At 66.1% G+C, this 48153-nt stretch carries 50 protein-coding genes, 1 tRNA gene, 1 pseudogene and 2 riboswitches (1 of these 54 only partly in view); of the genes and pseudogenes, 21 read left to right on the forward strand and 31 right to left on the reverse strand.

Features of this window, described 5'->3' with window-relative positions; translation table 11 throughout:
• On the forward strand, positions 1 to 1191 hold the 3' portion of the coding sequence (locus KYX69_RS15835) for an AbgT family transporter (RefSeq protein ID WP_300498876.1). The gene continues 429 nt to the left of window position 1, outside the view; 1191 of the gene's 1620 nt are visible here — the last part of the coding sequence; its start codon lies beyond the left edge, outside the window; it ends in the stop codon at positions 1189 to 1191.
• Entirely contained in the window at positions 1188 to 1916 is a 729-nt protein-coding gene (locus tag KYX69_RS15840; RefSeq protein ID WP_300498877.1) for a hypothetical protein, read from the forward strand. Before KYX69_RS15835 ends, KYX69_RS15840 begins: the two co-directional genes overlap by 4 nt.
• Position 1917: 1 nt before the next feature.
• On the opposite strand, the gene KYX69_RS15845 is transcribed toward KYX69_RS15840, so the two are convergent.
• Positions 1918 to 2256, reverse strand: a complete 339-nt coding sequence (locus tag KYX69_RS15845) for a DMT family protein (protein WP_300498879.1) — start codon at positions 2254 to 2256, stop codon at positions 1918 to 1920.
• A gap of 48 nt (positions 2257 to 2304) precedes the next feature.
• Here KYX69_RS15845 and KYX69_RS15850 point away from each other — a divergent pair, with 48 nt between their 5' ends.
• From KYX69_RS15850 to KYX69_RS15860, 3 genes are read left to right on the forward strand one after another with little or no spacing between them, the layout of a single operon-like run.
• The gene (locus tag KYX69_RS15850; RefSeq protein ID WP_300498880.1) at positions 2305 to 3906 is read left to right on the forward strand and encodes a carboxyl transferase domain-containing protein; all 1602 of its coding nucleotides are present in this window, start codon (positions 2305 to 2307) and stop codon (positions 3904 to 3906) included.
• Between the two features lie 8 nt (positions 3907 to 3914).
• Positions 3915 to 4301 (forward strand): hypothetical protein, encoded by a 387-nt coding sequence (locus tag KYX69_RS15855; protein ID WP_300498882.1) that lies wholly within the window; start codon positions 3915 to 3917, stop codon positions 4299 to 4301.
• A complete protein-coding gene (locus KYX69_RS15860; RefSeq protein WP_300498884.1) occupies positions 4298 to 6205 on the forward strand; it encodes an acetyl/propionyl/methylcrotonyl-CoA carboxylase subunit alpha in 1908 nt (635 codons plus the stop codon). The genes KYX69_RS15855 and KYX69_RS15860 overlap by 4 nt, the downstream gene beginning before the upstream one ends.
• 364 nt (positions 6206 to 6569) lie before the next feature.
• Here KYX69_RS15860 and KYX69_RS15865 read toward each other — a convergent pair whose 3' ends face one another.
• Entirely contained in the window at positions 6570 to 7331 is a 762-nt protein-coding gene (locus KYX69_RS15865; RefSeq protein WP_300498886.1) for a class II aldolase/adducin family protein, read from the reverse strand.
• A 91-nt stretch (positions 7332 to 7422) separates the two neighbouring features.
• A riboswitch (yybP-ykoY riboswitch) is annotated at positions 7423 to 7603 on the forward strand.
• 21 nt (positions 7604 to 7624) lie between these two features.
• On the opposite strand from KYX69_RS15865, the gene KYX69_RS15870 reads away from it, so the two are divergent.
• Positions 7625 to 8191: a TMEM165/GDT1 family protein gene (locus KYX69_RS15870; RefSeq protein WP_300498888.1), complete on the forward strand. Its 567-nt coding sequence runs from the start codon at positions 7625 to 7627 to the stop codon at positions 8189 to 8191.
• Here the strand turns inward: KYX69_RS15870 and KYX69_RS15875 are convergent.
• From KYX69_RS15875 to KYX69_RS15895, 5 genes are all read right to left on the reverse strand, one after another.
• Positions 8188 to 8955: an ABC transporter ATP-binding protein gene (locus KYX69_RS15875; RefSeq protein ID WP_300498890.1), complete on the reverse strand. Its 768-nt coding sequence runs from the start codon at positions 8953 to 8955 to the stop codon at positions 8188 to 8190. The genes KYX69_RS15870 and KYX69_RS15875 overlap by 4 nt on opposite strands.
• A complete protein-coding gene (locus KYX69_RS15880; RefSeq protein ID WP_300498891.1) occupies positions 8952 to 9938 on the reverse strand; it encodes an iron ABC transporter permease in 987 nt (328 codons plus the stop codon). The genes KYX69_RS15875 and KYX69_RS15880 overlap by 4 nt, the downstream gene beginning before the upstream one ends.
• The gene (locus tag KYX69_RS15885; protein ID WP_300498893.1) at positions 9935 to 10771 is read right to left on the reverse strand and encodes an ABC transporter substrate-binding protein; all 837 of its coding nucleotides are present in this window, start codon (positions 10769 to 10771) and stop codon (positions 9935 to 9937) included. The genes KYX69_RS15880 and KYX69_RS15885 overlap by 4 nt, the downstream gene beginning before the upstream one ends.
• Positions 10771 to 12708 carry a TonB-dependent siderophore receptor gene (locus KYX69_RS15890; protein WP_300498896.1) on the reverse strand — a complete coding sequence of 646 codons (1938 nt, stop codon included), beginning with the start codon at positions 12706 to 12708 and terminating at the stop codon, positions 10771 to 10773. Before KYX69_RS15890 ends, KYX69_RS15885 begins: the two co-directional genes overlap by 1 nt.
• 180 nt (positions 12709 to 12888) lie before the next feature.
• Positions 12889 to 13111: riboswitch (cobalamin riboswitch) on the reverse strand.
• A 91-nt stretch (positions 13112 to 13202) separates the two neighbouring features.
• Positions 13203 to 13760, reverse strand: coding sequence for a DUF1993 family protein (locus tag KYX69_RS15895; protein WP_300498898.1), 558 nt, complete (start codon positions 13758 to 13760; stop codon positions 13203 to 13205).
• Between the two features lie 112 nt (positions 13761 to 13872).
• On the opposite strand from KYX69_RS15895, the gene KYX69_RS15900 reads away from it, so the two are divergent.
• From KYX69_RS15900 to KYX69_RS15915, 4 genes are all read left to right on the forward strand, one after another.
• Positions 13873 to 14670 carry a hypothetical protein gene (locus tag KYX69_RS15900; RefSeq protein WP_300498900.1) on the forward strand — a complete coding sequence of 266 codons (798 nt, stop codon included), beginning with the start codon at positions 13873 to 13875 and terminating at the stop codon, positions 14668 to 14670.
• Positions 14576 to 16111, forward strand: a complete 1536-nt coding sequence (locus KYX69_RS15905) for a DNA polymerase Y family protein (RefSeq protein ID WP_300498902.1) — start codon at positions 14576 to 14578, stop codon at positions 16109 to 16111. Before KYX69_RS15900 ends, KYX69_RS15905 begins: the two co-directional genes overlap by 95 nt.
• Positions 16108 to 19446: an error-prone DNA polymerase gene (locus KYX69_RS15910; RefSeq protein WP_300498904.1), complete on the forward strand. Its 3339-nt coding sequence runs from the start codon at positions 16108 to 16110 to the stop codon at positions 19444 to 19446. Before KYX69_RS15905 ends, KYX69_RS15910 begins: the two co-directional genes overlap by 4 nt.
• Before the next feature lie 132 nt (positions 19447 to 19578).
• The gene (locus tag KYX69_RS15915) at positions 19579 to 19956 is read left to right on the forward strand and encodes a tyrosine-type recombinase/integrase (RefSeq protein ID WP_300498906.1); all 378 of its coding nucleotides are present in this window, start codon (positions 19579 to 19581) and stop codon (positions 19954 to 19956) included.
• Positions 19957 to 20338: 382 nt separating this feature from the next.
• Here the strand turns inward: KYX69_RS15915 and KYX69_RS15920 are convergent, their stop codons facing one another.
• Genes KYX69_RS15920 through KYX69_RS15935 form a run of 4 tightly spaced genes read right to left on the reverse strand, consistent with a single transcriptional unit; the run spans position 20339 to position 25974 of the window.
• Positions 20339 to 21052, reverse strand: a complete 714-nt coding sequence (locus KYX69_RS15920; RefSeq protein ID WP_300498908.1) for an ABC transporter ATP-binding protein — start codon at positions 21050 to 21052, stop codon at positions 20339 to 20341.
• 11 nt (positions 21053 to 21063) lie between these two features.
• A complete protein-coding gene (locus tag KYX69_RS15925; protein ID WP_300498910.1) occupies positions 21064 to 22458 on the reverse strand; it encodes an ABC transporter permease subunit in 1395 nt (464 codons plus the stop codon).
• The gene (locus KYX69_RS15930; protein ID WP_300498911.1) at positions 22455 to 23885 is read right to left on the reverse strand and encodes a DUF3526 domain-containing protein; all 1431 of its coding nucleotides are present in this window, start codon (positions 23883 to 23885) and stop codon (positions 22455 to 22457) included. Before KYX69_RS15930 ends, KYX69_RS15925 begins: the two co-directional genes overlap by 4 nt.
• A 1-nt stretch (position 23886) precedes the next feature.
• A complete protein-coding gene (locus tag KYX69_RS15935) occupies positions 23887 to 25974 on the reverse strand; it encodes a TonB-dependent siderophore receptor (RefSeq protein WP_300498913.1) in 2088 nt (695 codons plus the stop codon).
• 560 nt (positions 25975 to 26534) lie between these two features.
• Here KYX69_RS15935 and KYX69_RS15940 point away from each other — a divergent pair.
• Complete coding sequence (locus KYX69_RS15940; protein ID WP_300498915.1) at positions 26535 to 28937, forward strand: serine/threonine-protein kinase; 2403 nt, start codon at positions 26535 to 26537, stop codon at positions 28935 to 28937.
• Here KYX69_RS15940 and KYX69_RS15945 read toward each other — a convergent pair.
• The 3 genes from KYX69_RS15945 to KYX69_RS15955 are packed head-to-tail and all read right to left on the reverse strand — an operon-like array spanning position 28934 to position 30456.
• On the reverse strand, positions 28934 to 29512 hold the full coding sequence (locus KYX69_RS15945) for an ECF-type sigma factor (RefSeq protein ID WP_300498917.1): 579 nt from the start codon (positions 29510 to 29512) through the stop codon (positions 28934 to 28936). The two genes, KYX69_RS15940 and KYX69_RS15945, sit on opposite strands and share 4 nt — an antisense overlap.
• Positions 29509 to 29967 carry a hypothetical protein gene (locus KYX69_RS15950; RefSeq protein ID WP_300498918.1) on the reverse strand — a complete coding sequence of 153 codons (459 nt, stop codon included), beginning with the start codon at positions 29965 to 29967 and terminating at the stop codon, positions 29509 to 29511. The genes KYX69_RS15945 and KYX69_RS15950 overlap by 4 nt, the downstream gene beginning before the upstream one ends.
• 48 nt (positions 29968 to 30015) lie before the next feature.
• Entirely contained in the window at positions 30016 to 30456 is a 441-nt protein-coding gene (locus KYX69_RS15955) for a hypothetical protein (RefSeq protein ID WP_300498920.1), read from the reverse strand.
• Positions 30457 to 30619: 163 nt separating this feature from the next.
• Between KYX69_RS15955 and KYX69_RS15960 the strand changes: the two genes are divergently transcribed.
• Together KYX69_RS15960 and KYX69_RS15965 are read left to right on the forward strand one after the other, a co-directional pair.
• Entirely contained in the window at positions 30620 to 31435 is an 816-nt protein-coding gene (locus KYX69_RS15960; RefSeq protein ID WP_300498922.1) for a PAN domain-containing protein, read from the forward strand.
• Between the two features lie 69 nt (positions 31436 to 31504).
• On the forward strand, positions 31505 to 34213 hold the full coding sequence (locus tag KYX69_RS15965; protein WP_300498924.1) for a hypothetical protein: 2709 nt from the start codon (positions 31505 to 31507) through the stop codon (positions 34211 to 34213).
• A 278-nt stretch (positions 34214 to 34491) separates the two neighbouring features.
• Here the strand turns inward: KYX69_RS15965 and KYX69_RS15970 are convergent.
• Positions 34492 to 34567 (reverse strand) — tRNA-Glu (locus KYX69_RS15970).
• Positions 34568 to 34677: 110 nt separating this feature from the next.
• On the opposite strand from KYX69_RS15970, the gene KYX69_RS15975 reads away from it, so the two are divergent.
• The 5 genes from KYX69_RS15975 (at position 34678) to KYX69_RS15995 (ending at position 37490) form a co-directional block, all read left to right on the forward strand.
• On the forward strand, positions 34678 to 35214 hold the full coding sequence (locus KYX69_RS15975) for a J domain-containing protein (RefSeq protein ID WP_300498925.1): 537 nt from the start codon (positions 34678 to 34680) through the stop codon (positions 35212 to 35214).
• Complete coding sequence (locus KYX69_RS15980) at positions 35199 to 35510, forward strand: (2Fe-2S) ferredoxin domain-containing protein (RefSeq protein WP_300498927.1); 312 nt, start codon at positions 35199 to 35201, stop codon at positions 35508 to 35510. Before KYX69_RS15975 ends, KYX69_RS15980 begins: the two co-directional genes overlap by 16 nt.
• Positions 35511 to 35555: 45 nt before the next feature.
• Positions 35556 to 36128 (forward strand): sigma-70 family RNA polymerase sigma factor, encoded by a 573-nt coding sequence (locus tag KYX69_RS15985; protein ID WP_300498928.1) that lies wholly within the window; start codon positions 35556 to 35558, stop codon positions 36126 to 36128.
• The gene (locus KYX69_RS15990) at positions 36121 to 36849 is read left to right on the forward strand and encodes an anti-sigma factor (protein ID WP_300498929.1); all 729 of its coding nucleotides are present in this window, start codon (positions 36121 to 36123) and stop codon (positions 36847 to 36849) included. Before KYX69_RS15985 ends, KYX69_RS15990 begins: the two co-directional genes overlap by 8 nt.
• Before the next feature lie 170 nt (positions 36850 to 37019).
• Positions 37020 to 37490: a fasciclin domain-containing protein gene (locus KYX69_RS15995; protein ID WP_300498963.1), complete on the forward strand. Its 471-nt coding sequence runs from the start codon at positions 37020 to 37022 to the stop codon at positions 37488 to 37490.
• A gap of 106 nt (positions 37491 to 37596) precedes the next feature.
• Here KYX69_RS15995 and KYX69_RS16000 read toward each other — a convergent pair whose 3' ends face one another.
• Together KYX69_RS16000 and KYX69_RS16005 are read right to left on the reverse strand one after the other, a co-directional pair.
• Positions 37597 to 38937, reverse strand: a complete 1341-nt coding sequence (locus KYX69_RS16000) for a PepSY domain-containing protein (protein WP_300498930.1) — start codon at positions 38935 to 38937, stop codon at positions 37597 to 37599.
• Positions 38934 to 39341 carry a SufE family protein gene (locus KYX69_RS16005; protein ID WP_300498931.1) on the reverse strand — a complete coding sequence of 136 codons (408 nt, stop codon included), beginning with the start codon at positions 39339 to 39341 and terminating at the stop codon, positions 38934 to 38936. Before KYX69_RS16005 ends, KYX69_RS16000 begins: the two co-directional genes overlap by 4 nt.
• 95 nt (positions 39342 to 39436) lie before the next feature.
• Between KYX69_RS16005 and KYX69_RS16010 the strand changes: the two genes are divergently transcribed.
• Positions 39437 to 40303, forward strand: a complete 867-nt coding sequence (locus KYX69_RS16010; protein WP_300498932.1) for an alpha/beta hydrolase — start codon at positions 39437 to 39439, stop codon at positions 40301 to 40303.
• A gap of 231 nt (positions 40304 to 40534) precedes the next feature.
• Here KYX69_RS16010 and KYX69_RS16015 read toward each other — a convergent pair whose 3' ends face one another.
• From KYX69_RS16015 to KYX69_RS16060, 10 genes are all read right to left on the reverse strand, one after another.
• Entirely contained in the window at positions 40535 to 40780 is a 246-nt protein-coding gene (locus tag KYX69_RS16015) for a hypothetical protein (protein ID WP_300498934.1), read from the reverse strand.
• Positions 40781 to 40824: 44 nt separating this feature from the next.
• On the reverse strand, positions 40825 to 41091 hold the full coding sequence (locus KYX69_RS16020; protein ID WP_300498936.1) for a hypothetical protein: 267 nt from the start codon (positions 41089 to 41091) through the stop codon (positions 40825 to 40827).
• Positions 41092 to 41134: 43 nt separating this feature from the next.
• The gene (locus tag KYX69_RS16025) at positions 41135 to 41266 is read right to left on the reverse strand and encodes a hypothetical protein (protein WP_269450553.1); all 132 of its coding nucleotides are present in this window, start codon (positions 41264 to 41266) and stop codon (positions 41135 to 41137) included.
• Between the two features lie 30 nt (positions 41267 to 41296).
• Positions 41297 to 41578 carry a hypothetical protein gene (locus tag KYX69_RS16030; RefSeq protein ID WP_300498938.1) on the reverse strand — a complete coding sequence of 94 codons (282 nt, stop codon included), beginning with the start codon at positions 41576 to 41578 and terminating at the stop codon, positions 41297 to 41299.
• Between the two features lie 11 nt (positions 41579 to 41589).
• Complete coding sequence (locus tag KYX69_RS16035; protein WP_156442930.1) at positions 41590 to 41847, reverse strand: hypothetical protein; 258 nt, start codon at positions 41845 to 41847, stop codon at positions 41590 to 41592.
• Between the two features lie 67 nt (positions 41848 to 41914).
• On the reverse strand, positions 41915 to 42214 hold the full coding sequence (locus KYX69_RS16040) for a hypothetical protein (RefSeq protein ID WP_300498940.1): 300 nt from the start codon (positions 42212 to 42214) through the stop codon (positions 41915 to 41917).
• Positions 42215 to 42245: 31 nt separating this feature from the next.
• Positions 42246 to 42623, reverse strand: coding sequence for an envelope stress response membrane protein PspC (gene pspC / locus KYX69_RS16045; protein ID WP_300498942.1), 378 nt, complete (start codon positions 42621 to 42623; stop codon positions 42246 to 42248).
• Between the two features lies 1 nt (position 42624).
• The gene (pspB, locus tag KYX69_RS16050) at positions 42625 to 42906 is read right to left on the reverse strand and encodes an envelope stress response membrane protein PspB (protein ID WP_300498944.1); all 282 of its coding nucleotides are present in this window, start codon (positions 42904 to 42906) and stop codon (positions 42625 to 42627) included.
• A gap of 3 nt (positions 42907 to 42909) precedes the next feature.
• A complete protein-coding gene (gene pspA, locus KYX69_RS16055; protein ID WP_300498945.1) occupies positions 42910 to 43578 on the reverse strand; it encodes a phage shock protein PspA in 669 nt (222 codons plus the stop codon).
• 67 nt (positions 43579 to 43645) lie between these two features.
• Positions 43646 to 43999 (reverse strand): hypothetical protein, encoded by a 354-nt coding sequence (locus KYX69_RS16060; protein WP_300498946.1) that lies wholly within the window; start codon positions 43997 to 43999, stop codon positions 43646 to 43648.
• Here KYX69_RS16060 and pspF point away from each other — a divergent pair.
• Both pspF and KYX69_RS16070 read left to right on the forward strand, forming a co-directional pair.
• Positions 43970 to 45004, forward strand: coding sequence for a phage shock protein operon transcriptional activator (gene pspF, locus KYX69_RS16065; RefSeq protein WP_300498948.1), 1035 nt, complete (start codon positions 43970 to 43972; stop codon positions 45002 to 45004). The genes KYX69_RS16060 and pspF overlap by 30 nt on opposite strands.
• Positions 45005 to 45098: 94 nt before the next feature.
• Positions 45099 to 45716, forward strand: a complete 618-nt coding sequence (locus tag KYX69_RS16070) for a superoxide dismutase (protein ID WP_300498950.1) — start codon at positions 45099 to 45101, stop codon at positions 45714 to 45716.
• A gap of 102 nt (positions 45717 to 45818) precedes the next feature.
• Here the strand turns inward: KYX69_RS16070 and KYX69_RS16075 are convergent, their stop codons facing one another.
• The 4 genes and pseudogenes from KYX69_RS16075 to KYX69_RS16090 all read right to left on the reverse strand — a co-directional run.
• On the reverse strand, positions 45819 to 46217 hold the full coding sequence (locus KYX69_RS16075; RefSeq protein ID WP_300498951.1) for a GxxExxY protein: 399 nt from the start codon (positions 46215 to 46217) through the stop codon (positions 45819 to 45821).
• A 48-nt stretch (positions 46218 to 46265) separates the two neighbouring features.
• Positions 46266 to 46895, reverse strand: coding sequence for a septation protein A (locus tag KYX69_RS16080; RefSeq protein ID WP_300498952.1), 630 nt, complete (start codon positions 46893 to 46895; stop codon positions 46266 to 46268).
• A 50-nt stretch (positions 46896 to 46945) separates the two neighbouring features.
• Positions 46946 to 47878: a signal recognition particle-docking protein FtsY gene (gene ftsY / locus KYX69_RS16085; RefSeq protein ID WP_300498954.1), complete on the reverse strand. Its 933-nt coding sequence runs from the start codon at positions 47876 to 47878 to the stop codon at positions 46946 to 46948.
• A pseudogene (locus KYX69_RS16090) lies at positions 47875 to 48153 on the reverse strand (hypothetical protein); the annotation flags it as partial. The gene ftsY and the pseudogene KYX69_RS16090, both read right to left, overlap by 4 nt.

Genomic DNA, 48153 nt, shown 5'->3' on the forward strand with positions numbered 1-48153 from the left:
CCGATCGTCGCGATCATCGGCATGGTCTCGCACCACGCCTCCGACGCCGCCTATGTCGTGTTCATCCCGCTCGCCGCGATCGTCTATGCTGCCGCCGGGCGCCACCCCGTCGCAGGGCTCGCCGCCGCCTTTGCCGCCGTCTCCGGCGGCTATGCCGGCAACATCACGCCGGGCCAGATCGATGTGCTGCTGTTCGGCTTCACGCAGGAAGCCGCGCGGATCGTCGAGCCGGGCTGGACGATGAACCCGGTCGGCAATTGGTGGTTCATCCTGTCGATCGTCATCGTCTTCACCCCGGCGGTGTGGTTCATCACCGACAAGGTGGTCGAACCGCGCCTCGGCAAATGGGGCGGCGAAGCAGACGCGGAAGTGACCGCCGAACTCGCCCGCTCCGAACTCACCGCCGACGAACGCCGCGGCCTGCGCCGCGCCGGCCTCGCCGCGCTCGCGGTGATCGCGCTTTACCTCGTCCTCACCCTCGCCCCCGGCTACACCCCGCTGATCAACGAAAAGGCGGAAGGAACGGCGCAGCTTCAGCCCTTTTACGGCGCGCTGATCGCGGGCTTCTTCCTGATGTTCGTCAGCTGCGGCATCGCGTTCGGCAGCGCGACCGGATCGATCAAGTCCGCCGACGACGTCACCCGCATGATGCGCGAAGGCATCGCCAGCCTCGCGCCGTACATCGTGTTCGTGTTCTTCGCCGCGCATTTCGTGGCGATGTTCAACTGGTCCAATGTCGGCCCGATCATCGCGATCAACGGCGCCGAAGCGCTCCAGGCCTTCGCGCTCCCCGCACCGATCCTGCTGGTCAGCGTGCTGCTGCTGTCGTCCTTCCTCGACCTGTTCATCGGCTCGGCCAGCGCCAAGTGGAGCGCGCTCGCGCCCGTCGTCGTGCCGATGTTCATGCTGCTCGGCATCAGCCCGGAAATGACCACGGCTGCCTACCGCATGGGCGACAGCTACACCAACATCATGACCCCGTTGATGAGCTATTTCCCGCTGATCCTCGCGTTCGCGCGGCGCTGGGACGGATCGTTCGGCGTCGGCTCGCTGCTCGCCCTGATGCTGCCCTATGCGCTCGCCTTCATGACGCTCGGCATCTCAATGGTCGTCGCCTGGGTCGCGCTCGATCTGCCGCTCGGGCCGGGGGCAGGGGTGTTCTACGCCCCGCCCACAGGTGGAGGCGCATGATCGATCCGCTGCTCGACCTCGGCACCGAACTGTTTGAGGACCTGTATCGCCCGATCGACAGCGGCCGCTGGTCGCTGCGCCCCCCGGCGATGGTCCTGACGCGCGGCTATTGGAGCCCGCCCGCTTTGGTCCCCAATGTCCGCGCACTGACCCGCGACGGTGACACCTGGATGTCGCTGACCCCGCTCGAATTCGAAAGCCAGGGGATCGGCGTCCACTATGCTACCGGCCATGTCGCGATCTTCGGCCTCGGCATGGGCTGGGTCGCCGCCGCCACCGCATTGCGCGACAGCGTGACACAGGTCACGGTGGTCGAACGCGACCCCGACGTGATCGCGCTCCACGCCGATCTCGACCTGTTCGCGCGCCTGCCGGGCGGGGCAGGGGACAAGATCCGCATCGTGGAGGGCGACGCGCTCGCTTGGCGCCCCGACGCGCCGGTCGCCCTGCTCATGCCCGATATCTGGCTCCCCCTGGTCAGCGACGGCCGGGTCGACGAGGTGCGCCAGATGCAGGCCAATGTCGCCGCCACCAACATCTATTTCTGGGGCCAGGAGCTGGAAATCGCCCGCCACGCCCGCGCCGCCGGGATCGGCCTCGACACCGCCGGCGTCGGGCAGGTCATCGCCAGCTTCGGCCTTCCGCTCGTCGGCAACGACCTGCCCGACTATCCCGACCGCATCCGCGCCGCCGCCGCCGCATGGATGCAGGACCGCTGGCTGTGACTCACTTGCCGACGAACAGGAACGCCACGGCCGCCATGATGCATGCAAACGCCGCGAAGTGGCGCCAGTGCAGCGCCTCGCCCAGCACCGCGACCATGAACACCCCGAACACGGTCAGCGCAATCGCCTCCTGCGCGATCTTGAGCTGGCCCGGTGTCCACCCGGCCAGAAAGCCAACCCGGTTGGCCGGTACCGCCAGGCAATATTCGAACCCGGCAATGGCCCAAGAGATCAGGATCACGGACAGCAACGGCTTCTCCAGCCCGCCTTTGCCGAGATGCCAATACCACGCGATCGTCATGAACACATTGGACGCAATCAGCAGCAGGATCGTCGCCATGAAAACTCCCTTCGCCCCGCTCTGCGCGCTCGCCGCCGGGGGCGCAAGATGAGCGGACCCGTCCTGAAATCGCTCGTCAACGCCGAAGACGAAGGCTTCCGCACCAACGCCGCGCACAACCGCGCGCTGGTCGAAAAGCTCCGCGCCGACGTCGCGCAGGCCGCACTGGGCGGCAACGAAAAGTCGCGCGAACGCCACACGGCACGCGGCAAGCTGCTCCCCCGCGAGCGCGTCGAACGCCTGCTCGACCCCGGCGCACCCTTCCTCGAAATCGGCCAGCTCGCCGCCTGCGACATGTACGAAGGCGAAGTGCCCGGCGCCGGCATGATCGCCGGCATCGGCAAAGTCTCGGGCCGCACCTGCATGATCGTCTGCAACGACGCGACGGTAAAGGGCGGCACCTATTACCCGATGACGGTCAAAAAGCATCTTCGCGCGCAGGAGATTGCGGAGGCCAACCGGCTGCCCTGCATCTACCTCGTCGACAGCGGCGGCGCGAACCTGCCGCATCAGGCCGACGTCTTCCCCGACCGCGATCATTTCGGCCGCATCTTCTTCAACCAGGCGAACATGAGCGCCAAGGGCATCCCCCAGATCGCTTGCGTCATGGGCAGCTGCACTGCGGGCGGCGCATACGTTCCCGCCATGTCCGACGAAAGCGTGATCGTGCGCGAACAGGGCACGATCTTCCTAGCCGGCCCGCCGCTGGTCAAGGCCGCGACGGGGGAGGAAATCAGCGCCGAGGATCTGGGCGGCGGCGACCTGCACGGGCGCAAATCGGGCGTGGTCGATCATGTCGCCGACAATGACGAACACGCGCTGACCATTGTCCGCGACATCGTCAGCCACCTCCCCGCCGACCGCAAACCCGACATCGCGCTGCTCGACCCGCGCCCGCCCAAGTTCGACGCCGAAGACCTCTACGGCATCGTCCCCACCGACGTCCGCGCCCCCTATGACGTCCACGAAGTCATCGCCCGGCTGGTCGACGGCTCAGAGTTCCACGAGTTCAAGGCGCTGTACGGCACCACGCTTGTCTGCGGCTTCGCCCACATCTGGGGCATCCCCGTCGCGATCCTCGCCAATAACGGCGTGCTGTTCAGCGAAAGCGCGGTCAAGGGCGCCCACTTCATCGAGCTCGCCTGCCAACGCCGCGTGCCCTTGCTGTTCCTCCAGAATATCAGCGGCTTCATGGTCGGCGGAAAATATGAGGCCGAGGGCATCGCCAAGCACGGCGCGAAACTTGTCACCGCAGTCGCCACCGCCAGCGTCCCCAAGATCACCGTGCTGATCGGCGGCAGCTTCGGCGCCGGCAATTACGGCATGTGCGGTCGCGCCTACAGCCCCCGCTTCCTGTTCAGCTGGCCCAACAGCCGCATCAGCGTGATGGGCGGCGAACAGGCGGCTTCGGTGCTGGCGACGGTCCACCGCGACGCCGCCAACTGGACGCCGGAACAGGCCGAATCCTTCAAACAACCCATCCGCGACGATTACGAGGCGCAAGGCAACCCGTGGCACGCAACGGCGCGGTTGTGGGACGACGGCATTATCGACCCTGCGCAGACGCGAGATGTGCTGGGCCTGGCGTTCGCGGCAACGCTGAACGCGCCAGTGGAGGAGGGGACACGCTTCGGCGTGTTTCGGATGTGATGACACCAATGAAACTCAGTTTTGGGGAAAAGCACTACGTATCAATTGCCACGCAGCAGGACCTCGCGCGTGAGATTGCTAAGGCGCTCCCCGGCAAGGAAGGTGATGTTCTGATCCTGGCCCAGTCCGAGCACTTCTACCTCCAGGCCGGATTGAGCGGGAGCGGCTGGATCTTGGAACGGCGTTCCGGCGATGAAAGCTCTCACGTCAGCTTCACGAAGGGCTCGGCTTTGCCAAGGCCAACGAGAAAGAACTCCTGGCTTTTCCGTCTCCTTTTGGGCCCGGAACTACCGTCCGGTGAGTTCAGCTCGGAAGAGGTTGCAGAGGTCTTCAGCACCTACTTTCGCGGCGAACCGATCGTGCTGACCCATAAGCCCGGATACACGTTTCAATGATCACCTCCCTCCTCATCGCCAACCGTGGCGAGATCGCGTGCCGCATCATCCGCACCGCGCGGAAGCTCGGCGTCCGCACCGTCGCGGTCTATTCCGACGCCGACGCCAATGCGCTCCACGTCCGCAGCGCGGATGAGGCGGTGCATATCGGCGCATCCCCGGCGCGCGAGTCCTATCTGATCGGCGACCGCATCATCGCCGCCGCCAAGCAAACCGGCGCACAGGCGATCCATCCCGGCTATGGCTTCCTCTCCGAAAATGCGGAGTTCGCCGAAGCCGTGCAGGCCGCCGGCCTGATCTGGGTCGGCCCCAACCCTGCCAGCATCCGCGCCATGGGCCTCAAGGACGCGGCCAAGAAGCTGATGCAGGACGCCCGCGTCCCCGTCACGCCCGGCTATCTCGGCGAGGACCAGTCGCCCGAACGCCTGCAATCCGAAGCCGACCGCATCGGCTACCCCGTGCTGATCAAGGCGGTCGCGGGCGGCGGGGGCAAGGGGATGCGTCGCGTCGATGCCGCCGCCGACTTCGCCGACGCGCTCGCCTCCTGCCAGCGTGAGGCCGCGTCCTCGTTCGGCAACGATCAGGTGCTGCTCGAAAAATACATCCTCGCCCCGCGCCATATCGAGGTGCAGGTGTTCGGCGACAGCCATGGCAACATCGTCCATCTGTTCGAACGCGACTGCTCGCTCCAGCGCCGCCACCAAAAGGTGATCGAGGAAGCCCCCGCACCCGGCATGGACGCAGCTACCCGCGCCGCCGTGTGCGACGCGGCGGTCAAGGCCGCCCGCGCGGTCGACTATGTCGGCGCCGGCACGATCGAATTCATCGCCGACGCCTCCGAAGGGCTGCGCGCCGACCGCATCTGGTTCATGGAAATGAACACCCGGCTTCAGGTCGAGCACCCGGTGACCGAGGCAATCACTGGCGTCGATCTGGTCGAATGGCAGCTGCGCGTCGCATCGGGCGAGCCGCTGCCCAAGACGCAGGATCAGCTTTCGATCCATGGCTGGGCGATGGAAGCGCGGCTCTATGCGGAGGATCCGGCCAAGGGCTTCCTGCCCTCGACCGGCGGCTTCACCACGTTCGATCTCAACCCCGACCACATCGTCGATGACGTCCGCATCGACACCGGGGTCGATCGCACCAGCGTGGTCACGCCCTTCTACGACCCGATGATCGCCAAGCTGATCGTCCATCGCAACACGCGTGAGGAAGCGGCGGCCGAGCTTGCGATCCTGTGCGGCGGGGTCATGATCGCGCCGACGCGCACCAATGCCGGCTTCCTGATGCGCTGCCTCGAACATCCCGAGTTCGTCGGCGCGACCATCGACACCGGCTTCATCGCGCGCAACGAAGCCGCGCTGCTGACCGGCCCGGACATCCGCGCCGACATGGCGCGTGACGCCGGCGCAGGGGTGTTCGGCGATATCGTCAGCCAGATGCGCGACGCGCGCACGATCGCACCCGCCTTCCGCCTCAACGCCGCACCCCGCGCGCGTGGCGCGGTGATGGACGAACATGGCCAGCGGTTCGAGGTGGACCTGCTCGACTATGCCGCGCCGTCGTGGCGCTATTTCTACAACAACGTCTTCTCCGCCGACCCGCGCCAGATGACGATCTTCGCCGATGGCGAAGCCGCCTGGTACCGCGCGTGGCGCGCCGAGGGTGGGGCCGGGGGCGCAGCCGGCGACGGAGCGATCCTCGCCCCGATGCCCGGCCGCATCGTCTCGGTCGAGGTCGTGGAGGGGCAGGCGGTCACCGCGGGGCAAAAGCTGCTGGTGCTGGAGGCGATGAAGATGGAGCAGGCCCTGCTCGCCCCGTTCGACGGCGTGGTGGAAACCCTGACCGCCGTCGCAGGCGCGCAGGTTCAGGTCGATGCGCTACTGGCGAAGGTAACCAAGTAACCGTCGCCCCGGCGCAGGCCGGGGCCGCCAGAGGGAAGGCGACACCCGCAAAACTTGGCGGCCCCGGCCTGCGCCGGGGCGACAGCGGGGCGAGTCTATTCGCCCGACATTCCCCACAGCAAAAGACACACCCCGCCAGACACCCACGGCGCGTTTCCCCGCGACATGTTCGCATCACCGCCCCAACCACCCCGCGCCGAATCACCCCGCCGCGCCGAGTAACCGGGCCAAACACCCCAGCCGGAACCGCCAAAAACCCTTGGAAAACCGCGGCCTGAAGCCCCGGGCCTTTCCTACAAGAACCCATTTGGATAAAATACATCCTCATAAACCAACCGGAAATGAGAATGTACACACATGCCACCTATTCCCGCCAACTCCGGTCCACCCGGTCCACCAACCGCACCATCGCCGCAAAATCCGCCGCGCCCGGCCCGCCCGGCACTTGCGCCATATGCAGGTCGCGCTGGTGCACCGCGACCACTTCCGGCGACACGGTCAGCGGCTTGCCCATCGACAGCGTCGCCAGCTGGATTTCGCACGCGCGCTGCAGCGACCAATGCTTGATGAACGCCTCGGGCAGCGTCCGTCCCATCGCGACGATGCCATGGTTGCGCAGCAGCAGCATGCGCTTGTCGCCGAGGTTCGCGACCAGCCGCGCGCCCTCCTCGTCGCGCACCGTCACGCCCTCGAAATCATGATAGGCGATCTGCCCCGAAAAATTGCACGAGTAGAAATTGATCGGCTGCAACCCGCCCTCCAGGCTGCTCACCGCCATGCCGGCCGTGGTGTGCGTGTGCATGATGCAATGCACATCGGGCAGGTTGCGATGGAACACCGCATGCTGGACGAACCCGGCGCGGTTGACCGGATAGGGGCTGTCGTCGAGCTTGTTGCCGTCGATGTCGATCTTGACCAGGTTCGACGCCTTCACCTCGCTGAAATGCAGCCCGAACGGGTTGATCAGGAACGCATGATCCTCGCCCGGCACCTTCAGCGTGATGTGGTTATAAATCATCTCCGACCAGCCAAGATGGTCGAACACGCGATAGGCGGCGGCGAGCTGCTGGCGCGCCTCCCACTCGGCATCGGACATCGTGCGGGGTGCGACAGCGGCGGTGGCCATGATCCTCTCCATTTTTCGTGCTTGCGGTATGTATGCCATGAGCGGGCAGGGCGACGCAACTTGCGCTGCGGCGCAACATCGGCTAGGGACCGCGTCAGTCATCTGGGGAGTAGCCAGCCGTCTAGCGACGGGCCTCCGCGTCAACATACTTGGTCGAGAGGCCATGGCGCGAAGGGAGCGGCCGCATCACGCGGCGTTCGGGCGAGACCAATGGCGCCATGCTTTCCGTCCGGGCTGGGCGGAGGGGCGTGGTGTCGTTGGAATTCGCATCCGCCCGGCCCGGAGACGTTGTTTTGGAACCCTTCCTCACCTCCACCGCCGTCGTCGCGCTCGCCGAGATCGGCGACAAGACGCAGTTGCTCGCGATCCTGCTGGCCACGCGGTTCAAACGGCCGCTGCCGATCGTCGCGGGTATCCTCGTCGCCACCCTCGCCAACCATTTCCTCGCGGCCTTGGTGGGGCAACAGGCCGCGGCGCTGCTGGAGGGCGCGTGGTTCCGCTACCTGATCGCCGCATCGTTCATCGCGATGGCGGCGTGGACACTGGTCCCCGACAAGATCGACGATCTGGAGGACAAACCCGCGCGCTTCGGGCCGTTCCTGACCACCACCATCGCCTTTTTCCTGGTCGAAATGGGCGACAAGACCCAGATCGCGACCGTCGCGCTGGGCGCGCGCTTTGCCGAGGTCGGCTGGGTCACGGCGGGCACCACGCTCGGCATGATGCTGGCGAATGTCCCTGCGGTCTATCTCGGCAACGAACTGGTCAAGCGCGTGCCGATGCGCACCGTGCGGATCATCGCAGCCTTGCTGTTCCTCGCCATCGGCATCTGGGTGCTGGTCCAGACGCTACGGGGCTAATCGAGGAAGCGGATCGTCGGCCCATATTCGTCGCGGACGATCCGCACCTGTACGTCATACAGCGTGGACAGAATTTGCTCGCGCATCACCTCCGACGCGGGACCGGCGGCGAGGATGCGCCCCTCGCGCACCGCGACCACGTCGTCGGCGAAGCGGAAGGCGAGGTCGATGTCGTGGATCGCCATCACCACGGTCCGTCCGGCATCGGCGCGCGCGCGCAGCCGCCGCATGGCGTCGATCGCGTGGCGCGGGTCGAGATCGGCGGTGGGCTCGTCGACGATCAGCAATTCGGGATCGCCGACGATGGCGCGGGCAAGCAGCACGCGGGCCAGCTCGCCCCCGGACAAGTCGGTCGCGGGGCGATCACGCAGCGCCAACAGGTCGCACTCCGCCAGCGCGCGCTCGATCGCGGGCAGCAACGCCGCGGGCAGGCCGCCGAACGCCGGAAGCTGGGGCAGCAGTCCCAGCGCGACCACCCGCTCGACGCTGATCGGCCAATCGACGCCAACCCTTTGCGGCAGATAGGCGCGCCGCCGTGCCAGCTCCGACCGGCGCAGCGCGGGCAGGGGTGTATCACCCAGCCGCACGTCGCCACTTTCAGGCTTGAGCAACCCCGCAGCGACTTCGAGCATGCTCGACTTGCCCGCGCCATTCGGCCCGATCACCGCAGTCAGCCGTCCCGCGGCGAATGTCGCGGAGATGTTGTCGAGCACCAGCCGCCCGCCACGCTTGAGCGTGATCGCCTCAAGGGTCAGGGCGGTCATGGCGTCCGGCTCCGCATCCGCAGCACCAGCCACAGGAAAAAGGGTGCCCCGACCAAGGCGGTGAACACGCCGAGATGGATCGGGCTGTCGAGCCGGATCAGCCGCGTCGCGATGTCCGCCGCAGTCAGCAGCGCGGCTCCGGCGAGTGCGGATGGGACCAACGTCGCGGCGGGCCGATGCCCGACAAAGGGCCGCACCAGATGCGGCGCGACCAGCCCGATAAAGCCGATCGTTCCGACCACCGCCGTCGCCGCGCCAACGCCCAGCCCGGTTCCCGCCAGCGCCAGCAGCCGCGTCCGTCCGACATCGACGCCCAGGCTCTCGGCCTGCACCTCGCCCAGCGCCAGCGCGTCGAGCGCGCGCGCGGTGGCGAGCAGCGCGCCGCCGCCAACCACGATCAGCGGCGCGGCGAGCGTGATCTCCTCCCACCCGCGATTGGCGAGCGACCCCATCAGCCAGGTCATGATCTCATAGGCCGCATAGGGATTGGGCGCGAGATTGAGCGCCAGGCTGATGCCCGCGCCCGCAATGCTCGAAATCGCGGCTCCCGCAAGGATCAGCGCCAGCGTCCCCCCGCCGCGCGCGAGCAGCAACGCCGCAAACCCCGCCGCCATCGCTCCGGCCAGTCCTGCCAGCGGCGCGGCGAGCGGCGCGACCGCAGCCAGCCCGTAATAGATCGCGATCACCGCCCCCAGCGACGCGCCGCCCGAAATGCCGAGTAGCCCCGGCTCGGCCAGCGGATTGCGCAGTAACCCCTGCAACACCGCGCCCGACAGCCCAAGGATCGCCCCGGTCAGCACGCCGAGCAGCAAGCGCGGCAGGCGGATTTCGGTGATGACCACGCCAGTCAGCCGCGCGGTGCCGCTGGTCTCGCCGCCCAGCCATCCGGCATAATCCAACCCCAGCGTCCCGATGCCGAGCGAAATCAGCCCCAGCAACAGGGTCAGCAGCACCAGCACCGGGATCAGCAACCGCCCGCTCATCGCGCGGCCTCAAGCTGGGCGCGCAAGTCTGCCGCCGCCTCGGCGATCAGCGGCGTGCCGCAGATATAGGCGCGCGGGCTGACGCTGACCTGCCGTCCGGCCCATTGCCGGCGCACCAGCGGATGCCGCGCGACGCGATCGCGCAGGCTTTGCCCGACCACGCCGCCGACCGGGGCGACGAGAATGTCGGGGTTCAGCGCCAGCAGTGCCTCGACATCGGTGCCCGCCACGCCCTCCTTCACCGCATTGCGCGCGCCCGCCGCGTCGAGCACCGCGTCATACAGCGCACCCTCGCCGCGCGAGAGCCCGTCGCCGCTCCACGATGCCACGCGCAGATTAAGAGCAGGGCGGCGTGCCAGATCGGCCAGTCGCGCGTCCATCCCCGCAATCAGCGCCTCACCGCGCTCGACCGTGCCGAACTGCGCGGCAAGGGTACGGACCGTGGCGCGGATCTCGTCGAAGCTCTGCGGCTGCGCCACCTCGACCATCGGAAAGCCAAAGCGGCGCAACGCCGCACGGGTCGCCGCCGAGCCAAAGCTGTCGGCGACGATCAGGTCCGGCTGCTGCCGCACCACATCCTCGATCTCGCCGCGGTTGACCGCCACGCCGCGCGCCCGCTCTGCCATTAGCGACAGCAACGGATCGCGCGACAACCAGGTGACCGACGCGATCCGCTCGGGCGGCAGGAGCATCAGCACCAGCTGGTCGGTGCATTGGTTGATCGACATGACGCGCATCGGCAGTGCCGCTTGCCCACGCGGCGGCGGAGCGCTGCCGGCCGAAACCGGCAGCGCCAGGGCCGCGATCGCCAGCAGGATGCCGGCGCGGCGCATCACAGCTTCACGCGCACGCCGGCGAACGCTCCGATGCCGGGCGTCGCGAAGCTGAACACCTCTTCGTAATCGACGTCGAACAAATTCTCGACGCGGCCGAACAGCTGCACCTTCTCCACCACGTCGAACGCGATGTTCAGGTTCACCAGCGTGTAGGGCTTCAGCGACACCCGCACTGGGGTGTAGCTGGGGTCGGTGAAGGCGACATCGGTCATCCGCCCGTTATGCCGCACGGTCAGCGTCGTCGAAAGCCGCTCGTCGCTGGAGATATAGGTTGCATTGAAGCTGGCGATGTCGCCCGGACGGCGCACTTCCTCGACCCCATTCTCCTCCGCATCGAGATGCGTGTAGCTCGCGTCGATCCGCAGCTGCGGGATCGGCCGCGCGCTCGCGAACAGCTCGACGCCATGCTGCTTGGACAGGGTCGTGCGGTTGGCCGGCGTCGCCACAAAGGTCGGGGCGGGGTAGGTGGTGTAGATCTCGTCCTTCAGCGTCGAGTCGAAATAGGTTGCGCCGAACGTGATGCGATCATCGGCCAAGCTTTGCTCGATCCCAGCTTCCCAGCCTTCCGACTTTTCCGGCTTCAGGTTCGGGTTGCCGATGTAACGGCCGTCCGAATAGCCATAGAGTTCGTAATAGCCCGGGTTCTTGACGCCGGTGCCATAGGCGCCGCGCACGCGCGTACCGGTGGGCAGGCGATAGCTGCCCTGCACGCGCCAGGTCGTGGCATCGTCGAAGCGGTTATTGTCGTCGTGCCGCACTGATGCACCGCCCGAGAAGCTACCGGCGGTCAGCTCATATTGCGCGACGAGGCCGAGATTGTCGGTGCTGCGCTTGCCGGTAAAGGCGTCGAATGGCGATCCGGTGCCGGGCGTGGTGTTGCGGAACTCTTCGCGCTCGACATCGACCGCGCCCGTAACGCGATGCGTGACCGCGTCGCTCCCGAAGCGCAGGCTGGACACCAGCGAGCCCTTGTAGCGCGTGCCGACATTGCCGAAATCGACCACGTCATTGGCGCGGAACATCGTCCGCTCGGTATCGGCGAACTGCCCCGTCAGGCTGGTCGTCCAGCGTCCGTCCATCGCGCTGAACTGCGCACTGAGCAGGCCGTAAAAGCCGCGATTGCGATAATGCACGCCGGGGCTGTCGATCGTGTAGCCGAAGGTCGGGCTGGCGGGGTTGCCGTCGCTGTTGTTCGCATCGGCATCGGTCACCGCATAGCGCAGCACGCCGGTCAGCGTCAGGCTGTCGCTCGGGGTCCAGTTGAACTTGCCGCTCAGCGCACCGCTTTCCGATCCGATATTGCGCGTGCCGCCGCGTGCGGTTGGGGTGCCGTCGGTCAGATAACCGGTCGCCGACAGCGCATAGTCGAAATTGCCGGACACGCCCGCCGCGCGCGCCGCTGCGCTGACCGTGCCGAACGAACCACCCTCGATCCGCGCGCTCAACCCCGGTGCCTCGCGGCCCGACAAAGTGAGGTAGTGGATCACGCCACCGATCGCGTCGGAGCCATAGAGCGAGCTTTGCTGACCACGCAGCACCTCGACCCGCGCCGCGCTGTCGGCGAGCACGCCGCTATAGTCGAACTCGCCCTGGAACGGGTCCGACACTTCGATCCCGTCGATCAACGTCAGGACGTGGTTGCCCTCGGTCCCGCGAATGCGGATCTGGGTCAGCCCGCCGATTTGTCGGCTGACTGCAACGCCCGGCACGTCGCGCAGCACATCGGACAGATTGCGCGTCTGGCGCTGTTCCAGCGCCTGCGCATCGATCACGGTGACGGACGCGCCGACTTCATTGATCGGAACGGCTTCGCCCGAGCGTGAGGCGGTGACGACCACCGTATCGCTGACGTCGTCGGTGATAACGGTCTCCCGCGCAAAGGCGGGCGATGCCGCCGCGATGGCGAGCGTGGAAACGGACAATAACTTCAACATGGGAAACTTGACCCCCGGCGCCGTGCAACGAGGGCAGGGGCCTGCCGTCCAGTCCGAACGGCCGGCAGCCATGCGCCAGTCGGGCGCATGAACGCCTGACGCACGACACCGACGCGGCCCCCGCCGCTTGGTTCGTCGCTCAGACGGAGGACCGTGCCGCGGCCATTCCCTGGACCAAGGCAAGAGCGACCATGCGCCGGCAGGTCTCCTGGCTCGCGGGTCAAGGCTTGATGCACGGCCTTCCCGGGCAAATGCCCAGTGGCTGTTCCCTCGAAGGGGGAACAAGTGCATCGCGCTCGCCGCTTACAGTTGCAGGGACAGCTGCGGATTTGGACGGCCAAAGCCGCCCGCACCGCATTCCCGTTTAAGCCCCTTTCGGGGCACCGGCGCGATCATGAAACATGGGGTCGCCCCCGTGCCTCGGGCGGGTCTTTACGCCCGCCCCCGCAGTTCGGCAAGTCTAATATAAAGGATTCTTTATATCTCGTTCGCGCTCAGCTACCCGGAGCGGTGCCGGGGCGCAGATAAGCGAACATGTGCGCGACATAATCGACCTTGCCCAATTCCACCCCCTGCGCGCGCAGGATCGCGTAGGCGGTCATCAGGTGGAAATAGAATTGCGGCAACGCCCAATCGCGCACGAACAGCTCGGCCGTCAGGTCGAACACCATTCCTTGCGGTAGCGCGTGCGCGATCGGAGCCGCCGGATCGACCGCAGGCATGCCGCCGCGCACCTGCTCCAGCAGCGCCAGTGTCTCGGCGATCCGCGCGCGGGCGTCGGCGATCGTGCCGGGGTGCCCACCCGCATTGCGGCCTTCGTCGAGCAGTTCGGTGACCGCGGGCGGGAATGCCTCGCCGCGCAGGCGGTAGACGCCCTCCTGTGCCTGAACGCAGGCAAAGCGGATCTGGGTCGCGAGCGGGAACATGTCGGGGGCGAGCCGCGCGGACATGATCGCGTCCCCGCTGCCCTGTGTCTCCGCCTTGCCCAGCCATCCCGACAGCGCGCCAAGCATTTGAACATAGGTCGGAATGATCAGGTCGGGCAGGGTCACTGTGGTCTCCTAAAGGCTATCGCGGGTCGGTTTAGGACAGGTTGTTGGCCGGTGCCATCAAATCCGGACTGACCGCATATACAGCCCGAAAAATAGAACATATAAAGAACATATGCGTGTCGATTCGCTCTCCCTGATTCAGCGGCGCATCGCGTTGATCGAGCGCGGTGGTCGAACCGCGAGCGAGGCTGCGGGGCATGTGCCGACCGGGCATGACCGCATCGACCGGGCTCTGGGGGGCGGCGTTATGCGCGCGCGGGTGCATGAGCTGGTGGCCGAGAGCGAGGCGGCGGGCAGCGGGGCGGGGTTTGCCGGTGTGCTGGCGCATCGGCTGGGCGGCGAAATGATCTGGCTGCGCGAACGCGATGCCGAACTGCGCTGTGGCCAGCTGCACGCGCCCGGTATCGCCGCGATCGGCATCGATCCGGCGCGGTTGCTGCTGGCGGTATTGCCCGATGCGACGGCGGTGCTGCGCGCGGCGGCGGATGCGGTGCGCTGCGCCGGGCTGGGCAGCGTGGTGATCGAACTGTGGGGCAATCCGCGTGCCTATGACCTCACTGCCAGCCGACGACTGGCACTGTTGGCGGAGGCGTCGGGAGTGACTGCGCTGCTGCTGCGGGTGGGCGGCGACGTTGCGCCCAGCGCCGCGCAGACGCGGATCGGCGTGGCGCCGGCCCCGTCGGTGCCGTTGGCGGCAGATGCGCCAGGACATCCGGCCTGGACGGTCGAATTGCAGCGCCAGCGCGGGCGGCCGGCCGGTGGCATCTGGCGGGTGGAATGGGATCGGGAACACGGCCAATTACGGGATCAAGATCATGACGCAGCGACGCTATCTGGCGTTGTTCCTCCCCTTTCTGGCGACCGATCGACTGGTACGATCCGGGCCGCCGGACTCCGCCGCACGGGATAGCGCGCCGCGCGTCGTGGTCGAGCGGCAGCGCGGCGCGATCCGGCTGACCGCGTGCGATCCTGAAGCGATGGCGCTGGGGCTGGCCCCTGGCCTGACGCTGGCCGATGCGCGGGCGCGGGTGCCCGATCTGGCGGTGGCGGATGCCGATCCGGTCGCCGACCTGCTGTGGCTGGAGCGGATTGCCGATGCCTGCGACCGGTTCACGCCGCGTGTCGCGATCGAGCCGCCCGACGGGCTGGTGCTCGACATCACCGGCTGCGGGCATCTGTTCGGCGGCGAATATGGCTTGCTGGAGGCGGTCGAGGCGCGGATGCGGCGCTGGACCGGGCATTTGCGCCATGCCCTCGCCAACACACCGGAAGGGGCGCGGGCGCTGGCGCGGTTTCAGACGGCCCCGGCAGCCAGCGAGGCGGCGGCGCTGCGGCGCCTGCCGGTCGCGGCGCTGGAGCTGGACCGCGAGACCGAAGCGGCGCTGCGCGGGGCCGGCCTCAAGACCATCGACGATCTGGTCTCGCGCCCGACCGGGCCGCTGGCGGCGCGGTTCGGGGCCGAGCTGCCCGACCTGCTCGCGCGCATTCTGGGCAAGTCGGGCAAGCCGATCGCGCCGCGCCACACTGCACCAGCCTGGCAGTTTGAACGCCGCTTTGCCGAGCCGATTGCGCGCGCTGACGATGCGTTGCGCGTCATAGGCGAACTGTCAGCGGAAGCGGGGCAGGCGATGGAGCTGCGGCGTCAGGGCGGGCGGCGCTTTACCGCGCGGCTGTTTCGCAGCGATGGGCATGTCGTCGATCTGGCGGTCGATTGCGGACAGCCATTGCGCGATCCGGCGCGGATCATGCGGCTGTTTACCGAGCGGATTGGCGCATTGGCCGACCCAATCGACCCGGGGTTCGGGTTCGACATGATCCGCCTGTCGGTGCCGCGTGCCGAGCCGCTCGACTTTGCTCAGCTCGAACTGGAGGGCGGGGCGGTGCATGCCGAGGATGTCTCGGCGCTGATCGACCGGCTGAGCGTGCGGGCCGGCAGCGGGCGCATCCGCCGCTTCGTGCCGCGCGATTCGCACATTCCCGAACAGGCGGTGCTCGCGCTCCCCGCAACCGCAAGCGACCGGCAGGACTGGCCCGCGCCGCCCCCGGGCGAACCGCCGCGCCGCCCGATCCATTTGTTCGACCCACCCCAGCGCGTCGAGGTGATCGCCGAAGAACCCGATGGCCCACCGCGCAGCTTCCGCTGGCAACGCACCTTGCACGAGGTGACCCGTTTCGAGGGGCCGGAGCGGATCGCCGCCGAATGGTGGCACCGCGCACCGGGCGACCCCGGCCTGACCCGTGACTATTATCGGGTCGAGGATATGCGCGGGCGACGCTTGTGGCTGTTCCGGCACGGCCTGAATGACGAGCGGCCGACGCCGCTCTGGTATGTCCACGGACTGTTCGCGTGACATGCTTTGCCGAGCTGGTCGCGGCGTCGCATTTCTCGTTCCTGCGTGGGGCGTCGCACCCGGCGGACCTGATCGCGCGCGCGATCGAGCTTGGCCTCACCGGCATCGGTATTGCCGACCGCAACACGGTGGCGGGTGTCGTCCGCGCCCAGCTCGCCCTGCGGCACGCACGCACGGCAGCGCAGGAAGCTGGCCTTCCGCTGCCCGCATTGAAATTCGTTCCCGGCGCGCGGCTGGTGTTCGTCGACGGCACGCCGGACATCGTCGCCTATCCCGCCAACCGGCGCGGCTGGGGGCGGCTGACGCGCTTGCTGACGACCGGCAATCTGCGCGCGCAAAAGGGCGATTGCATCCTGCGGCTGGAGGATCTGATCGCGTTTCACGACGATCTGTTGCTGATCGTCCTGCCCGGGTCGAGCGCGGTGGCGCAGCGTGCGCATCGCGATCCGGTCGCGCATGACAGCGACGCGCCGGTTCCGCCGCTCGCACTGGTCCAGCCTGCGGGGTTGCAGCCGCTGCTGACCCGGCTCGCCCGGATCGCGCCGGGGCGGGTGTGGCTGGGGGCGTGCATGGCCCGGCGCGGCGACGATGCGCGGCGGCTGGCGGAGTTGCAGGCGCTGGCGACAGCGGCGAGCGTGCCGCTGATCGCGACTGCGGATGTGCTCTATGCGACGCCGGATTGCCGCCCGCTGCACGACATATTGACCTGCATTCAGGCCGGGGTGACGATCACCCAGGCCGGGCGGCGGCTGGAGGCGAATGCCGAGCGGCATCTGAAGTCGCCCGAGGAAATGGCACGGCTGTTCGCCGCCTGCCCCGACGCCATCGCGCAAACCGGGGTGCTGCTCGACCGCATTGCGTTCGACCTCGATCAGCTGCGCTACGAATACCCGCACGAGCCGGTGCCCGAAGGCTGGGACGCGCAGGACTGGCTGGAGCATATCGTGACCGAGGCGGCGCAGGCGCGTTACGGGACCGTGCTTCCGGCCAAGGTTACAGCGTTGCTGGCCGAAGAGTTCAGGCTGATCCGCGACCGCAACTATGCCTTTTACTTCCTCACCGTCCACGATCTGGTGAAGTTCGCGCGGAGTCAGCAGCCGCCGATCCTGTGTCAGGGTCGGGGGAGTGCGGCCAATTCGATCGTGTGCTTCCTGCTCGGCGTCACCTCGGTCGATCCGACCGAATATGACCTGCTCTTCTCGCGCTTCGTGTCGGAAGAGCGCGACGAGCCGCCCGACATTGATGTCGATTTCGAACATGAACGGCGCGAGGAGGTGATCCAGTACATCTATCGCCGCTATGGCCGCAATCGCGCTGCCATCGCTGCCACGGTCATCCACTACCGCCCGCGTAGCGCGGTGCGCGAGGTCGGCAAGGCGCTGGGGCTGAGCGAGGATGTCACCGCACGCATCGTCAGCACCGTGTGGGGCAGCTTCAGCCGCGACCTGCCCGACAAGCGCGTGAACGAGGCCGGGTTCGATCCGGATGCGCCCGAGATTCGCCGCCTGATCGACCTGGCCGGGCAATTGCTCGCCGCTCCGTTCCCGCGCCATTTGTCACAGCATGTCGGCGGCTTCGTGCTGACGCAGGACCGGCTGGATGAGACGGTGCCGCTGCACCATGGCGCGATGGAGGGGCGCACCTTCATCGAATGGGACAAAGACGATATCGACGCGCTGTCGATCATGAAGGTCGATGTGCTCGCGCTCGGCATGCTCACCTGCATCCGCAAGGCGTTCGACCTGATCCGCGATCAGGGGGAGGGGGATCACACGCTGGAGGTCGACCTTCAGTCCGACGATCCCGCCGTCTATGCCATGCTACAGCGGGGCGACAGCGTCGGCGTGTTTCAGGTTGAAAGCCGCGCGCAGATGAACATGCTCCCGCGCCTCAAACCCCGCAATCTCTACGACCTGACGGTGCAGGTCGCGATCGTGCGGCCCGGGCCGATCGAGGGGGATATGGTCCACCCCTATCTGCGGCGACGGTGCGGGGAGGAAAAGGCCGAGTTTCCCTCCCCCAAACCACCGCATGATCCCGATGAACTGCGCACCCTGCTCGGCAAAACCTATGGCGTGCCGATCTTTCAGGAACAGGCGATGAAGCTGGCGATCGTCGCTGCCGGCTTCACCCCGTCCGAAGCGAACCAGCTGCGCCGGGCAATGGCGACCTTCCGCAATGTCGGCACGATCGGGCGGTTCGAAGCGAAGATGGTCGATGGCATGGTTGCCAAGGGCTATACGGCGGACTTCGCCCAGCGTTGCTACAACCAGATCAAGGGGTTTGGCAGCTATGGCTTTCCCGAAAGCCATGCGCTGTCCTTCGCGCGGCTGGTCTATGTGTCGTCGTGGATCAAATGCCATCATCCGGCTGCCTTCGCCTGCGCCTTGCTCAATTCACAGCCGATGGGCTTTTACGCCCCCGCCCAGATCGTGCGCGATGCGCGCGAACATGGGGTCGAGGTCCGCGCGATCGACGTGAACCACAGCGGCTGGGACAACAGCCTGGAGCGCGATACGGCGGGCGCGCTCGCGCTGCGGCTGGGGTTGCGCCAGATCGACGGGTTCCGCGTCGATTGGGCCGATGCGCTGGTGGCGGCGCGGGCGGCCGGGCGCTTCGATGCGATCGAGCCGCTGGCGCGCCGCGCCGACCTGCCCGCCCGCGCGCTGCGGCTGCTGGCCGATGGCGATGCCTATGGATCGCTCGGCCTGTCGCGGCGCGATGCGCTGTGGGAGGCGCGGCGCACCCCGTCGGGCGAGCTTCCGCTGTTCGCCGCCGCGCGTGCACGCGAACTGGGAAACGAGCCAGCAATCGACCTGCCCGCCATGCCGCAGAGCGAGGAAGTGGCGGCGGATTACCAGACGATCCGCTTGTCGCTGAAGGACCATCCGATGACCTTCCTGCGCCCCGTGCTGCGCGCAGAGGGCGTGCTGAGCTGTGCCGAAACCAGCGCCGCCAAGGCTGGCCGCCGCGTGCGCACTGGCGGCGTCGTGCTGATCCGTCAGCGCCCCGGCAAGGGCAATGCGATCTTCATCACCATCGAGGACGAAACCGGCGTGACCAACATCCTGCTCTGGGCGCGCCTGTTCGAAATCAACCGCCGCGCGGTGATGAGCGCGCGGCTGATGGTGGTCGAGGGCGAGGTTCAGCGCAGCAAGGAGGGCGTGGTCCACCTGATGGCGTCGCGCGTGTTCGATCGCACCGACCTGCTCCGCACCCTCGCCGACGAAGCGCCGCAGCCAGCGCTATGCCGCCCCGATGAAGTCGCGCGCCCGGTCCAGAGCCGCCATCCGCGCGACGTTCGGATACTGCCGCGATCACGCGATTTTCATTGAACTCAAAGTCGCGCGCACGACAAGAAAAAGAGGTTTCTCGATATTGCTGAAGGATGGTGACCCTTGCAGGCATCGTTCTGAAATTCCAGTAACACTCAGAACGTCTCAAACTATTGATTTTGGGAAATATATTTGAAATTCGTCGGGCCGCTCGGTCCCGCAGTTTTTCGCAAAATCTGGATCAAAACGTGGGACGTGATGTGTGACTACAGGACGCGGAAGGCGACCTGGAGTGAGTTCGATTTGGACAAGGCCGTCTGGTCAATCCCTGCCGCACGGATGAAGATCAAAGAGGCGCACGTCGTTCCGTTGGCTCCCGCCGCCGTAAAGCTGCTGCGATCGAACCATCGCCGCCATCTTGAGCTTCACGGAACGGTCAGTCTTGACGAGCTCCTGTTCAGTGTCTCGCGCGGCAAGCCGATTAGCGACATGACCATGCTTAAGGTCTTGCGGGACACAAAAATCACTGATGCGACGGTCCACGGGTTTCGTAGCACGTTCACCGACTGAGTAGCCGAGTGCACCAACGTGCCGAAGGAGGTTGCCAACGAGGCGCTGGCGCACCGCATTACTAACGCCGTCGAAGCTGCATATCGGCGGACAGACTTCTTCGATCGTCGCCGCGTGTTGATGAACGAGGGGGCCGATTTTTTGCTAGGCTGAGTTGGTCGACTGCTGGCTCACTGCTGACGCATTTCATTGACTCCTGTTCATGTGTCACGAAATGAGTTTGCCGCAAGCCTGTTTGATGCCGAGGCGCGGCGGCGCGCGAGCTTCCTCAAGGCTTATGCGCCACTCGCGGGTCGCGATGTGCGGGTGGGACTAAGTGCGCGCTTCTGAAGTCCTGGTCGATGCCAGAACGGTCATCGTGATGTTCGCATCGGTGAGAGGGTCAGGCGAACGCCCGGCCCATCTCTTCCAGATACAGTCTTTCCAGATCGGACGCGGTAATATCGGACGCGGCAATCATCCTGCGCAACTTGCCCTCCCGCATCAGCCCGATCCTGCTCCCCACTTCCCGCGCGCGAAACAGGTCATGCGTGACCATCATCACGGCCGCGCCCGCGTCGCGCTGCCGGACGATCAGCGCGTGAAATTCCGCCGATGCCTGAGGATCGAGGCCCGACGTCGGCTCATCCAGCAGCAGCGCGCGTGCCTGCTTGGCGATCGCGAGTGCGAGGCCGACTTTTTGCCGCATGCCCTTTGAATAGCCCGATGCACGTCGGTCCATAGCCGCGTCCGGCAGCCCGGCCTGGGCGAGGCATTGCCGCAGGCACGTCGCCGACCGCTCCTCGATGCCTGACAGCGCCGCGAAATAGGCGAGATTCTCGAGCCCAGTGAGTTCCCCGAACAGTGCGATCTGTTCGGGGACGTAGAGCAGCTTGCGCTTGGTGCCGACGGGATCGGCGCGGACATCGACGCCATCGACGCGCGCTTCCCCGGCGCTCGGCTCCAGAAAGCCGAGAAACAGGTTGATCGTCGTCGTCTTGCCCGCGCCGTTAGCACCAAGCAGGCAGACGATTTCGCCCGGATCGACGCGAAGGTCGAGGGTATCGAGCGCGCGGTGCGTTCCGAAATCCTTGGTGAGGCCGATGGCTTCGAACATGGCGGAAGTCCTTAGAGCAATTGGGCGGCGCCGCGGCGCAAGCGAAGGGCGGCCAGCGCCAGCAACAGCGAAGCAAATCCGAGCAGGATCAGGATATCGCGGGTCAGCGGCCCCGCAGTTCCCGGCTCGACGAAGGCGAAGCGCGGCAATGGGCGATCATAATCGGCCAGTGTCATCAGCCGCTCCTCGTCCATCCAGCCAAAGGCAAGACGACGAATGTCGCCGGCAAAGGCGCGGGCTTGGTGCTGGAAGGCGAGCGCGCGATCCGAGCCGGTCCCGGCGATCCGGTCGAGCGCGCCTTGTGCGATCACGGCGGGGGACAGCAGAGACAGCGATCCTTCAAGCGCACGATGACGCGCCCAGCCATCGGCATAGGCGTAATGGATCGGACCGAGCCGCGCGTCGCGCTGCTGGATCTCGCTTCGGCTGTGCCAGAGCGAGGCAGGGTAGGCGCGCCCCGAGTCCGCCGTGGCAGCGGCGCGCGCCGCATCGCGGTTCGCGGCGCGCACCTGCAGCCCGGCGGTGCGGATGGCGTTGGTATAGGCCATCGCCGACGGCGGTGGCGCGGCAAGGTCGGCGAGCGCGGCACAGGCCGCCGGGATCAGGACGACGAGCGTGAGCCAGGCCGTCCCGGCCGCCAGGGCGGCGGTGGTCGATGCGCAAACCCGCAGGTTGATGACGATGCTGAGCGCGATCCAGAATCCGCCATAGGCGAACATGACCAAAGCAGTCAGTGCGAGGCCCCCAATCTCGCCAGCCCCTGCCGCCACCAACCAGCCCACCGCAATGACGATCGCTGCAACCAGCAGACCACCGCCGCGCACCGCCGCGCGGGTCAGGATCAGGCGGGCCGGGCGCACCGGCTGGGCGAGCTGAAACCGCGCGCTGCCATTCTCGACGTCGCGCGACCAGAAGTCATAGGTTGCGACGATCAGCAGCAGTGGCAACAGCACGACAATGACGAAGGCCAGGTCGAACCGCCCGGCAGCCAGCACCGCCGGGCTTTCGAGGCCGGTAGCATGCGCGTCGAAGATCGCCCAGGGATCGACAAAGGGAGCGATGTTTGCCGCCGCCGGATAGCCCTCAGCCTGTCCGGTCGACAGCGCGGCGAGCGGAGCGTTGGGCAGCCCCGCGCGGAACGGCAGCGCGGTTGCGTAGATCAGGCCGAATCTGGGTTCTCCACCCTTGGCCAGAGTCTCGACGAACGCCTTGCGCCTGTCCGCCATGATTGTATCGGCTTCGGTCACAGCCGTGGTGACCGCCTCCTGCCGCGCCTGCGCCCAATGCTCGCCGGTCAGCGCCGCATAGCCGGCCGCAATCGCGAACAGGACGAGCATCACCCGCATCACCGGATCGCGCCAGGCGCGCACGACCTCCAACCGAGTCACTTCGGAACGAGGTGTCATGCGCTTGCCTTCCCAAGACGTCGTGTCGCTGCAAGGGCAAGCAACAGGGCGAGCGCCGCCCAACCGGCGAGGATCGCGAGATCGATCCAGTGGCGCGAGAGCGCCTCGCGCAGCGGTGTTGGTGTTGCAACGAATTTGGCGTCGCGCGTAATCGCGACGACATCGGCCATATACGGTCCTTCGTTACCCTTCGGCCGGTGAATGATCGCGCGGTTCAACCGCTGTACCAGATCGTAGCGGAACGCGTCGGCCTCTTCGAGGAAGCGGCGATGCGCGTGCTGATCGCTCTGCGCCATCGCGGCCGACCAAGGGCGGATCGCCTGAACGGGCGAGACGAGCGCCAGCGCCCGCTGGATCTGCGCCTGACGGTCATAGCCGTCGTACAGCGCAGCGAAATGGCGGCGATAGATGGCCGTCGACAGCGCCTCGCCATGCAGGAAGGCAACACCGTTGAAGTCGATCGGCAGGTCCTCGATCTTCGCCACGCCATAGCGCCGCATCGTATCCTGACGCAGGCGTTCGAGCCGGGCGTCGCGCGGGTCATGGCCGCTTGGCCCCTCCATCACCTCCTTCGTCACCGCCGCCTCGAACGCCGGGCCAGACTGGGTCGGCGCGGCGGCTTCGGCAATGGTGGGCGCCAAACGGGGAACGAACAGCGTCGCCATGGCCCAAAAGGCGAGCAGGATGACAAGGGAGGTACGCGCCGACGCAAAGGCCGCCGACGCGGCGAGTGTCAGCCCGGCAAAAGCGAACAGATACAACGCATAGCCAGCCGTCATCCAGAGCAGCGGCACTAGATCTGCTACGCTGCCGCCAGCCAGCCATAGCGACCCTCCGCTAGCGATAAGGGCCACGGCCAGCACGAGCAAGACGATCAGACTGAGTCCGGCAAGCCGCCCCGCCATCAGCGTGACCGGCGACGCGCCCGCCGCCAGCTCTTGTCGCAATAACCCGCGCGCCTGCTCGCCCGAAAATGCGGCGAAGCCCGACAGGATGATCAGCAGGGGTGCCAGCACCTGCAACAGAGTGGCCGGGCTCAATCCACCGAAGCGATCGAGCGCGGTCCCCCCGTCGATCGCGCGGTTGCGCGCGGGATTGTTCGCATGCGCTTCCAGCTTCAGCGATGCGCCGAGTTGGGGGAGCAGGCCCGGGTCGATTACCGCCAGTGGCGACGTCGGCTTGAACAGATAGCGTCCAAAATGCGCGGCGCCATGGGGACTCGCCGGCCCCTGCATCGCCCAGACCTGCGCTTCCTCGACCTGAGCAGCGGCGCGCTCGCGCTCCCGTGCCTGATGCAGTGCCGCCCCGACAAGCGCAGCGGTGCAGAGCACCAGCAGCAGGGCGATTGCGAGAACACCAAGTCGCCGATCGCGTGCCAGCAGTCGCCACTGCTGGCGTGCGATCACCGGTGCAAGCGCGCGCGTCAACTCAGTAGCTCGCGCGGAGGGTCAGCAGGACGTTACGCGGTTCCCCGTAGAAGTTGTATGTGTTGATCGATCCGACGCGCTGATAATAGGTCTTGTCGAGCAGATTGTTGACCGACATGAACGCGCGCAGATTGTCGTTGAAGCGCCACCCGAGCTGGGCTCCGACGACGGCGAACGCATCCTGTTCGCGCACCCCGGCCACGCCACCGCCCACGACGCCGCTCTGGCCATTGACGCTTGCCGAGGCGAACGCGCCGCCCAGCGTGGCCGGTTCGTAGCGCGCGTAGAATTTGTACTGATGGCGCGGCGTGAAGATGTCGAATGCCGTGCCCGCCTGACCGGCATTGCCGACCTCATATTCGGTCTTCACATTGGTGTAGCTTGCGGTCAGGTCGAGCCCTGACACCGGCGAGCCGGTCACCTCGAACTCGAACCCCTCGACCTTGACGACACCGGCCTGCAGCGAGAAACCGGCGTTGATCAGATCGGTTACCGCACGGTTCTTGTCCTTCGTGCGGAAAGCTGCGGCGCTCGCGTTGAGCTTGCCATCGAGGAATCGACCTTTCAGCCCGGCTTCATATTGATAGCCGACACGCGGATCGAGCGGCTCGCCGGGCAGCCCTGCGCCGACGAAGCGCAGCTGGGTCTGCGGATTGAAGATGTCCGAATAGCTTCCGTAGATCGTCACGCTGTCGGTCAGATAATAGACCGCGCCGACCGACGGGATGAATTTGCCGCGCACGCGGTTGCGCTGATCCACCACCCAGTCCGTAACAGTCGACGGCGCGATGCCACGGCTCCGGCTTGTATAATCGCTCAGGCGGCCACCCGCGACCAGCGTAAACCCTTCGAACGGACGCAGGCGAAGCTGGGCATGGAAGCCGCTCTGGCGCAGGTCGGTCGCGCTGCCGCTGGTGAATGCACCTGACGGCAGCGGAATGGCGTCAGCATTGTAGATCGAATAGCGACCCACCGATGTCTGTGTGCGATTGAGAAAGGACGTGGTTCGCTTGTCGAAGCTGTAGCCGATCGCCAACTCGTGCTCGCGCCCGAACAGCGTGAACGGGCCGGTGGCATAGGCATCGACAGCAGTTTTGCCGTTCACGCCACGGCTGCGGCGGTTCACATATTCCGCAGTCAGCGTGACCGGATCCACACCGGTGCCGGGGCGGATGAAGGCATCTTCCCATGCACGCGGGATATCGCGATGCAGGGCACGGACGACGAACGACCAGTTGCCGAGCTGCTGCTTCACCTCACCGGCATATTCGGTCGTGGTTTCGGTGAACTGGTTCCAGCTAGGAAGGTGCTGGAATTCGCGCGCGAAGTTCAGGAATTGCTGGTTGGTGAAGGCCGGCTGGCCGTTCATCGGCGTGTCGGCCTTGGTATCCTGATAGCTGATCGACGCGCCAAGCGTCGTGGTGGGGGTAAGATCAAAGTCCGCCGCGACATAGGAGGTCAGCTTGCGGGTGTGCGACTTTGCCTGGAAGAAGTCGCGATCATGCAGCGCAGCGACCGCGCGGACACGCAGCCGCCCCTCTGCATCGACCGGTCCGCCAATGTCGAACTCGCCGCGATAATTGTTCCAAGACCCGCCCGACAACGCGCCCGACACGCTGAAGCGGTCCTGTCCGCGCTTGCGGACTAGGTTGATCGTCCCGCCGGGCGAACCCGATCCGCGAAACAGCCCGGTCGGGCCGCGCTGCACCTCGACCCGCTCATAGATGACCAGATCGAACTCAGGCACGCCCGAAGAAAAGGTCGAGGGAACGCCATCATAGGCATAGTCGAGCACGAAGCCGCGCGCGCGATAGTCGGGGTTGGTGCCGTCGAACGGCATCACGGTGACGCCCGCTACGGTCTGGACCGCTTCGCCGATGGTGAACAGGTTGCGATCTTCAATCTGCTTACGCGTGACGACGCTGACCGACTGGGGAATTTCGAGGAGGGGCGCGGGACTCTTCCCGGCAACCGCCGCCTGCTGCGGAGTATAGCCGTCGTCCTCGGCAATGCCGGTGACGACAATCTCACGCTGGCGACGATCATCAGTCTGATCATCCGCTTGGGCAGGCAGTGCAAGGAATGGCAAACCCAGCGCAAAACTTGCGCGCAACGACTTCGAAATCATCAAAACCCCCGAACCGAGACGTGATATGGTATATCGTTGCGCTAACGCCCCGACCAGTGGCCGACAAGCGGATTCTTGTTGCTATGCGTGGGCGACGGAACTTGAAGGCCTGCGTGAGGCGGTGGGCTTCAGCGAATTTCAAACACAGGGATGCTCAGCGTCGGAGCGCATGGGGATGTAGAAACGAGAAAAATTGCGCCGTCGCCCGGTAAAAGGTGCCGTCGGGTCAGCAAAATTTGATAGAGATTTCAACGTCTGAGGCGCTGCAGGTCCGCCGAGAGCACAGCGGACTGGCCGAGGACGTACGACAGCTCAGCGCCCCAATTCCAGACATGCAATATGGGCCAGCGCGAACGCGGAAGCGGTCATTTCCTGAGGGCAGTTAAACGGTTGCGCGCGCTGGGTCCGAACTGCGGAGCTCGAAAGGAGCGCCTTCGCTGCTGCCGTTGTTGGTGACATGCGCTTCTGGTAATTTTACCCAGTATTGATTTGCCGAACATCATGCATGCGGGGTTTGGGAAATGGTTGGGGGCAGTGAATGGGCGCGTCTGGATACCGTTGTCGACAAAGCTCTGGAGCTTCCGCCCGAGGCGCGTGACCCGTTCCTGTCGAATGTCTTTGCCGACGACCCCGAGACCCTTGCCACTGCGCGCCGCGTGATCGAGGCGGTCGACCGCAGCAACGGATTCCTTGAAGGCACCGCGCCAACTGTAGACGATGTGACACCACCAGCAGAGTGCGCGCGGTTCGGTGCTTGGCGCATTGTCGGCGAATTGGGGCGCGGCGGCATGGGCGTCGTCCATGCGGTGGTTCGCGTCGATGGCGGGTTTGAACAGAGCGGCGCGCTCAAGCAGATGCGTTCCGGCGATCATGTTGATACGGCGCGATTTGCCGCCGAGCGCCAGCTGTTGGCCGAACTCGATCACCCCGGAATTGCCCGACTGCTCGACGGTGGCATCGATCAGGACGGCTATCCCTGGATGGTTATGGAGCGGATCGACGGCGTGCCGATCGATTGCTGGTGCACCGAGCGCGCGGTGCCGCTGGAGGGGCGGATGCGGCTAGCCCTTGACGTGATCGATGCGGTTGCGGCCGCGCATCGGATGCTGGTGCTGCACCGCGATCTCAAGCCGGCAAACGTGCTTGTCGACGCCGACGGGCGCGTGCGGGTGATCGATTTCGGAATAGCCAAGCGTCTCGACCTGTCGGCCCAGACCGAGGCGATAGCACCGCTGTCCGCTCCCTATGCCGCACCAGAGTTGCTCACCGGCGCGCCGCCGGGGCCACCGGTCGATGTCTATGGGGTGGCGGCGCTGCTATATGAACTGGCATGCGGCCAGCCACCGATCGATCTGGCCGGCGTGCCGGTCGCGCTGGGCGTCGGGCGTGTGCTGGAGGTTGAGCCGGTGCGGCTTACGGCGCGGCGCGGGCAATGCCCCGTGCTGGTGCAGGCGCCTTCCGCGCTAGTCGCCGATCTCGACGCGATCGTCGCCCGCGCGTTGCGCAAGGAGCCGGCCGCGCGTTATCCGACGCTGGAGGCGCTGGCCGACGATTTGCGCCGGGCGCTTGACGGGCGGGTGGTCGCGGCGCGGTCAGGGGACCGCGCATATCGACTGCGCCGGGCGATCTGGCGCGCCCGTTGGCCGATCGCCGCGTCTCTGGCGATCGTGGCGGTTTTGGCCGGAGGGCTGGTAGCGACCGAAGTGCAGCGGCGTGAGGCCGTGGCTGCGCGCGACGCCGCTCTGGCCGAGGAGGCGCGCAGCGAAGCCGTGCGCCAGTCGCTGTATCTGGTGCTGGCAGAAAGTGTCGAGACTGCCGGGATCGACGCGACTTCCCGTGACGTTCTCCAGCGCGCAACCGACCGCATCGCCGCCGAGTTCGCGCGGGATCCCGCCGAATCCGCCCGCGTGTTGCATGCATTGGGCGAACTTCATTTCTATCTTGGCGACTATGCTGCGGCGAAGGCGGCGCTCGGTCCGCTGGTGGGCGGGGGGCGCAACATCCCTCGCGATACGCTGGCCGCAGCCCGCTACGACCTGGCACAGGCGATGATCCGCCTTGGCGAGGTCGATGGCGCGCGCCCGCTGCTTGGCCAGGCGCAAGCCTATTGGGGGCGCGATCCGGCGAAGTGGCGCGCGCGCCTGATCGACAGCCGACTGGTCGAGGCGCAGATATTGCGCACCAGCGACCCGGCTGCGGCAGTTGCGCTGCTCAAGGCGGCGATGATGGAGCATGACGCCATGCACGGCCCGCGCAATCGCCAGGCGGGGGTCTTCCAGAACAATCTGGGTGTCGCGCTGCAGACGGCGGGCGATCTGGAAGGTGCGGGCGCCGCCTTTCGCGCGGCCGACGCAATCTGGCGCGCAACCGGGCTGACCGAAACGCCCGATGCGCTCAACACCGCGAACAATCTGGCCGCAATCGAGATGCTGTCGGGACGGCCGCAGGCGGCGGAGCCACTGTTCGCTCAGGCAGTACGGGTGCGCCGCAAGCTGTTCGGCGCGTCCGGTGGGACCGCGGCGGTGCTGAACAATCACGGCAAGGTGCTGCTCATCCTGGGACAGGTCGATGCGGCCCTTGCCGCGCTGACCGAGGCCGCGGCGATGGCGGAGCGGTTTGCGGGTGCGGGGTCGATGCATCAGGTCGCGGCGCTGTCGGGGCTCGCCGACGCACAACTGGCCAAGGGGCTGACCAGCGAGGCGCTGGCAACTGCCCGGCGCGCGGTCGCTGCCTCCGGGCTGGGCAAAGCGCCACCACCCGCGCGTGCAATGTCCCTGATCGCGCAGGCCAAGGCTCAACGCGCGAACGGGGACCGCGCCGGCGCGCGCGCGTCGCTCGATCAGGTCGATGCGATCGTGCCGGCGCTCGGCCCTGCGGGGGCCCGGCTTGCAACGGCAGCGGCGGATGTGCGCAAGGCGCTTTAGGGCGCAGTGGCCAGCGCGTCGTTCCCGTCGAGATCGAGCAACAGTAATGCCTTCGCCTTGACCCAGTCCCGGCGCACAGTGCGCTCGTTGCAGTCCAGCAGCATCGCAATCTCGCGTTCCGAATAGCCCCCGAAAAAGCGCAACTCGACAATCTCGGCCAGCCGCGGCGCATAGTCGCTGAGCCGGGCCAGCGCGGCATCGAGCGCGACGAGCCGCTCGTCGCTTTCCCAATAGATGCCGGGCAAATCGTCGTCGAACGCCTCGGCTGCGGTACCGCCGCCGCGCTTTGCGGCAGAACGGGCTTCGGCGTGGTTGACCAGGATCTGGCGCATGCCCCGCGCTGCCGTGCGCAGGAAATGTCGCTCATCGGCAAAGCCTGCGCTCGACCGCAATTTCAGGAAACATTCGTTGACCAGCGCGGTCGAACGCATAGTCTCGCCCGCATCATAACGCCAGCGCAGATCGCGCGCGATCCGCTTGAGTTGCGGATAGAGCGTGTCGGTCAGCTGGCTTCCATCGGCGAGCGATTCGTCCTCCATCGGCGCGATGATGCGCGCCCGTGGCCGGGCTGTCACCCCCCTGAGGCACTCCCACCAGGCGCGACATAGACGAGGGACACGCGGGCTAGGCCCGCTTGCGTGTCATCCGAGGTCACGGTCACCTGCATCGCCGCGTCACTGGTTCCGTCGATGCCCATCGCGAGCATGCGTGCGCCGCTGACCGCGCCTTCGGTCACCACGGTCAGTCCGGCATCGGTGCCGTGCTGGCGGTAAAAGTCGATGATCGTCTGCGGGTCTTCGGTGACAGAAAAGGAGATCAGTCCCTTGCCCGGGCCGCTCGTGACAGACGTTTCGATTGTCGCGCCACGATAGATGGGGGCGTAGGCGGGGAGATTGTCGGGCGCCTTGATCCCGGAGCCGGCGCGTACCGTCGTCGTTTCGCCCGTGTCAGGATCGCGGACCTGCTTTTCGATCCCACCGCCACATGCGGCGGCGAGCAAGAGCGGGAGGAGGAGGATCGCATTGCGCATGTCGTGTCTCCAGGTCGGTCAGGAAGCAACGGGTTTCCAGGCTTAGAATTAGAGTGATTTCTGCGCGTCGAGGCAGGCGCGGATGTCGGGCGACGCCCGTTCGGTCGCCGCCCGTGTCGCCAGCACCCGGACCGATTGCGCGGTCAGCGCATCCAGCTCGGCGTCGGACATATCGGGAGCACGCAGCGTTCCCGCGCGATTGGTCCAAAAGGTTACAGCCCCGGCACCGACCTCGGCCAGTTCGGCTGGCATGTCGTCCTTCAGAATGGTCTTTGCGGCAAAGGCGGCGCTCATCAGCCCGCGGCACCGCCATGCCTGTTCCACTTCCGTCCGGCTGGCGGGCACCGTTTTGGTCGTGGTGCCCGGGGCGGGCGTGGTGGTGCTCGGGGATGGTGCTACGACGTTGCTGCCTCCATCGGGTGCGACCGTTCCGCCACACCCCGCAAGTACAGTCGCCATCGCGCCGCTCAGCCAAATCCGATTTCGCATCATCGTCTCCCTTCGCAGAACCAGAACAGCAGCCGCAGTCAGATCCGGACATTCGGGACGAAGATTCTTTTTCGCGGCGGGATGTCCGCTTTCGCCCCGCGCTCCTGTTCTTTCCATCGAGGCGCGCGTCGCTTGCGTCGCCGGTTTGTCGAAAGGGATCGATATGCTGCGTAAACTGACGTTCGGAGCCACGCTGGCCGCGATGCTGACCATGCCGGTGGTCGCAGGAGCCTTTGCCGGGAGCGATGCGCCGCCGCGAAGCATCACGCTGTTCAACGATGAGGCGCTCAAGGGAACGCCAGTCAAGATCACCGCCGACACGCCGAACCTGCAGACGGTGACCGCACCCGAAGGGTTCGATGGCACGGCCAACGACTATGCCTATTCGATCCGGACCGAAGGGCGCTGGCAGGTGTGCATGGACGCCGGGTACAAGACGGATTGCCGCGAAATCGATGGCGAGGTTGCGTCGCTGGGCGAACATGGGGGATCGGTCAGCTCAGTGCGCTATCTCGGTCCGTCGGCTGCTGCCGCAGTGAGCAGCGCCGCAGCGCCCAAGACCGCGACAGTTACCGCGCCAATGTCGAAACCTGCGGCCCCGGCCTGGCAACCGATGCGCAATGTGGACCTGTTTGGGAACGACTATCGCGAGATCGTCTATCGTGAGCCGGGCAATGGCTGGGAACAGTGCAAGGCAGCGTGCGACGGTGACCGGCAGTGCAAGGCGTTCACCTGGGTCGCGCCCGGCCGCCAGCCGCATGGCGAGTGCTTCCTGAAGGACGCAGTTCCTGAGGCATCGAGCAGCGAATGCTGCATCTCGGGCGTCAAGGGTGCGCCGTCGGCAGGGAATGCGCGCGGCGATGCGGCGATCAGCCGGGTCATGGGGCGGCTGGGCCAACGCGCTGGCGACGCCGCCGAGCGCAAGGTCGGCGACAAGGTCGAGGAAGGCATCGGCAAGGCGATCGAGCGGATTTTCTGACCCGCACTGCCGATTGCGCCTGACGGGACGCAATCGGCAATCGCACCGCTGAAGACGAGGAAGATTATTGTGGGCAATCTCTCGCGCCGGTCGATCCTGGGCGGTCTGATCGTGGTCGGCTCCGGTGCTGGCGGACCCGTGTTCGCACAGCTCAGCCCGGATTCCGAAGTCGTGCGCGCGGCTCGGCTGCGCGCGTTGCGGGGCATGACCTGGGACCGCGCCGCGCGCGATCGGGCGATGCGCCGGCCCAAACCACGCGTCGAGATCGTCGACTATATCGATATGTTCTTGAACAAGGCCGAACGCGCAAGACCTGCCAAGCCGCTCACCGCTTCGGAAACGCAGAGAGCATTGAGCGCGATCGAGGCGGCGCTGGACTTCTGCATCGCGCGCAAGTTCGACGCTCCGAACCTGCCGGTCATCAACGACCGGTTTCAGGTTTTCTTTGTCGAGGAGCTGGGTACCGCCTCAGGCGCATATGGCTTTGGTAAGGATGATGTCGCGACCCTGCTGGCTCCGTACGTCGCGCCGTTCGTGCCGGAGGGTTCCCATTTGGGATACAGCGCATCAGACTTCCGAAATCCGTATTGCAACCACCCTTGGGGTGACCGGATTCCACTGGCGCATGAAATATTCCACGCCGTCGACGGCGCCATGCGCACTAATGATGGCGACCATATCGGCGGATGGTGGGGCGAGGGGCTGACCGACGCGCTGGCCCAGGCTGCACTCGCGAAACTGGGCTACAATCCGCTGAGCGAACTGAAGGCTGGCGCGCGCGAGCATGGCAAGCAGATCGGGATGCGGCCCTATGACGTGCCGCTCGCGCTGCCCTATGGCGAAACGCAGCTTCGTCCGCCACCTGCGACGCGCCCGGTGTGGACGCGCGCGAGTCCGGCCACCTGTAAAAAGGCGGAACCCGCCGCGGTGCCCCCGGACAGTGCCGATACCATCGCTGCATTCTGGCGCAGCAACGCAACCTATTTCACGCAGAGCTTCTGGCGTTTTCTGTTCCATGAAAGGGCTGCGCGCGACAACAGTTCGGAAGGCGGCAAGGCGATCGTGGACGACTATCGTCTGGTCCATCGCCTGAAGCGTCTGCAACTGGAACAGCGTGACATCGATGAGGCCAAGGGAAACCCCGATATGGACCCGGGGATCGCGTTACTCGACCGCTTCATCCGCAAGCATCATGACGCCTACAAGGCAGCGGGCCTCTATCGCGCCTTCCCCGCGTTCATCGCGCATTGGGTCGAATGGCCCGACCAGGTGATCAAAAGCCGCGCCGGCAATCTGGCGCACCCCAAGTGGCTCGATGCGATGTTCCTCGAGGGCGCGCCGCTGCTTGAGATCGGCGAGCAACAGGATATCGACCACAGCATCCGCAACCTGCGCCCGCTGGCTGCGCGCGCGATCCGGTTCAAGCTGCCCTATCTGATCACGAGCCCCGAAGTCTATCCGCGCGTGACAATCAGCGTTACCGCGATCAACGGTGGCCCGGACGCGATCGACAATATCCATGTTGGGGTGCGCGGCCAGTGCCTGCCGCATATTCAGTCGCAGCCGACAACGGGCGGCTCTGGTCGAACGCGGCGCTGGATGATGGTCGATGCGCGACCGTTGATGCGATCGGCGGTGAATGGCGAGTCCATTCTGACCTTCATCAACTGCGCGCCGAAAGCTGCGAAGACGCGACCGGTTTCGATCCGCGTCACGGTTGCGCTCGAGATCGGCAGCGCGATGGGGCAACTCTTCTATGCGCCGACCACCCGCGTCAACGAGAAGGGACAGGAGGTCCGTCCGCCACGCTCTAACGCACCGCCGATGGGCAAGAAGACGCCGACCCTTTCCACCGCGCGCGGCACCGAAGAGATCGAGATATCGATCAACCAGGACGAACGGATCGCCAAGGCACAGTTCGCGGCCGGAACGCTGGCCGGCAGCCTTGGGATGGAAGAAGAGCGGCTGACCGACGCGACCGAAAAGAAGGTCTCTCCCGCGGAGATGATGGTCATGCTGCAACAGGCGGCCACGCCTTCGACGCTTTCAGGCCTGATTATCAAGCTGACCTTTCCGCGCATTGAGGCCGGGCACCGCGGCCCCGTCAGCGGGGCACGGGCAACCGCAACCTGGTTCGAACCGCGTTATCCGCCGCTCCGGATCAGCGGACTGGACGGTCAGGTCAGCATGGAAACCGATGCGGTCCAGATCCAGATCATCTCAGCGACCGAGGGCGCGTTCATCGGCACTTATCGCGCCGATTTCAGCAAGAGCTTGCGCGATTCAGAGCGGGAGTTTGGCGGCGTCGTCAGCGGCGCGTTCAGCATCGGCATCGCGCATGACGAGGCCAAGCCCGATGTCATGCCGATCGATCCGGCCGCGATGGTACCGACCGATTTCTTCCACAAGATGTCGATGGCCGGCATGTCGGGGGACCTGATGGTCGAGGCACTGGGCAAGATGCACCGCGAGGCGGCGGAGGGGCGCGATCAGCCCGGCACCGCGGGCGGCAGTGCCGGAAATGGCGGCGGGTCAGCGAGCGGCGGATCGTCGCCGGCCAGCAGCCGCATTGCCGGCGCGCCGGACGATGCGGCGATCGAAGCATGCGCGAAGGACGTCACACGGCTCGACCTCGACAGGGCGTTGCGGCATCTGCACGGCGATCTCGCGCGCGAAAACCCGTCGCTGCTGCGCACGATGCGCGAAGCCTATCTCGCCGACTGGGAGGGGACCAAGCGACTGATCTGCCTGTGGAAGGTTACGGGTGCTATTCCTTGATGAGGCAAGGCGGGTGGTTACGGCACTTTAGCGTTGTCTTTATCTAACACAGTGTCCGCTTTCCGATCCAGGTGTAATCAAAGCTGTCGGGCGGCTACCGGCCCAGCGGTTGAACAGCCTTCGATTTTCAGGCTCCATTCCCGGGAGCAATCGCAAGGAGATCCTCGGGCATTTCAATGGATGCCACGAGAGCTAAGAAAAAGCGCGGGACAAAAATTGGGAGCCGCTTTCACCAGATCGTTCGAAATGGCGCAATTCCGCCATTTTTTGCTTGACGATGGTGACCCCTACGGGACTCGAACCCGTGTTTTCGCCGTGAGAGGGCGACGTCCTAGACCGCTAGACGAAGGGGCCGTGTGCGCGGAAGCGGGGCCTTTATCGGGGGGCGGGCGGGGCGTCAACCCGCATGGGGAAAACACCGGGCGGGGTGGCGTTCGTCACAATCGCGTCCTATCTGGCCAGTAATGGCGCGTTCTTCACGATCGATGGACTGGGGCTTTCCCCGCTGGCGAGCTTATGGTGCCGAGCGGGAAGCGGTGAAGGTGCGTCTGTGCGACCGTGAGGGATGCGACAAGCCCGGCGATCGCCCCGCGCCCAAATCGCCCAACAGCCCGGAACGCTGGTATTTCTGCGAGGAACATGCGGGCGAATACAATCGCAACTGGAATTATTTCGAGGGGCTGACCGCCGAAGAGGCCGCCAAGTGCGAGGCCGATGAGCGGCGCACTGCGAATGGCTATGCGGAAAGCAAACATAATGCCTGGGCTGGCCCCGGTGACGGCACCCGCTCACGCGACGAAATGCGCGCGCTCGACGTGCTCGAGCTGGAGCCGGATGCAAGCTTTGAGGATGTGCGCACCGCGTGGCGGCGGCTGGCCAAGTCGAACCACCCTGACATTCGTCCCGGCGATGCCGAAGCCGCTAAGCGCTTTCACGCGATTCAGGCGGCCTATGAAGTGCTGCGCACCGCTGAAGAGCGGCGGCAATGGCGGCCGGATTGAAGACGCGGGTCCGGTCGAACTGGGCAAACGCCGTCCTCGTCTGCGCCAAATGCTCGAAGAAACTTGACGGCGGGTTCGGGCCGAAGGGCAAGGCTCCGCTGGGCAAGGCGCTGCGCAAGCATCTCCATCTGAAGAAGGGGCGCAAGGCGGCGGCGGGGATCGTCGACGTCAAATGCCTCGGCGTCTGCCCGCGCGGCGCAGTGACCATGGTCAATGGTGCGGCGAGCCGCGAATGGCTGCTGGTGCCGACGGGCGCCGATCTCGACGCCGTGGCCGATGAACTTGGCCTTGGCTGATCACGGCCGCTTGCGCACGACGCCGGGTGCGTTAGGGTTCGCGCCGTGACGCCGTCATCGCCCTCCGCAAGTCTCGCGCGCAAGCGGTTGGCCGACGCCCTCATTTCGGTGGGTAAGGGCGATCGTGCTGCGCTGGCAGAAGTCTATAATCTGACCAGCGCGAAGCTTTTCGGCATTTGCCTGCGTATCTGCGGGAACCGGGAGGAAGCAGAGGACGTGGTGCAGGAAGTCTATGTGAAGGTGTGGCAGCGGGCGGGGCGCTTCGACCCTGAGCGCGCCAGCCCGATCACCTGGCTTGCCGCCATCGCCCGCAACAGCGCGATTGACCGGTTGCGCGCGCGACCGGCCGCTGCCGCTGCGCCGATCGACGCGGCGGCGATGGTTGCTGACGACCGCCCCGCTGCCGATGCGATGATCGAGGATGCGCAGGAGCAGGGTCGCATGCGCGCCTGTCTCGACGCGCTGGAGGCGCGCGCGTCTTCGGCGATCCGCGCGGCTTTTTTCGGCGGTCTGACCTACGCCGAGCTGGCGAAGCGTGACCGGGTTCCGCTCGGCACGATGAAGACGTGGATTCGCCGCGGCCTGTTGCAGTTGAAGGCGTGCCTGGGCGATGGTTGACCCGATGGACCTTCCCGACGAGCGCGAACTGCTTGCGGCCGAGCTCGCGCTGGGCGTGCTGGAGGGCGATGCGCTCGCTGCCGCCAACCGCCGCCTGCTGACAGACACGGCGTTCGCTGAAGAGGTCGAGGCGTGGCGCGAGCGGCTGGCGGGCATGGCGCTCGACGTGCCTGACGAAACGCCGCCGGATGCATTGTGGAGCCGGATCGAGCGCGCGATCGACGGCGTCGCGCCCGCGCCGGTCGTCGATCTGGTGCCGCGTCGCCAGCTGCGCCGCTGGCAGTTCGGCACCGCCGCCGCCGGAGCGGTCGCCGCCGCGCTCGCCGTGATGCTCGTTATCCCCCGCTCCGAGCCCGTCGCTCCCGCGCCGACCCAGGTCGCGGCGCAGCCCGCCATCGTCGCGCAGCTGCGTGGCGAGGGGGAGGGGCCGTTCGTTGCCGCGCGCTACGATCCGGCGACCGCGCAGCTGCGGCTGGTGGCGCAGGATATGGGTGACGACCCGCGCGTGCCGGAGCTGTGGATCATCCCCGAGGATGGCATTCCGCGCTCGCTCGGCGTCATCCGGCCGGCGGGTGATACGCAGCTGGTCGTCGCGGAAGGGCACCGCGCGATGATGCATGACGGCGCGACGCTGGCGATCACGATGGAGCCGCGCGCGACCGCGCCGCATCCCGCGCCGACCGGCCCGCGCGTCGCTGCAGGAAAAATTTTCGGCATCTGACATCCGGCGCGCATCCGCGCCCGTATCTCCTGCGCAACCCGGTCCCATGGGGTCCGGGCACTGCCATGAAAGCAGGAGGATGTATGAAGTTTCGTACCTCGCATTTCGCACTGGCGCTCGCCGGTGCTGCCCTGGCCACCGGTTCGGTCGCCGTCGCCGGTCAGACCAAGATGGTCGGTGGCGCCGCGATGTATCCGACTAAGGATATCGTCGACAACGCCGTCAATTCGAAGGATCACACGACACTGGTCGCGGCGGTGAAGGCCGCCGGCCTGGTCGATACGCTCAAGTCGCCCGGACCGTTCACCGTGTTCGCGCCCACCAACGCCGCCTTCGCCAAGCTTCCCGCCGGCACCGTCGACACGCTGCTGAAGCCGGAGAACAAGGGCACGCTGACCGCCGTGCTGACCTATCACGTCGTCCCCGGCAAGATGATGGCCGCCGACATCGCCGCCAAGGCGAAGGCGAATGGCGGCAAGCTGGAGCTGACCACGGTTCAGGGTGAGAAGATCACGCTGTCGAAGCGCGGCAATGGCTGGATTGTCACCGATGCCAAGGGCGGCACGTCGAACATCACTATCGCCGATGTCGCACAGAAGAACGGCGTGATCCACGTCGTCGACACCGTCCTGATGCCCTGAACCGACCCCCGTCGCGCGGGTTTTACCCGGTCCCGCGCGGCACCCCGCCGGTGTTGTTTCCCTCTTTAACCACCGGCGGGACTACCGCCCGCCCGGCCACTGTCTCTCAGGCCGGGCGGGTACGGTTGAGCCAGCGTGCAGCGCGCGGAAAGCGCGGCAGGATCAGCCGGTCGAACACGAACACCACGATCAGCGACAGCGCCAGCATCGGCAGCAGCGCCGCCATGACAAGCGTGATTGCGGCAACGCCGCGCAGCTTTGCATCGGCAGGACGCGGCGGCGCGCCGAGCGATCCGTCGGGCCGTCGCCGCCACCACATGACGACGCCGCTCACCGCCAGCAGCATCAGCGCAACCGCCGTCAGCACGCCGATCAGCTGGTTGATCCACCCGAACAACTGCCCTTCATGCCAGGCGATGCCATAGCCAATCGCGCGGTCGATCGGATGCTTGTCGGCAAAGCCGCTGCGCGCCGTCACGTCGCCGGTCATCGGATCGAACTGGACGGTGCGCGCGATCGGGCGGTTCTGTGTCGCGCTGGTCAGCTTCCAGATGTTCCCATTGGGCGGCCCGAACTGCGCGGGTGCGCCGGGCGGGGAGAGAATTGCGGGAGCGGGAACGCCTTCAGCCTGCGCCCGCGCCACCATGTCGGTCAGCGTCATGCCCATCGGCACGGCCTTCCCGCTCGCCGCCGCACGCAGCATCGCGTCATGGTCGTGCTCGGCATGCAGGTCGACGCCGCCCTTCCATTGCTGCGGCCCTTGCACCAGCCCCAGCTCGGCCCGCACTGCGCGAAATGCCGTCGCCCAGCCATCGGTCCAAGGCAGGCCGGACACGAGCAGCACGAGCGCCAGCCCCGATACCCAGAAGCCCGTCACCGCATGCAGATCGCGCCACACGATCCGCCCACGCGCGCCCAGTCGGGGCCACAGCACGCCCGCCAGCCCGCGCCCGCGTGGCCACCACAGATACAGGCCCGACAGGATCAGCAGGATCGCCCAGCTCGCCGCAATCTCGACGAGAAGCCCGCCCCACTGACCAAGCAGCAGCGAGCCATGGATGCGGGAGACGGTCGCGGCGATCCGCGCCTCGGGATCGTCGATCGCGATCACCTTGCCCTGCGGCGACACCGCGATGTCGCGCATGCCCCCGTCAGCCAGCCCGACATGGATGACGGCGGCGTCACCCGAAGCTGCGGGCAGCCGGTAGCTGTGAAAGCTTGCCCCCGGCACCGCCGCCAGCGCCGCTTTCAACTGCGCATCGGGCGTCACTGCTCCGGCAACCGGCAGCCCGCGCCACTCGCGCTCCTGCCACGCATCCAGCTGCGGCTTGAACAGATAGATCGCCCCGGTCAGCGCCAGCAACAGGATGAACGGCACCACGAACAACCCGGCATAAAAATGCCAGCGCCAGATCGCGCGGTAGAGCTTGCCCCCCTCGGCGCTCATGCCCCGTAGCGTTCCGCCGTTGCTCGGATCAGAGCGATCATGTTCGGGATGCCCTGCGTCCGGTTGGAGCTGAGCTGGTTGCGGAGGTCGAACGGGGCGAGCGCGCCTTCGATATCGGTCGCCAGAATGTCGGCCGGCGCGCGATCCTGCACGGTGAGCAGGACGAGCGCGATGATCCCCTTGGTGATCGCGGCATTGCTGTCCGCCAGGAAATGCAGCGTCCCGTCGTCGCGAACCGTTGGATAGACCCACACCGCCGCCGAACAGCCGCGCACCAATGTCGCGTCGGTCTTGAGCGCGTCGGGCATCGGCTCCAGCGCCTTGCCCAGGTCGATCAGCAACCGGTAGCGGTCGTCGGCGTCGAGGAACTCATATTCGTCGGTCAGGTCGGACAGGCTGGTCATGCCGCGCCCTTAGCGGGACCACGCGCCCGCGTCACCGGTCTTGCGCGCAGGGAAGTGTGGGCCGTAGGCTAGGCTTCGGCTAGAGGAGCGCGTGGATGCTGAGATTGATCGGGCTGGGACTGGCGGCGACGGTTCTGGCGACGTCTGCGCCCGCGCAACAGTCACAGCCCGTCGTGATGAGCCAGCGCGACATCGTCTATCGCACCACAGAGACGGGTCCGCTGCACCTCGACCTCCACCGTCCGAGCTCCGCAACGGACAAGCGCGCGCCGGTGCTGGTCGTGATCCATGGCGGGGCCTGGGCGCGCGGCGAGCGGCCCAAGGGCTGGAGCGGCTATCGCCGCTTTGTCGACGCGGGGTTCGCGGTGGTCAGCATGCAATATCGCCTGGCGGGGCAGGCCCGTGCGCCCGCAGCGGTCGAGGATGTGCGCTGCGTCATGGGCTGGATCGCGCGCGCGGCGGAGCGCGAAGGGCTGGACTCGAAGCGGATCGTGCTGATGGGTACATCGGCGGGCGCACATCTCGCGCTGATGGCGGCGAGCATCGACAAAAATGAGGGGCTCGACCCGGCGGAGTGCGGACCTGCGCCTCAGGCCGCCGCCGTGATCGATTTCTACGGCCCGACCGACCTGCGCCCGCAATCGTTCGGCGCGTGGAATAGCCCTTCGATCGGCAATTGGGTGGGGCAGGGGGCGGCGGGCGCCGCAATGGCCGCCCGCATGTCGCCGATCACCCGCATGAAGCCGGGCCAGCCGCCGGTGTTCATCGTCCATGGCGATGCCGATCCGGTCGTCCCGCTCGCCGCCTCGACCGCGCTGAAAGCCGCGCTCGACCGGGCGAAAGTGCCGACCGAGCTGCACATTGTGCCCGGCGGGGTGCATGGGAAATTCGGTCCCGAGGTGCAGGACCGGCTGATGGCCGATGCGGTGACCTTCCTGAAGCGTCACCGCGTGATTGACTGAACGGTTTTCGGTGACTGAGGTTTCCGGCCGGCCCTTCGACAAGCTCAGGGCAAACGGCGGTTTGGAAAGCCTCCCCCCGTTGGTGCTGAGCTTGTCGAAGCACGAAGCGGGGCGCTCTGTTGTCGTCCTGCGCCAAGGCGGGGCAGAGGTGGGAGCGGCGTCTGCAGCTGCCGCTCCCGTGGTGCAGTGGCGGTGGCCTCCCAACCGTTCCGCCGCTGCTCCGGGGGTTGGTTAGAGGTCCACGCCCGCGGCGATCGCCTCAAGCTTGCGGATGCGTTCCTTGAGGTCCGCGATCTCGATCCGCGCGCCGGCGTTGGTCGGTTCGGCGTGGGCGGTCTCACCCTGATGCACCAGCGACAGCTCCTGCCGCTTCAGCGCCAGCCAGCCGCGCCATCCGGCCAGGCCCGCTCCGGTCACCATGCCCAGCCCCGCAAGGGTCGCCAGCGCCATGACCATGTAGAAATTGGGGTCGGTCATCACATCCTCCTCCGGTCTCTGCCGGAATTCAGTTGCGCCAAAATTCAGTTTCTGCCGTCGCGCAGCTTCTCGATCTCGCGGTCGAGGCTCACGCTCGAATGATTGTCGGTGATCACGCGCTCCAGCACCGCGATGCGGTCCTTCAGCGTGCGCACTTCCTGCTCCAGGCGGCGGGCTTCGGCGCTCGCCGCGGGATCATGGGCGACATAGTCGTTGCCGCGGCCATCCTTCTGGATGCCCATTTTGGCGCGGACGATGTTGCCGATGGTTACGATCGCCACGATCGCCACCACCATGAACGCCCAATCCATACCTGCCTCCTGTTCGTTTGTTCGTGTGCCAGCCCGTTCGGGCTTACTCGGCCGGCTGAGCCGCCGCTTCGCGCGCCAGTCGCTCGGCGCGACGGACGGGGCGGTCCCGCTTTTCGGCCATCGCGACGCCGATCGCGCCAATGACGCCGAGCACCGCGAAAACTCCGATCAACATGGTAGATACTCCCTTACAAAATGCGTTGGTTCAGTTCACCGGCCGGTCGTCGCGCAGCCGTTCAATCTCGTCGGCCAGATCCACACCCTTGTCGGTGACGATCCGCTCCAGCACCCGCACCCGCTGCTCCAGCCGCTCGGTATGCGCCGCATATTGCGCGGCCTTTTCGGCGGTCTGGGCGCTGAGCGCTTCAGCCATCTTTTCCTTGTGCTTCAGCCAGCGCTTAAACATGTCGCTGCCAACACCGACGATCACTGGGATCGCCACTACGATGAAGACCAGGGTGATCACGAAGCTCTGTTTGTCGCCCATCGTCCGGTCCTTTAGTTCTTGCCCAGCCGCAGCGCTTCGATCTCGCGATCGAGTGCGTGGCTGCTGTCGGTCACGATCCGCTCGACATTCGCCAGCCGGTCCTTGACCGAACCCAGTTCGGCACGAAGCTGGGCGTTTTCCTGGCTGATCAGCTTGATCCGCTCGATCATCTCTTCATTCTTCTGCGGATACACCGCCTGGCCCCAGGCCCCGTCGAGCGGGTAGCCATTCTTGATGCGCAGCCAGGTGGTGAACATCCACCCGATCATCCCGGCCACACCGACGATCGCGATCGTGGGGGCCAGTGCGGTGAAAAAGGACAGCTTGTCCATTGTCTCAATCCTTCAAGCGCAGAGCGTCGATTTCGCGGGCGGTCCGCTCGGCGGGGTCGGTGGCGATGCGTTCGAGCACCGCGATCCGCTCCTCCAGCCGGCTGATCTGCCCGGTCAGCCGCGCATTCTCGTTCGTCAGCAGCTCGATCTTGCGATCCGCCTGGGGGTCTTCCTTGGCGGTCATTCCCATCCATTCATTCTCGATCGGGTATCCGTGCTTGGCGCGGATCCAGGTCGAAGCGAGCCAGCCAAAGGTCGTGATCGCGATGATGGCGATGACGAAGCCCGGTCCACCCCAGTTCATATCTAGTCTCCCTGTTCAGATCGGCGCGCGCTTAGCGCAGGCGCTCGATCTCGTCGGCGAGCTGCGTGTTGCGGCTCGTGTAGAATGTTTCGATGTCGGCCATGCGGCGATCGATGTCGCGCAGCTTGGAGCGAACTTCCTGGGTCGAGCGGCGCGGGTTGGCCCGCACGCCCTGCCAGAACTTTGCGTCCTCCTTGGTCTCATAGAGGCCCATGGGCTTCTGCGACACGACCATGGCGAGGCCGATGTAAACGAACAGCATCAGCGGGAAGGTGGCGAAGGTCAGGACCAGAAAGCCCAGGCGGATCCACAGCGGGTCGACCCCGGTATATTCGCCCAGACCTTCACAGATCCCGAGCCATTTGCCGTTGACCTTGTCGCGATACAGTTGCGTGCGGCTGACAGACATCTCAGTTCCTCCGTGCGCGTTCATAGTCGGGGAGTTCGCGGGCCGGCGGCGTGTCATTGCCGCGCAGGCGGAACTCGGGATTGTCGGCGGCGATGATCCGCTCGATCGTGTGCAGGCGATCCTCCAGGCGACGCGCCGTATAGTGCAGCTCGTCCAGCAGATTCTCGTCCTCGCCGGTCAGCGTCTTGGCCTGCTTCCACTTGGTGACATAGTGGAGGATGACCCAGGGCATGCCGATGAAGAGCATGCCGACGACGCCGATCGGGACCAGGATTTCTTCCATGGCTTAATTCCCCTTGTTCAGGCGCGCCTTGAGCGCGGCCAGCTCGGCATCGACCTTCTCGGCCGACTGGAGCTCGGCGATTTCCTCCTCCAGCGTCTTCTTCGGCGCGCCCAGTGCCAGCGCATCGGCGCGGCCCTCGGCAAAGTCGACGCGGCGCTCGAGCAGGTCGAACCGGCTGAACGCGTCGCTGACCTTCGACCCGTGGGTCATCTCGCGCAGCTTGACGCGGTTGTTGGCGCTTTCCAGGCGGGTCATGATCGCATTCTGGCGGGCACGTGCGTCGCGCAGCTTGGTCTGCAGCTTGGCGATGTCCTCTTCCGACGCGCGCAGCGCATCGTCGAGCACCGCGATCTCCGCATTCAGCTGATCGCACATGTCATACGCCTTCTGGCGCTCGACCAGTGCAGCCTTGGCCAGGTCCTCGCGGTCCTTGCTCAGCGCCAGCTCGGCCTTTTCGGTCCAGCTCATCTGGAGGTTCTCCAGCTTGGCGATGTGGCGGCGCATTTCCTTCTGGTCGGCGATGGTGCGGGCCGCGCTGGCGCGGACCTCGACCAGCGTCTCCTCCATTTCGAGGATGATCATGCGGATCATCTTCGCCGGGTCTTCCGCCTTGTCGAGCAGGTCGGTGAAGTTGGCGGCGATGATGTCGCGGGTGCGAGAGAAAATGCCCATCTGAATTTAGCTCCTTGGAAACTCGTGCCGCCGGGCGGGCTAGGGGGTACCCGCCCGGCGGGATCGCTTACGCGATGGCTCGGGTGGAAACTGCGCCCCCGTTGGTCGCCGTGACGGCGGGGCCGACCACGGTTGCCAGGCTGGTGGTGCTTACGACCAGGGTGCAGACCAGCGCCGCCAGCGTCGTGCGAAAGCTGTTGTTGCCCTTGTACATTGTTTTCCGTCCCTCGATTTCTTCGTTTCGCTGCCGCCCTTCGCGGCATGCCAGACACTCTGCACGGGGCGTGCCAAATTCATTTTGCCCCAGATTTCCGCCATTTTCTGACCAAAGGGCGATGTGGGAGAAACTTCGCACTTGCCAAAACTTGGGAAAATATCCCAAGAGTTCGGCATGGAGCGCACAACCCATGTCGTCGGCCAATCGGGCGCCTTTCTCGACGCGCTCGAACTCGCCTCACGCGCGGCCGCGCTCGACCGCCCGGTGCTGGTGATCGGGGAGCGCGGGACCGGCAAGGAGCTGGTCGCCGAACGCCTCCACCGCCTGTCCCCGCGCTGGGATCAACCGCTCGTCGTGATGAACTGCGCGGCTTTGCCCGAGACGCTGATCGAGGCTGAGTTGTTCGGGCATGAGGCCGGCGCGTTTACCGGCGCGACCAAGGGGCGTCCCGGCCGGTTCGAGGAAGCCGATGGCGGCACGTTGTTCCTCGACGAACTCGGCACGCTCAGCATGGCGGCGCAGGACCGACTGCTGCGCGCGGTCGAATATGGTGAAATCACGCGGATCGGCTCATCCCGTCCGATGCGCGTCGATGTGCGCATCGTCGCTGCGACCAATGAGGATCTGCCGCACCGCGTCGAGAAGGGCACGTTCCGCGCCGACTTGCTCGACCGGCTGAGCTTCGAGGTGGTGACGCTGCCGCCGCTCCGCGCCCGCGCGGGGGATGTACTGGTCCTTGGCGAGTTTTTCGGACGGCGCATGGCGGCGGAGCTGGGCCGCGACTGGGAGGGCTTCGGCCCGACCGCACTCGACGCGCTGACCACGCACGACTGGCCCGGCAATGTGCGCGAACTGCGCAACGTGGTCGAGCGCGCGGTGTACCGTTGGGACCGCTCCGGTCCGGTGGACGCGATCCAGATCGACCCCTTCGCCTCGCCCCATCGCCCGCGCCCGATGCCGCACGGCATCCCCGGCAACGCCGCCCCGGTGCAGCTGACCACCGAAGAACCCGGCCCGCTGCCGCGCGGTGAAGAGGATCTGTCCGGCGACTTCAAGAGCCGCGTCAACCGCTTCGAACGCGAACTGCTCAGCCGCGCGCTCTCGGAAAACCGCTTCAACCAGCGCGCGACGGCGGAGGCATTGGGCCTCAGCTACGACCAGCTCCGCCACGCGCTCAAGCGCCACGACCTGCTCAACGCCGGCGGCTGATCGCCCCACTCGATCCCGTCCGCAGAAAAATTTGTGCGGCAATGACGGGCTTCATGCGTTAGGCGGGCGCGAACAACAAAACGGAGGGTAACCCATGGCGTTCGAACTTCCCACGCTCCCCTATGCCAAGGACGCGCTCGCGCCGACGATCTCGGCCGAGACGCTCGAATTCCACTATGGCAAGCATCACAAGGCCTATGTCGACAAAACCAACGGGTTCGTCGCGGACAAGGGGCTTGAAGGCAAGTCGCTGGTCGAGGTGATCAAGCACGCCAAGGAAACCGGCGACAAGGGCCTGTTCAACAACAGCGCGCAGATCTGGAACCATACATTCTACTGGTTCGGCCTGACCCCGGAAGCCAAGGAGCCGACCGGCAAGCTCGCCGAGCTGATCGAAGCCAAGTTCGGCTCGAAGGAAGAGCTGGTCAAGCAGCTCATCGCCGAGTCCACCGCGCACTTCTCGAACGGTTGGGGCTGGCTCGTGCTCGACGGCGACGAGATCAAGGTGACCTCGCTCCACGACGCCGACACGCCGGTGGTCTATGACTACAAGCCGCTGCTGACGATCGACGTGTGGGAACACGCCTATTACATCGACTACCGCAACGCGCGTCCGGGCTATCTCGAAGCGATCACCAAGATCATCGACTGGGATTTCGTCGCCGCCAACCTCGACGGCCAAGGCGTCAGCCGCGCGGACCAGGCCGGCTGATCCAGCGGATCATCGACTGCAGAGACGGGCCGGGGGAAACTCCGGCCCGTTTTGTTTTTTGAGAGAGTTTGTCTCGCACAAAGACACAAAGGCACGAAGCGGTCAGGGGTTTGGCCGGAAGTAGTTGTTCGCGAGCCGACGCACGCCTTGTTTGAAGGTAGGGGCGCCGAAGTTCATCAATAGGCCCAGTGGCAGGTTCAGCAGGCGTAGATAGGTGATGACCTGCTTGGCGTGGACCGGGGCATGCGCCTCGGTTGATTTGAGCTCGATCAGCAGACAATTTTCGACGAGCAAATCGGCGCGAAACCCTTCTGACAAGGTGACCCCTTTGTACGTGATCGGGATTGCCTTCTGCCGCTCAACGAATAGACCGCGCTCGCGCAATGCCTCGAAGAGGCAGATTTCATAGACGCTCTCCAGCAGGCCTGGACCCAAATCGTCATGGAGCCGATAGCCGCAATCCACGGCAATGGTCGCGACCTGTTCCAGAGCTTCGCTCAATCGCCATTCACTTTTCGTGGCTTTGTGTCTTTGTGCGAGTCAAACTCTTCATTGCTCCGGCGGCAGCGCCTTATCGACGATTTCGCCATCGGTCTTCAGCCCATGGCGCAGCAGCAACGGCACGTTCCCGATCGCGAACAGCAGGGTCAGCGGCACCACGCCCCACAGCTTGAATGCGACCCAGAAATCCCAGCTTTGCGTGCGCCAGACGATCTCGTTCAGCACCGCCATCGCGACGAAGAACACGGCCCAGTTGATCGTCAGCAACTGCCACCCGCGCGCGGTCAGCCCCGGATACGCGCTCTCCAGCAGCATCTGCAGCAGTGGCTTCTTGGTGATGAGGCCATAGGTCAGCACGATTGCGAACATCGCATAGACCAGCGTCGGCTTGACCTTGATGAAGGTCTCATCGTGGAACCACAGCGTCAGCCCGCCGAATACCAGTACCAGCAGGCCGGAAATCCACAGCATCGGCGAGATATGCTTGGTCTTCCACAGCGACAGCCCCATGGCGAGGAAGATCGCGACCATGAATGCCGCGGTCGCCGCGAGCATCCGCGTCAGCTGCGGCCCGCCCATGAAGCTGTTCACCGCAAAGAACACCGCCAGCGGACCGAAATCGATCAGCATGCGCAGGCCAGGGGAGGGGGCGGGTTTGGTCGGGGCAGATTCGGTCATGCGGGCACTCTATAACGGGTCGGGGCTTGTCGAAACATCTGCGAAACGGGTCACCCCTTGGTCAACGCCTCCACCCCGGCGATGATCCGCGACACTTCGCGCGGGTCGAAGCCGCGCAGGTCGTCGACCTTCTCGCCAACGCCGATGGCATGGATCGGCAGGCCGTATTTCTCCGCCGCCGCGACCAGCACGCCGCCGCGCGCGGTGCCGTCCAGCTTGGTCATCACCATGCCGGTGACGCCGGCGACTTCCTGAAACACCGCGATCTGGTTGAGCGCATTCTGGCCCGTGGTCGCGTCCAGCACCAGCAGCACGTCGTGCGGCGCATCGGGATCGAGCTTGCCGAGCACGCGGCGAATCTTCGCCAGCTCATCCATCAGCTCACGCTTGTTCTGCAAGCGGCCCGCAGTGTCGACGATCAGCAGGTCGATCCCCTCGGCGGTCGCGCGGCGCAGCGCCTCGTGCGCGACCCCTGCCGCATCGCCACCCTCGGCCCCCGCGACGATCGGCACGCCGATCCGCTCGGCCCAGGTACGCAGCTGGCCGATCGCGGCCGCGCGGAACGTGTCGCCCGCCGCGACCATCACCTTCAGCCCCTGATCCTTCAGGATCGCGGCGAGCTTGGCGATGGTCGTGGTCTTGCCCGATCCGTTGACGCCGATCACGAGCATCACCTGTGGCCGCGCCTTGTCGGTGATCAGCGGCTTGGCGACCCTGGTCAGCACCTTCTCGATCTCGTCGGCGACGACCAGCCGGATGCCCAACTCCTCCATCCCGCGCTCGACCTGTTCCTCCGCCAGCCGCTCGCGAATCCGCGCCGCCGTCGCCGGGCCAAGGTCCGACGCGATCAGCGCCTCCTCGATCTCGTCAAGCGTCGCCTCATCCAGGCGCCCGGTGCCGAGGCCCGCAAGATTGCCGACCAGCCGGTCCGACGTCTTCTTGAACCCGCCGAGCAACCGCTCGCGCCAGCTGGGGCCGCTCATGCGCGCTCTCCGATCAGTTTGCCGTCTTGTATGTCCACGATGTTGACCGCCACGATCTTACCTATCTCCGTTCGCGCTGAGCTTGTCGAAGCGCCGTCCTGCTTTTCGACCGCTAGAGAGGAAGAACGGCCCTTCGACAAGCTCAGGGCGAGCGGGGGTGGGACGATCTGCACCTCCGCGAAATTCTTCGCATGGCCGCGGTCGCCCGGACGCTCGACCAGCACCAGCTGCGTCGTCCCGACCAGCCCGCGCAGCCAGTTCGCCCGCCGCGCCGC

Source organism: Sphingomonas sp. (genome assembly GCF_030145815.1).
Classification (GTDB): domain Bacteria; phylum Pseudomonadota; class Alphaproteobacteria; order Sphingomonadales; family Sphingomonadaceae; genus Sphingomonas.

Excerpts from the sequence above, each read along its gene's own strand:
- KYX69_RS15900 (WP_300498900.1), top strand. The coding sequence starts at position 13,873 with ATGCGTGTCGATTCGCTCTCCCTGATTCAGCGGCGCATCGCGTTGATC.
- KYX69_RS15855 (WP_300498882.1), top strand. The coding sequence starts at position 3,915 with ATGAAACTCAGTTTTGGGGAAAAGCACTACGTATCAATTGCCACGCAG.
- KYX69_RS16070 (WP_300498950.1), top strand. The coding sequence starts at position 45,099 with ATGGCGTTCGAACTTCCCACGCTCCCCTATGCCAAGGACGCGCTCGCG.
- KYX69_RS15850 (WP_300498880.1), top strand. The coding sequence starts at position 2,305 with ATGAGCGGACCCGTCCTGAAATCGCTCGTCAACGCCGAAGACGAAGGC.
- KYX69_RS16005 (WP_300498931.1), bottom strand. The coding sequence starts at position 39,341 with ATGACCAGCCTGTCCGACCTGACCGACGAATATGAGTTCCTCGACGCC.
- KYX69_RS16035 (WP_156442930.1), bottom strand. The coding sequence starts at position 41,847 with ATGATCGGGTGGATGTTCACCACCTGGCTGCGCATCAAGAATGGCTAC.
- KYX69_RS15960 (WP_300498922.1), top strand. The coding sequence starts at position 30,620 with ATGCTGCGTAAACTGACGTTCGGAGCCACGCTGGCCGCGATGCTGACC.
- KYX69_RS15995 (WP_300498963.1), top strand. The coding sequence starts at position 37,020 with ATGGTCGGTGGCGCCGCGATGTATCCGACTAAGGATATCGTCGACAAC.
- KYX69_RS16030 (WP_300498938.1), bottom strand. The coding sequence starts at position 41,578 with ATGGGCGACAAACAGAGCTTCGTGATCACCCTGGTCTTCATCGTAGTG.
- KYX69_RS15840 (WP_300498877.1), top strand. The coding sequence starts at position 1,188 with ATGATCGATCCGCTGCTCGACCTCGGCACCGAACTGTTTGAGGACCTG.
- KYX69_RS15920 (WP_300498908.1), bottom strand. The coding sequence starts at position 21,052 with ATGTTCGAAGCCATCGGCCTCACCAAGGATTTCGGAACGCACCGCGCG.
- KYX69_RS15980 (WP_300498927.1), top strand. The coding sequence starts at position 35,199 with ATGGCGGCCGGATTGAAGACGCGGGTCCGGTCGAACTGGGCAAACGCC.
- KYX69_RS15845 (WP_300498879.1), bottom strand. The coding sequence starts at position 2,256 with ATGGCGACGATCCTGCTGCTGATTGCGTCCAATGTGTTCATGACGATC.
- KYX69_RS15885 (WP_300498893.1), bottom strand. The coding sequence starts at position 10,771 with ATGCGCCGCGCCGGCATCCTGCTGGCGATCGCGGCCCTGGCGCTGCCG.
- KYX69_RS15860 (WP_300498884.1), top strand. The coding sequence starts at position 4,298 with ATGATCACCTCCCTCCTCATCGCCAACCGTGGCGAGATCGCGTGCCGC.
- KYX69_RS15925 (WP_300498910.1), bottom strand. The coding sequence starts at position 22,458 with ATGACACCTCGTTCCGAAGTGACTCGGTTGGAGGTCGTGCGCGCCTGG.
- pspB (WP_300498944.1), bottom strand. The coding sequence starts at position 42,906 with ATGGAAGAAATCCTGGTCCCGATCGGCGTCGTCGGCATGCTCTTCATC.
- KYX69_RS15990 (WP_300498929.1), top strand. The coding sequence starts at position 36,121 with ATGGTTGACCCGATGGACCTTCCCGACGAGCGCGAACTGCTTGCGGCC.
- KYX69_RS15905 (WP_300498902.1), top strand. The coding sequence starts at position 14,576 with ATGACGCAGCGACGCTATCTGGCGTTGTTCCTCCCCTTTCTGGCGACC.
- KYX69_RS15875 (WP_300498890.1), bottom strand. The coding sequence starts at position 8,955 with ATGACCGCCCTGACCCTTGAGGCGATCACGCTCAAGCGTGGCGGGCGG.
- KYX69_RS16010 (WP_300498932.1), top strand. The coding sequence starts at position 39,437 with ATGCTGAGATTGATCGGGCTGGGACTGGCGGCGACGGTTCTGGCGACG.
- KYX69_RS16040 (WP_300498940.1), bottom strand. The coding sequence starts at position 42,214 with ATGAACTGGGGTGGACCGGGCTTCGTCATCGCCATCATCGCGATCACG.
- pspC (WP_300498942.1), bottom strand. The coding sequence starts at position 42,623 with ATGTCTGTCAGCCGCACGCAACTGTATCGCGACAAGGTCAACGGCAAA.
- KYX69_RS16020 (WP_300498936.1), bottom strand. The coding sequence starts at position 41,091 with ATGGATTGGGCGTTCATGGTGGTGGCGATCGTGGCGATCGTAACCATC.
- KYX69_RS16015 (WP_300498934.1), bottom strand. The coding sequence starts at position 40,780 with ATGACCGACCCCAATTTCTACATGGTCATGGCGCTGGCGACCCTTGCG.
- KYX69_RS16025 (WP_269450553.1), bottom strand. The coding sequence starts at position 41,266 with ATGTTGATCGGAGTTTTCGCGGTGCTCGGCGTCATTGGCGCGATCGGC.
- pspF (WP_300498948.1), top strand. The coding sequence starts at position 43,970 with ATGGAGCGCACAACCCATGTCGTCGGCCAATCGGGCGCCTTTCTCGAC.
- KYX69_RS15865 (WP_300498886.1), bottom strand. The coding sequence starts at position 7,331 with ATGGCCACCGCCGCTGTCGCACCCCGCACGATGTCCGATGCCGAGTGG.
- KYX69_RS15975 (WP_300498925.1), top strand. The coding sequence starts at position 34,678 with ATGGCGCGTTCTTCACGATCGATGGACTGGGGCTTTCCCCGCTGGCGA.
- KYX69_RS15940 (WP_300498915.1), top strand. The coding sequence starts at position 26,535 with ATGGTTGGGGGCAGTGAATGGGCGCGTCTGGATACCGTTGTCGACAAA.
- ftsY (WP_300498954.1), bottom strand. The coding sequence starts at position 47,878 with ATGAGCGGCCCCAGCTGGCGCGAGCGGTTGCTCGGCGGGTTCAAGAAG.
- KYX69_RS15950 (WP_300498918.1), bottom strand. The coding sequence starts at position 29,967 with ATGCGCAATGCGATCCTCCTCCTCCCGCTCTTGCTCGCCGCCGCATGT.
- KYX69_RS15890 (WP_300498896.1), bottom strand. The coding sequence starts at position 12,708 with ATGTTGAAGTTATTGTCCGTTTCCACGCTCGCCATCGCGGCGGCATCG.
- KYX69_RS15880 (WP_300498891.1), bottom strand. The coding sequence starts at position 9,938 with ATGAGCGGGCGGTTGCTGATCCCGGTGCTGGTGCTGCTGACCCTGTTG.
- KYX69_RS16080 (WP_300498952.1), bottom strand. The coding sequence starts at position 46,895 with ATGACCGAATCTGCCCCGACCAAACCCGCCCCCTCCCCTGGCCTGCGC.
- KYX69_RS15955 (WP_300498920.1), bottom strand. The coding sequence starts at position 30,456 with ATGCGAAATCGGATTTGGCTGAGCGGCGCGATGGCGACTGTACTTGCG.
- pspA (WP_300498945.1), bottom strand. The coding sequence starts at position 43,578 with ATGGGCATTTTCTCTCGCACCCGCGACATCATCGCCGCCAACTTCACC.
- KYX69_RS16000 (WP_300498930.1), bottom strand. The coding sequence starts at position 38,937 with ATGAGCGCCGAGGGGGGCAAGCTCTACCGCGCGATCTGGCGCTGGCAT.